This window comes from Aquariibacter albus (assembly GCF_014145335.1).
GTDB classification, from domain to species: domain Bacteria; phylum Pseudomonadota; class Gammaproteobacteria; order Burkholderiales; family Burkholderiaceae_C; genus Aquariibacter; species Aquariibacter albus.
In genome coordinates this window covers 31,050-87,458 of record NZ_JACIVI010000006.1, presented here as the reverse complement: position 1 = coordinate 87,458, position 56,409 = coordinate 31,050, and the positions used below count along the sequence as shown (strand labels likewise).

Below are 56,409 nucleotides of genomic sequence, written 5' to 3'. Positions count from 1 at the left end.
CGCCACGCCCAGGGTGGTGTCGACGAAGAAATTGGCCGCTGTGCGCGGATGGTCGATGGCGACCTTGATCGGCACCGCATAGCGGCCGTTGTCGCTGCTCATCACCCGCAGCCGGTCGGGCGCGCCGTCGGCCCCGGGGGTGATCAGCACCGGCGTCAGCAGCCAGTCCTGGGCCTCGGCGGCGTCGGCATGGCGGGCACGGATGGGGCAGCCCAGGCCCTCGGTCTGGCTGATCAGGCCGTAGCCCGCCGACTGGACGGCCCGCTGCAGCTCGTACAGCGCCAGCGCGCCATTGACCTGGGCATCGCTGCCGCGCGTGGTCCGCATCTGCTGGCCTTGCGCGGCGATCAGGCTCTGCGCGATGGCCAGGGTGGTGATCAGGCCGACCGCCAGGGCGACCAGCAGTTCGACCAGGGTGAAGCCGCGGGCATGCCGTGCGGGCGGCGGGCCGAGACCGGCGGGCGCGGGGCGGGACATCGTCATCGCGGGGCCCTCAGTTGCGGCGGATCGCGGCCTGCTGGGCCTCGGTGTGCCGGCCCTCGCCCGGCGGCTGCCAGTGGATGCGCAGCGACAGTCCGTCGGCCAGGGTGCCGGCATCGCGCAGCACCTGGACTTCGGCCTCGCCCTGCGGCAGGCGCTCGGCCACCTGGGCGAGCCAGGCGGCACAGGGCGGATGGGCGGCACAGGCGCCGCCCTCGGTGTTGTAGCGGGCGAGCTGCTCGGGCGATTCGGTCCAGAGCCGGCCGATGAGCTGGCCGCCCAGGTGCACCGCCTCGCCGCGCAGGCCGATGGCGCTCTGCGCCCGAAGCATCTGGCCCTGCAGGCCGACCAGGCCGAGCAGGCCCACCGAGAAGATCAGCAGCGCGACCAGGATCTCGACCAGGCTGGTGCCGCGCTGGGGCCTGGGGAAGCGGGCGAGCGGCATGCTGCACCTCAACGGCAGACGCGCGGATCGTCGGCATCGCGCACCGCCGGCTCGCACAGGCGCACCGCGCCGTGGCGCGAGATGTCGAGCCGCAGGCTGCGCGTGCCATCCAGCGTCAGGGCGATGCGGCGCAGCCCGTCTTCGTCCTCGACCCGGCCGAAGCCGTTGAAACGCAGGCTGCTGGCCGCTGCGCCGCTGGCGTCCTCGCCGGCGACGCGGACGCGGTCGTGGCCCGCGCCCGCGGCCTCGGCCAGGATCAGGCGCGGTCCGGCCTGCGTCGACGGCGCGGCCCCGCAGGCGCCGTCGGGTGCGTCGCGCGAGATCACCCAGCCGCCGCCGTCGGCCGCGGCCACGCAGCTGGCATCCAGCCGGCGTGGGTCGTCGCCGCGGACCAGCGTGAAGCGCACCGGCGCATTCAGGCGCAGGGCCTCGCTGCGGGCCCGCTCCAGCGCGCGCTGCAGGGTGTGGCCGGCGTGCCGGACCTGGGTGCTGCGCAGCCAGTCGGCCGCATTCGGCAGCACGGTCAGCATCGTCATGCCGAAGATGGCCAGGGTGATGGCCAGCTCGATCAGCGTCAGGCCACGCAGGCGGCGGCTGCGTCTCAGCATTCGCCGCCCTTCCACAGCCAGCAGGCCTTGTCGACCTCGGTGCCCCGGAAGCGCAGGGTGCTGCGCCGGTCGTCCTGGTCGACCCGGTACTGGTGGCCGGCGGCGGCCGTGCCGCTGCGGCCGCTGGCCTGCAGGCGATAGGCCTGGCCGCTCGCGAGCAGGGTGCAGCTGAAGTCGAACAGCGCGTCGCCGGGCGGTGCGAAGTCGGCCCAGGCGGGCGCGTCGTCGGCATCGACGCAGGCCTCGCTGCCGTAATTGCGGTGGTCCTGGTAGTACTGCTCCAGCTTCACGCGGAAATCGGCCAGCTGGGCGAAGGCGGTCTGCACCTGGCTGCGCCGCACATGGTCGGCATAGCTGGGGTAGGCGACCAGGCTGAGCACGCCGACGACGACCATCGCGATCATCAGCTCCAGCAGGGTGAAGCCAGCCTGGCGACGCAGCAGCAAGGGGGGGCGGAAGGGATGCACCTCGCCTTCTTCGGCGCAGGGCGCAGCGCCTAAAGGCGAAATTCGTATCCATTTGTCGCGCTGCTTCGCGGCTTGCCGCCGGCCGGCTGCAGGCAGGCTGCGAGGCATGCTGCTGCTGCCCATCCCCGCCTCCCTGCCCGCCTGGACCGAGGCCTTCTGCGACCTGCCGGTGCCGGTGCTGGCCGGCACCCAGCGCGCGCTGGACGCGCTGGCCCAGGCCGAGGCCGAGCGTGGCGATGTCGATGCCCACCGCATCGCCGAGGCGGTCGCCCAGGATCCGCTGATGACGCTGCGCATCTTCGCCAGCGCGGCCCGTCTGGCCACCCCGGCCGCGCGCGAGGATCGTCGCGGCATGCCCGAGACGGTCACCGCCGCGCTGCTGCTGCTGGGCATCGGCCCCTTCTTCCGCAGCCTGGGCGAACTGCCGCTGGCCGAAGCGGCCGTCGATCCGGCGCGCTGCGGCATTGCCGGCGCGCCCGAGGGCCTGGCCACCGTGCTGCGCCGGGCCCGCCGCAGCGCGAACTTCGCGCTCGGCTTCGCTGTGCACCGCATGGATGGCGATGCCGCCGCGCTGCAGACGGCCGCCCTGCTGCACGATTTCGCCGAGCTGCTGCTCTGGTGCCACCGGCCCGAGCTGGCCGACACCCTGGCCCGACGGCAGGCGGCCGACCCGACGCTGCGCTCGGCCTCCGCCCAGCAGGCCCTGCTCGGCATCGAGCTGACCGCGCTCGAACAGGCCTTGATGCGTGCCTGGGGCCTGCCCGAGCTGCTGCGCCGCATGACCGACGAGCGCCAGGCCCGGGATCCGCAGGTGCGCTGCGTCAGCCTGGCCGTGCGCATCGCCCGCCACAGCACCGCCGGCTGGGACAACGCCGCGCTGCCCGACGACTGGACGGCCCTCGGCGAGCTGCTCCAGCTCAGCCCCGAGGCCGCCGAGGCGCTGGTGCGGGACATCGACCGCTGAGTCGCCCGGCCGCCGCCGGGGCCCCACCCTGGGCGGCATGACGCCCGCCGGTGACAATCCACCGATGCACGAACCCGCCCTGCCGTCCCTGGCCAACGACCGCTTCCTGCGCGCCTGCCTGCGCCTGCCCACCGACCGCACCCCCGTCTGGCTGATGCGCCAGGCCGGTCGCTACCTGCCGGAGTACAACGCCACGCGCGCCAAGGCCGGCAGCTTCATGGGCCTGGCCACGAACCCGGCCTACGCCACCGAGGTCACGCTCCAGCCGCTCGACCGCTACCCGCTCGATGCGGCCATCCTGTTCAGCGACATCCTGACCGTGCCCGACGCCATGGGCCTGGGCCTGAGCTTCGCGCAGGGCGAAGGCCCGCGCTTCGCCCACCCGGTGCGCGACGAGGCCGCGGTCGCCAAGCTGGAGGTGCCGGACCTGGACAAGCTGCGCTACGTCTTCGACGCGGTGAGCAGCATCCGCCGCGCGCTCGCCGATGCCCAGGGCGTGGGCCGCGTGCCCCTGATCGGCTTCTCCGGCAGCCCCTGGACCCTGGCCTGCTACATGGTCGAGGGCGCCGGCAGCGACGACTACCGCCAGGTCAAGACGCTGATGTACAAGCGCCCGGACCTGATGCACCGCATCCTGGCCGTCAACGCCGATGCGGTGGCGGCCTACCTGAATGCCCAGATCGAGGCCGGCGCCCAGGCGGTGATGGTCTTCGACAGCTGGGGCGGCGTACTCTCCGATGCGGCCTTCCGCCGCTTCAGCCTGGCCTATACCCAGCGCGTGCTCGACGGGCTCAAGAAGGAGCATGCCGGCCACCGCATCCCGCACATCGTCTTCACCAAGGGCGGCGGCCTGTGGCTGGAGGCCATCGCCGACACCGGGGCCGACGTGGTCGGCCTGGACTGGACGGTGGCCCTGGCCGATGCGCGCCGCCGGATCGACGACCGCGTCGCCCTCCAGGGCAATCTGGATCCGATGGTGCTGTTCGGCGACGAGGCCGCCATCCGCGCCGAGGCCGAGGCCGTGGTCGCCAGCTTCGGCCGGCCCCAGCGGGCCGACGGCCGCCACGGCGGGCACATCTTCAACCTCGGCCACGGCATCAACCAGTTCACGCCGCCGGAGTCGGTGGCGGTGCTGCTCGACGCCGTGCGCCAGGCCTCGATCCAGGCCCGCGCCTGAGCCAGGGGCCGGCCTGTCCGGGGGGCGACGGGCCGAAGCGCGTCCGCGGGGCTTGACTTATCCCCAAAATTCTGCCGGCCCGCACCCCCTAGCACCCCTGATGCAATGCAGCAGGCGGCCGCACGGATCTACGTGCAAGTTGTTGATTCATAAAGAAATCACGGCGCTGCCTCTCTTTGCACCAGGGTAAGCCCGCCCCTTGTGCGTCAAGCACTTAGCGCGGGTCCACGCAGTTTTCCCACAAAGTTATCCACAGACTCCGTGGATAGTCTGGAAATCCACGGTGAATCAAGCACTTGGCCGGGCATGCTGAGAGGGTGTCGACCTTGTCGGATGCGCTGAACCCCTGCGAACCCGTCGCCGCCGGCGTGCTCGGCGTGCTCGTCGAGACCCCCCAGCACAGCGGCCTGAGCGGCCCGCTGGACTACGTCTGCGACCGGCCCGTCGCTCCCGGCACCCTCTTGCGGGTGCCGCTGGGCCGGCGCGAGGTGCTGGGCATCGCCTGGACGGCCCTGCGTCCGGCCGAGGCCCCGGCCGCCGAGGGCTGGGCCCTGCGCCCGCTCGCCGCCGTTTTCGACCGCCTGCCGCCCTTGCCGCCGGCCTGGCGTGCGCTGGTCGATTTCGCCGCTCGCTATTACCAGCGCGGCGCGGGCGAACTGGCCCTGGCCGTGCTGCCGGCCGAGCTGCGCAAGCTCGATGCGATCCAGCTCGACCGCCGCCTGCGCCGCCTGGACCGCGCCGCGGCCGCCGCGCCGCCAGCTGCCGGCCCCGCACCCGAGCGGCCGGCGCTGACGCCCGAGCAGGCGGCCGTGCTGGCCGCCCTGGGCCTGGAGCGCATCGGCCAGGCCGGTGCCGAGCCGCCGGTCACCCTGCTCGACGGCGTGACCGGCAGCGGCAAGACCGAGGTCTACCTGCGCGCCGCCGAAACCGTGCTGGCCGGCGGCCGCCAGGTGCTGATGCTGGTGCCCGAGATCAACCTGACGCCGCAGCTCGAAGCCCGCGTGGCGGCCCGCTTCCCGGCGCGCCGCATCCTCAGCCTGCACAGCGGCCTGAGCCCCGCCCTGCGGCTGCGCCACTGGCTGCAGGTGCTGCGCGGCGAAGTCGACCTGCTGCTCGGCACCCGCATGGCCATCTTTGCGCCGCTGGACCGCCTGGGCCTGCTGGTGATCGACGAGGAACACGACCCCTCCTACAAGCAGCAGGACGGCGCGCGCTACTCGGCCCGCGACCTCGCCGTGCTGCGCGGCCGGCTGGAGCGGGCGGCGGTGCTGCTGGCCTCGGCCACGCCCTCGCTGGAAAGCTGGCACAACGCCCGGCCGCAGGCCGAGGGCGGCGCGGGCCGCTACCAGCGCCTGGCCATGCCCAGCCGCATCGGCGGCGGCGTGCTGCCGCGCGTGCGCCTGCTCGACCTGGGCCAACTGCGGCGCGAGGACCACGCCGCCGGCCTGATCGCGCCGGCTCTGGTGGAGGCCCTGCAGCAACGCCTGGCGCGTGGCGAGCAGAGCCTGGTGCTGCTCAACCGTCGCGGCTACGCGCCGGTGCTGCACTGCGCCGCCTGCGGCTGGAAGAGCGGCTGTCCGCACTGCAGCGCCTGGCGCGTCTTCCACAAGAGCGACCGCAGCCTGCGCTGCCACCACTGCGGCGCCACCGAACGCGTGCCACGCCACTGCCCCGAATGCGGCAACGCCGACCTGGATGCCCTGGGCCGCGGCACCGAGCGCCTGGCCGACGAGCTGGCCGAGCGCCTGCCCGGCGCCCGCATCGGCCGCATCGATGCCGACAGCACGCGCGCGGCCGGTTCGCTCGAGGCCCAGCTTGCCCAGGTGCATGCCGGCGACATCGACGTGCTGGTCGGCACCCAGATGGTCGCCAAGGGCCACGACTTCCGCCGCATCACCCTGGTGGCCGCCGTGCAGCCCGATGCCGCCCTGTTCAGCAGCGATTTCCGCGCGCCCGAGCGCCTGTTTTCGCTGCTGATGCAGGCCGCCGGCCGGGCCGGCCGCGAGGCCAGCCAATCCGGCCAGAGCGAGATGTGGGTGCAGACCTGGCATCCCGCGCACCCGCTCTACCAGGCCCTGCTCCGTCATGACGCTGCGGCCTTCGCCGAGGCGCAGTGGCGCGAGCGTTTCGAGGCCGGCCTGCCGCCGGCCACCCACCTGGCCCTGCTGCGCGCCGAGGCCCGCACCCAGGAAGCGGCCCAGGCCTGGCTGGCTGCGGCCGCCACGCTGGGCGCCGCGGCGGCGGCCGAGGCGGGCGTGGTCTGCTTTCCGCCGGTGCCGACCCCGGTGCAGCGGGTCGCCCAGGTCGAGCGGGCCCAGATGCTGATCGAGGCCCCGCGCCGCGCGCCGCTGCAGCAGATGCTGGCCGCCTGGCTGCCGCAGCTCCACGGCCTGCGCGAGCCGCGCGTGCTGCGCTGGGCGATCGACGTCGATCCGCTGGCGATCTAGCGCGGGCCGGTGCCGGACCGGCCCCTGCCTCAGCGCCGGGCGATCAGCCGGTCGTGCAAGGCCATGCCGGCCAGCATCGCGCCGACGAAGAGCAGGGCCTCGCCGCTGCCGCTGCCGGCCGCGACCAGGGCCGGACCCGGGCAGTAGCCCCCCAGGCCCCAGCCGATGCCAAACAGCAGGCCGCCGCCGAGCAGGCGCGCGTCGATCACCGTGTTCGTCGGCAGCTCGATCGGATCGCCGCTCCAGGCGATGCGGCGACGCCGGGCCCGCGCAAAGCCGATCAGGCCCACACCGACCGCGCCGCCCATCACCAGCGCAAGGCTCGGGTCCCAGGCCCCGGCCAGGTCGAGGAAGGCGCTCACCTTGCTGGGGTTGGCCATGCCCGAGAGGATCAGGCCCAGGCCGAAGATCAGGCCCGACAGGGCCGAAATGAGGAGGGACATCGAAGGCTCCCCAAGGGCTCAGAGGACGTGCCGCAGCACGAACACGGTGACGAAGCCGGCGCCCATGAAGGCCGCCACATTGGCCAGCGAACGCAGCGAGAGGCGCGACAGGCCGCAGACCCCGTGGCCGCTGGTGCAGCCATTGCCCATGCGCACGCCCACGCCGACCAGCAGGCCGGCAAGGACCAGGCCCAGACCGCCGCTGACCTGCTCCGTCGCCGGCAGCGGCGCCGCCAGCCGCCAGAGCCAGGGCGAGGCGAGCAGGCCGGCAAGAAAGGCCAGGCGCAGGGCCTGGGCCTTCAGGGCCGGACCGAGGCCGGCGCCCGGCGAGAGCACCGCCTGCAGCGCGCCGCCGACCAGGCCCGCGATGCCGGCGATGCGGCCGGCGCCGAGCACCAGCAGCACGGCCGACAGGCCGATCAGGAGGCCGCCGGCCAGGGCGGTCCAGGGAGTGAAGGCTTGCCAGTCGAGGGTCATGGGCGGAAGGGCCGTGCGGGCCGGTGGGACGGGGGACAGAAGTGCGCGTGCAGCGCGTCCAGCACCGCGCGGGCGGCCTCGGACGCGATCGCGTAGTGGATGTGGCGACCGTCGCGGCGGGTCTCCACCAGGCCCTCGGCCCGCAGCACGCCAAGTTGCTGCGACAGCGAGGGCTGGGCCAGGCCGGTGCAGCCGGCCAGCTCGCCGACGCAGCGTTCGCCCTCGACCAGCGCGCAGAGCAGCTGGAGCCGGCCGGGGTGGGCCAGCGCGCGCAGCAGCGCAGCGGCGGCCTCGGCCTGCGCCGCGAAGGGCGCCTCGGTCCTCGGGCCTCCCGGGGCGGAGATCACGGTCGACATGCGCGCATCATAGTTCAAGACTTGGTATATTGTTTATGACTGATATTCAGATGCACTCCCGCGCCGCGCCGCTGCGGCCGGCCTGCCCGCGAACCGAGCCCGCCATGAACGCCACGATCCACGCCTTCTTCGATCCGGCGACGAACACCGTCACCCACATCGTCAGCGACCCGGCCACGCGGCGCGCCGCCATCGTCGACAGCGTGCTGGACTACGACCCCAAGTCCGGCCGCACCTCGACGGCCAGCGCCGAGCGCGTGCTGGCCCATGTGCAGTCCGAGGGCCTGACGGTGGACTGGCTGCTCGAAACCCACGCCCATGCCGACCATCTGTCGGCGGCCCCGTGGTTGAAGGCCCGGCTTGGCGGCCGCATCGCGATCGGCCGCCACATCCGCGAGGTGCAGCGGGTCTTCAAGGGCATCTTCCATGCCGAGGACATGAACACCGACGGCCTGGCCTTCGACAAGCTCTTCGACGACGGTGAGGTCTTCGCCCTCGGCGAGCTTCAAGCCCGCGCCCTGCACACCCCCGGCCACACGCCGGCCTGCATGAGCTACCTGGTGGGCGAGGACGCCTTCGTCGGCGACACCCTCTTCATGCCCGACTACGGCACGGCCCGCTGCGACTTTCCCGGCGGCGACGCGCGCACGCTCTACCGCTCGATCCAGAAGGTGCTGAGCCTGCCGCCCGCCACCCGCCTGCACCTCTGCCACGACTACCCGCCGCCCGGGGGGCGCGAGCCCTGCTGGATCAGCACCGTGGCCGAGCAGCGCGCGGCCAACATCCATGTCCGCGAGGGCATCGACGAGGACAGCTTCGTGGCCATGCGCAGTGCCCGCGACCGCACCCTGGCCATGCCGACCCTGATGCTGCCTTCGGTGCAGGTCAATGTGCGCGCCGGCCACCTGCCGCCGGCCGAGGCCAATGGGGTGGCCTACCTGAAAATCCCGCTCAACCTGCTCTGAAGTCCCCCGAGGCGGGGGCGGGAAGGGCCCCCGTACACTCGTTCGCATGACCGCCGTCCCGGGCCCTGCCGACCATGCCGAGCTTCAGCGGCAGTTGCCCGGTCTGGGCGAGGCGGGCGGCGCAGCGCAGGCGGCGGTGCCCGCGGCCCATGCCCTGCTGGTGCATCCGCGGGCCCGCCACGCCATCGTGCTCGGCGGCCTGAGCATCGGCTACGAGCTGGTCCGGGTGCGGCGTCGATCGATCGGCATGGTCGTCACGGCCGAGGGCCTGTCGGTGCGCGCACCGCGCTGGGTCGGCCTCGGGGACATCGAGGCCGCGCTCCAGGCCAAGGCCCGCTGGCTGCTGGGCAAGCTCGGCGAGCAGGGGGAGCGCCAGCGCCGCCTGGCCGCCGGCCGCATCGACTGGATCGATGGCGCCTGCCTGCCCTACCTCGGCGAGACCCTGGTGCTGCGGCTCGACCCGAAGCAGCGCGGCCTGGCCCTGCGCGAGGCCGCCGCGGGCGAGACCCCGCCCGGTCGCCGCCTGCTGCTGGGTCTGCCGCCGCAGGCCGATGCCGTGCAGGTGCGCGATGCCGTGCAGGCCTGGTTGATGAAGGAGGCCCGCCGCGTCTTCCTGGAGCGCCTGGCCCATTACGCGCCCACCCTGGGCGTGCAGGTGCGGCGCCTGGCCCTCAGTTCGGCCCAGACCCGCTGGGGCAGCGCCAGCGCCGATGGCTCCATCCGCCTGAACTGGCGGCTGATCCATTTCAGCCTGGCGACGCTGGACTATGTCGTCGTCCACGAGCTGGCCCACCTGCGCCACATGGACCACAGCCCGCGCTTCTGGGAGGTCGTGCGCGGCGTGCTGCCCGATTTCGACCAGGCCCGCGCCGCGCTGCGCGACCCGGTGCTGCCGGCGTTCGACTAGGCCGGCGCGGCGGGGCAGCGACCGCGCGGCGCCTCGCCGACAATCGCGGGTTTTCCGGCGGCGGCCCCTCCCGGGGCCGCGCCGCGCGAGCTGCCCGCCATGTCCGACCTCACCCCCCTGCCGCACGCCCCCGAGGTGCGCCGCCGCCGCACCTTCGCGATCATTTCGCACCCCGACGCCGGCAAGACCACGCTGACCGAGAAGCTGCTGCTGTTCTCCGGCGCGATCCACATCGCCGGCTCGGTCAAGGCGCGCAAGGCCAGCCGCCACGCGACCAGCGACTGGATGGAGATCGAGAAGCAGCGCGGCATCTCGGTGGCCAGCTCGGTCATGCAGATGCTCTACCGCGACTGCGTGATCAACCTGCTCGACACGCCCGGCCACAAGGACTTCTCGGAAGACACCTACCGCGTGCTGACCGCGGTGGACGCGGCGCTGATGGTGATCGACGCGGCCAACGGCGTGGAGCCGCAGACGCGGCGCCTGATCGAGGTCTGCCGCCAGCGCGACACGCCCATCCTGACCTTCGTCAACAAGATGGACCGCGAGGGCAAGGACCCGCTGGAGCTGCTCGACGAGATCGAGCAGGAGCTCGGCATGCCCTGCGTGCCCATGACCTGGCCGGTCGGGCAGGGCAAGGCCTTCGGCGGCATCGTCGACCTGCGCAAGCAGCAGATGCGCCTCTTCAAGGCCGGCGCCGACAAGCGCGACGAGGAGGGCGACGAGATCGTCCCCCTGGCCCAGGCCGACACCCTGCGCGCCCGCTTCGGCGGCGATTTCGAGACCGCCGAAGGCTCGATCGAGCTGCTCGCCGGCGCCGCGCCGGCCTATGCCCAAGAGGCCTTCGAGGCCGCGAAGCAGACCCCGGTCTTCTTCGGCTCCGGCGTCAACAACTTCGGCGTGCAGGAGGTGCTGGACGCCCTGGTCGACCTGGCCCCGCCGCCTGCCGCGCGCCACGTGACGAAGATCGACGGCTCCGACGTGGAAGTGCCGCCGGCCGCCGAGGGCTTCAGCGGCGTGGTCTTCAAGGTGCAGGCCAATATGGACCCCTCGCACCGCGACCGCATCGCCTTCGTGCGCGTCAATTCCGGCCGCTACGCCAGCGGCATGAAGCTGCGCGTGCAGCGCAGCGGCAAGGAGCTGCGGCCGACCAGCGTGGTGACCTTCCTCTCGCAGCGCCGCGAGGCGGTGGAGGAGGCCTATGCCGGCGACATCATCGGCTTCACCACCCACGGCGGCGTGCAGCTCGGCGACACCATCACCCACGGCGAGGCGCCGGCCAGCTTCGGCACCTACACCGGCCTGCCCTTCTTCGCGCCCGAGCTGTTCCAGACCGTCGAGCTGGCCAACCCCATGAAGAGCAAGCAGCTGATGCAGGGCCTGCTGCAGCTCGGCGAGGAAGGGGCTATCCAGGTCTTCCGCCCGACGGTGGGCGGCGCGATGCTGCTGGGCGCCGTCGGCCAGCTGCAGTTCGAGGTGGTGCAGCACCGCCTGAAGGCCGAGTACGGCGTCGAGGCCCGCCTCGGCGCCTGCCGCTTCCACGGCGCGCGCTGGGTCACCTGCGACGACGAGACGGCGATGCGCAAGTTCACCGACGAGGCGGCCAGCAAGCTCGCGCTCGACGCGGCCGACACCCTGGCCTACCTGATGACCTCGCCCTACGACCTGCGGCTCACCCAGGAACGCCATCCCAAGGTGGTCTTCCACCCGCTGCGCGAGCACGCCGGCCTGGCGTTGCAGACCGGTTGAGCGCGCCCTCGTCGCCGGTCGGACAGGCCGTCAAGGCTGGCAAGGCTGGCACCCGGTGCCGGCCTGGCGGGCCGGGCTGGGCTCAGCGGCCGTGTCGAACCCGCCGGTGGACCGCATGAGCCTGCGCCAACCGCTGCGTGCCGCCTTCGGCCTGGCGCTGGCCGCCGCCGTCTCGCTGGGCCTGGCCCGCTTTGCCTATGCGCTGCTGCTGCCGGCCATGCGGGCCGAGCTGGGCTGGAGCTACCTGGTGGCCGGTGCGATGAACACCGCCAACGCCGCCGGCTATCTGGCCGGTGCGCTGCTGCTGCCGCGCGTGCTGGCCCGCTGCGAGGCGCGCCGCGTGCTGCTGACCGGTGGCCTGGCGACCGTGCCGCTGCTGGGCCTCCATGCCCTGGCCCCCGGCGAGCTCGCGCTCTATGCCCTGCGTTTCCTGACGGGCGTGGCCAGCGCGCTGAGCTTCGTCGCCGGCGGCGTGCTGGCCGCGCGCCTGGCCAGCCTGCCGGAGCGCGGGGCCGGACCGACGCCGCGCGCCGGCCTCATCCTCGGCCTGTACTACGGCGGCACCGGCCTGGGCATCGTGGCCGCCTCGGCCCTGCTGCCGCCGCTGCTGGCCGATCCCCCGGTCCTGTCCGGCGGCTGGCGGGCCGGCTGGGCCCTGCTGGCCGGCGTCGCACTGCTGGCCACCGGCCTGACGGCCCGGCTCAGCCGGGGCCTGCAGCTGGCGCCCAGCCGCCCGGCCGTCGGCGAGCGCTTCCGCTGGGCGCCGCTGCGCTTCGGCCTGGCCGGCTACGCGATGTTCGGCCTGGGCTACCTCGGCACGATGACCTTCATCGTCAGCCTGCTGCGCGAGCAGGGCTGGGGTCCGGGGGCGGCGGCCGGCTTCTATGCCCTGCTCGGTGCGGGCTGCGTGGCCTCGTCCTGGTTGTGGGCCGGCCTGCTGCAACGCCATCGCGATGGTCGGCCGATGGCCCTGCTCAACGGCCTGCTGGCCCTGGCCACCGCCCTGCCGGTGCTGTGGCCGCAGGCGCTGGCGGTGCTGGCCTCGGGCCTGCTGTTCGGTAGTGTTTTCCTGAGCGTGGTGGCCTCGACGACGGCGCTGGTGCGGCACAACACGCCGCCGGCCGCCTGGTCGGGCGGCATCTCGGCCTTCACCATCGTCTTTGCCAGCGCGCAGATCGTCGGCCCCAGCCTGATCGGCGCGCTGGCCGATGGCGCAGGGAACCTGGGCCGGGGTTTCCTGGTCTCGGCGGCGCTGCTCGCGCTCGGCAGCCTGCTGGCCCTGGGGCAGCGCGCCCGCTGACCGTCCGCAGCCACGCCGCCCTCGGCGTGGCGTGCCGGGCGGCGCGCGTCCTGCATGACACACTCGATCATCGCCTCTGCCTGCCCCAGGGCGGGGCCAGCACCGGTTTCGACCCCAGGACCCCGACCGCCCCGATGCCCCACGCCACGTCGCTGATCACCACCCTGGCCACCGGTTTCGGCCTGGCCCTGCTGCTGGGCTTCCTGGCCGTGCGCCTGCGGCTGCCGGCGCTGGTCGGCTACCTGGTCGCGGGCATCCTGATCGGGCCGTCGACCCCGGGCTTCGTGGCCGACGTCCAGCTGGCCGGCCAGCTGGCTGAGGTGGGGGTGATGCTGCTGATGTTCGGCGTGGGCCTGCACTTCTCGCTGGCCGACCTGATGGCGGTGCGGCGCATCGCGCTGCCCGGGGCGATCGCGCAGATGACGGTGGCCACGCTGATGGGCCTGGGCCTGAGCGGCCTCTGGGGCTGGCCCCTGGGGGCGGGCCTGGTCTTCGGCCTCTCGCTGTCGGTGGCCAGCACGGTGGTGCTGCTGAAGGCGCTGGAGAGCCGTGGCCAGCTGGAGTCGGTCAATGGCCGCATCGCGGTCGGCTGGCTGATCGTCGAGGACCTGGCCATGGTGCTGGCCCTGGTCATGCTGCCGGCGCTGGCCGGTCCGCTGGGCGGGGTCGGCGGCGGCACCGGCGAGTCGCTGGGCCTGGCCCTGGGCCGCACCCTGCTGGCGGTGGTGGCCTTCGTCGTGCTGATGCTGGTCGTCGGCCGCCGGCTCTTCCCCTGGCTGCTCTGGCAGGTGGCCAAGACGGGCTCGCGCGAGCTGTTCACGCTCTGCGTGATCGCCGCGGCCATCACCATCGCCTTCGGCTCGGCGGCGCTGTTCGGCGTGTCCTTCGCGCTCGGCGCCTTCTTCGCCGGCATGGTGCTGCGGGAGTCGCAGTTCAGCCATCGCGCGGCCGACGAGTCGCTGCCGCTGCGCGATGCCTTCGCCGTGCTGTTCTTCGTGTCGGTCGGCATGCTCTTCGACCCGCGGGTCCTGCTGGAGCGGCCTTTCCAGGTGCTGGCGGTGGTCGGGATCATCCTGGTCGGCAAGTCCCTGGCCGCGGCTGCGGTGGTGCTGCTCTTCCGCTATCCGCTGAACACGGCGCTGACGGTCTCGGCCGGCCTGGCGCAGATCGGCGAGTTCTCCTTCATCCTGGCCGCGCTGGGCGTGTCGCTGGGCCTGCTGCCGCTGGAGGGGCAGAGCCTGATCCTGGCCGGCGCGTTGATCTCGATCGCGCTGAACCCGCTGGTCTTCACCCTGAGCGAGCCGCTGCGCCGCATGCTGGTGCAGCGTTCGGACTGGGCGCGCCGCTGCGAGACCCGCGACGATCCGCTGAGCGAACTGCCGCCCGAAACGGCCTCCAGCCACCTCGCGGGCCATGTGGTGCTGGTCGGCCATGGCCGGGTCGGCCAGCAGGTCGCCGCGGCCCTGACGGCCGCGGGCCAGGCCGTGGTGGTGGCCGAGCAGCAGCGCGAGCGCGTCGAGGCCCTGCGTGCGCAGGGCCAGCCTGCCGTGCTCGGGGATGCCGCCGATCCGGCGGTGCTGATCCAGGCCCACATCGCGCGGGCGCGGATGCTGGTGATTGCGCTGCCGGATCCGGTCGGGGTGCGGGTCATGATCGAGACCGCGCGCGCCCTGAACCCCGGCATCCCGGTGCTGCTGCGCTCGCACAACGCCGAGGAGGCGGCCCGGCTGAAGGCCGATTGCGGCGCCGAGGTCTTCGTGGCCGAGGATGCGCTGGCCGCCCTGATCACCCGCCGCGTGCTGCAGGGCAAGGCGGGCTGAAATGACCGCGGGGCGGGCCGGTCCGGGGACCGACCCGCCCCGGAGAGTGCTGGTCGTGCATCGCGGGGCGGCGGCCGCCGCCCCGGGGGGCGGATCAGACGCCGGCGGCAGCCTTCAGGGCGGCGGCCTTGTCGGTCTTCTCCCACGAGAACTCCGGCTCCTCGCGGCCGAAGTGGCCGTAGGCGGCGGTCTTGCCGTAGATCGGACGCAGCAGGTCGAGCATCTGGATGATGCCCTTCGGACGCAGGTCGAAGTGCTCGTTGACGAGCGCGGCGATCTTGTCGTCGGGCAGCTTGCCGGTGCCGAAGGTGTTGATCGTCACGTTCATCGGGCGGGCCACGCCGATGGCGTAGGCCACCTGCACCTGGGCCTGCTTGGCCAGGCCGGCGGCGACGATGTTCTTGGCCACGTAGCGGGCGGCGTAGGCGGCGGAGCGGTCGACCTTGGTCGGATCCTTGCCGCTGAACGCACCACCGCCGTGCGGGCAGGCACCGCCGTAGGTGTCGACGATGATCTTGCGGCCGGTCAGGCCGCAGTCGCCCTGCGGGCCGCCGACGACGAAGCGGCCGGTCGGGTTGATCAGGTACTTGGTGTCGGCGGTCAGCCACTCGGCCGGCAGCACCGGCTTGATGATTTCCTCGCGGACGGCCTCGTAGAACTCGGGCTTCATCTTGTCGCCCAGGCTCCACTCGGGGGCATGCTGGCTCGACAGCACGACGGTGTCGATCGACACCGGCTTGCCGTCCACGTAGCGCAGCGTGACCTGGCTCTTCGCGTCCGGACGGAGGAAGGGCAGGCGGCCGTCCTTGCGCAGCTGGGCCTGGCGCTCGACCAGGCGGTGCGCGTAGTGGATGGCCGCAGGCATCAGGGCCGGGGTCTCGTCGGTCGCGTAGCCGAACATCAGGCCCTGGTCGCCGGCGCCGATGTTCAGGTAGTCGTCGCTCGCGCGGTCCACGCCCTGGGCGATGTCGTTGGACTGCTTGTCGTAGGCCACCAGGACCGCGCAGCCCTTGTAGTCGATGCCGTACTCGGTGTTGTCGTAGCCGATGCGCTTGATCGTGTCGCGCGCGACCTGGATGTAGTCGACATTGGCCTGCGTGGTGATCTCACCGGCCAGCACCACCAGACCGGTGTTGCACAGCGTTTCGGCGGCCACGCGCGAGAGCGGATCCTGCGCAAAGATCGCGTCGAGGATCGCGTCGGAGATCTGGTCCGCGACCTTGTCGGGATGGCCTTCGGAGACAGACTCCGAGGTGAAAAGGAAATCGTTCGCCACTCTTACACTCCTGGGTTTCGGTTGCTTGACGCGTTGCCGGCCCGGTGGGAGGTGCGGCGAACGCTTTAGCGGAAGGTGGGCCATCCAGCCCGGGAGTCCGGTTCCTGCCGTCTTCCCTGTCGCCCCGCAAGTAGTTCAATAACTCGGCGACTTTTTCATCTTAGCAGTCCGTGCTCAGCCGTTTCCTTACCGCTTGCATGCGTGGCCTTGCGGCCTGGCCGCTCGGGCTTCTTCATTTCATCGGCAGTGGCCTCGGTTGGTCGGTCTACCTCCTGTCGCCGTCCTATCGGCGCCGCTTTGAAAGGCATGCGGCCCAGGCAGGACTCAGCAAGTCCCAGGCCCGCGCGGCCATCCCGTCAGCCGGCCGTATGCTGGCCGAGCTGCCTCCGCTGTGGGCCCGGCCGCTGGGTGCGCCGCTGCCGATGCCGGTGCAATGGCAGGGCGGCGAGCTGATCGAGCAGGCCCAGGCCGCCGGCCGCGGTCTGGTCATGCTGACCCCGCACCTCGGCTGCTTCGAGGCCATCGGCCAGTCCTATGCGGCACGCTACGGCGCCGGCCGGGGCCTGATGACCGTGCTGTACCGGCCCGCCCGCAAGCCCTGGCTGCGCGAGCTGGTCGAGTCCTCGCGCCGCCGGCCCGGCCTGGACGCGGCGCCGGCCACCCTGGCCGGTGTGCGGCAGATGATTCGTGCGCTGCGCCGTGGCGAGGTCGTCGGTCTGCTGCCCGATCAGGTGCCGCCTGAGGGCCTGGGCGTCTGGGCGCCCTTCTTCGGCCGGCCGGCCTACACGATGACCCTGGCCGCACGCCTCGTGCAGCAGACAGGCTGTGCCCTGCTCCTGGTCTGGGGCGAGCGCCTGCCGCGCGGGGCCGGTTACCGTGTGCGGGTGAGCCCGATGCCCGAAGCCCTGCCCGACGATCCGGTCGAGGCCGCCACCGCGATCAATCGCGCGATGGAAGGCCTGATCCGGCAATGCCCCGAGCAGTACCTCTGGGCCTACGCCCGCTACAAGGCGCCGCGCAGCGGCCCCGCCGCATGAGCGCCATCCTGGCCAAGCTGGGCAGCCGCGCGCTGCTCGGGCTGCTGTGGCTGCTGCACGGGCTGCCGCTGCCGCTGCTGGCCGCCCTGGGGCGGGGCCTGGGCGCGCTGCTGTGGCGCCTGGCGGGTTCGCGGCGGCGCATCGCGCTGCGCAATCTGCAGCTCTGCTTTCCCGAGCTGGACGCCGGCCGGCGCCGCGCCCTGGCTCGCGAGCACTTCGCCTGGCTCGGCCAGAGCCTGCTCGAGCGCGGGGTGCTGTGGCATGCCTCGCCGAGCCGGCTGCGGCGCCTGATCCGCATCGAGGGCGAGGTCGGCGCGGCCGATGCCCACCCCGATCGCGCCTGGATGCTGCTGGCCCCGCACTTCCTGGCGCTCGACGTGGCTGGCGCGGCCTCGCTGATGCACGTCAAGCGGCCCGGGGCGTCGATCTACCAGCGCCAGAGCGATCCCGTCTTCGATGCCGCGATGCGCCGCGGCCGCCTGCGCTTCGGCCCGCTCAAGCTCTTCGCGCGGCAGGAAACGGCCAAGCCCCTGCTGCGCGAGGTCAAGCGCGGCGCCGTCTTCTTCAACCTGCCCGACATGGACTTCGGCCGCAAGGATGCCGCCTTCGTGCCCTTCTTCGGCGTGCCGGCGGCGACGCTGCTGGCGCCCTCGCGGATGGCGCGGCTGATGGACATGGCTGTGCAGCCGGTGGTGGCCGAGATGCTGCCGCGCGGCCAGGGCTGGCGGGTGCGCTACCACCCGCCGCTCGAGGGCTTCGGCAGCGAGGATGCCGAGGCCGATGCCGCCCGCATGAACCGCTGGATCGAGGACCGCATCCGCGAGAACCCGGCGCAGTACCTGTGGGTGCACAAGCGCTTCAAGACCCGGCCACCGGGCGAGGCCAAGCTCTACGGGGCCGCGGCCGGATAATCCGGCCATGCGACTCCGCTTCACCAAGATGCAGGGGGCCGGCAACGACTTCGTCGTGCTCGATGCCACCGCCGCCCCGCTGGCGATCGACGCCCGCCAGATGCGTCAGCTCGGCGACCGCCGCTTCGGTGTCGGGGCCGACCAGCTGCTGATCGTCGAGCGCAGCGCGACGCCCGGCGTCGACTTCCGCTACCGCATCTTCAACGGGGCCTCCGGCGAGGAGGTCGAGCACTGCGGCAACGGGGCCCGCTGCTTCGCCCGCTACGTGCGCGACCGCGGCCTGATCGAGCGCGACACCATCGTCGTCGAGACCGTCAACAACCAGCTCGTGCTGAAGCTGCAGGCCGACGGCCGCGTGACCGTCGACATGAACCGGCCGGTGCTCGAGGCCGCCCGCGTGCCCTTTGATGCCAGCGGCCTGCGGCCGCTGGCCTTCGCGCAGCAGTGGCCGGTCGAGGTGCTCGGCCGCACGCTGCCGCTGGCGGTGCTGTCGATGGGCAATCCGCATGCGGTGCTGGACCTTGCCGCGATCGGCTGTGACGATGTCGACCGCGCCCCGGTCGAGACCCTCGGCCCGGCCATCGAGGCCCATGCGCGCTTCCCGCGCAAGGTCAATGCCGGCTTCCTGCAGATCGTCGACCGGGGTCATGTGCGGTTGCGTGTCTTCGAGCGCGATGCCGGCGAGACCCTGGCCTGCGGTACCGGGGCCTGTGCGGCCGTGGTCGCCGGCATCCTGGCCGGCCGGCTCGATCCCCAGGTCGACGTGGAAACCCGCGGCGGCCTGCTGACCATCGCCTGGCCCGGGGGCGAGGCCTCGGTGGCCATGACCGGCCCAGCCGAAACCGTCTTCGAAGGAGAGATCACGCTGTGAGCAGCATCCAGGGCATCACCGAAGACGACATCGCGAACTACCTGCTGCAGACGCCGGGCTTCTTCGAGCGTCATGCCGAGCTGCTCGGCCAGGTGCAGCTGCGCAGCCCGCACGGCACGCGCGCCGTCTCGCTGCAGGAGCGGCAGATGGAGATGCTGCGCGAGAAGATCCGCGGCCTGGAGCTGCGGCTGATCGAGATGATCCGCCACGGTCAGGAGAACGTCGCCATCGCCGATCGCCTGCACCGCTGGACCCGCGAGCTGATGCTGACCCGCGATCCCCAGGCTTTGCCGGAGGTGCTGGTGCAGGGCCTGCAGCGCGAGTTCCTGATCCCGCAGGCGGCCATCCGCGTCTGGAGCCCGGCCGAGCTGCCGGCCGCGGCCGACTGGGCCCAGCCGGTGGCCGAGGAGCTGCGCAGCTTCACCACCAGCCTCAGCCTGCCCTACTGCGGGCCGAATGCGGGCTTCGACGCCGCAGCCTGGCTGGCCGATGCCCCGGCCTCGCTGGCCCTAGTGCCGCTGCGCCACGGCAGCGCCTCGGCTGCTTTCGGCCTGCTGGTGCTGGGCTCGCCCGACCCGACGCGCTTCCGCGCCGACATGGGCATCGAGTTCCTGATGCGCATCGGCGAGCTGGCCAGCGCCGGCCTGGTCCGCCTGCTGCCGCAGTGAGTCCGGCGGGCATGGCGGGCCCCGACGACGTCCCGGCCCGGCCCGAGGCCGGCAGCCTCGCCGCCCACCTGGAGCATCTGCGCGTCGAGCGTCGCCTCGCGCCGGCCAGCCTGCGCGCCTACACCGCCGCGCTGCAGCGCCTGGCCGATTGCGCGGCCGCCGAGGGGCTGGCCCTGCCCGAGGTGCAGACCGGCGCCCTGCGTCGCTGGGCCGCGCGCCTGCATGGCGAGGGCCTGGCCCCGCGCAGCCTCGCGCAGATGCTGTCAGCCTGGCGCGGCTACTACGGCTGGCTGGGCCAGCGCCACGGCCTGCGCGCCAACCCGGCCGAGGGCCTGCGGGCGCCCAAGGCCCCGCGTCTGCTGCCCAAGGCCCTGTCGGTCGAGGAGGCCGTGGCCCTCGCCGAGCACCGCGTGGCCGAGCCGGCCGATCCGCGACTGGAAGCGCGCGACCGCTGCATCGTCGAGCTGCTCTATGGCTGCGGCCTGCGCGTGGCCGAGCTTTGCAGCCTGGACCTGCAGGCCGGCCCGCAGGCCCTGGGCTGGATCGACCGCGGCGCCGCCGAGGCCCATGTGCTTGGCAAGGGCCGCAAGCGCCGCAGCCTGCCGGTGGGCCGGGCCGCGCTGGCCGCGCTGGCCGACTGGCTCGCGCAGCGCCCGGCCCTGGCCGCGCCCGACGAGCCGGCCCTGCTGCTCAATCGCAGCGGCCGGCGGATCAGCCCGTCGCAGGTCCGCAGCCGGCTGCGCGAGCGCGCGGCCCGTGCCGGCCTGCCGCAGCCGGTGCATCCGCACATGCTGCGCCACAGCTATGCCTCGCACCTGCTGCAGTCCAGCGGCGAGCTGCGAGGCGTGCAGGAGCTGCTCGGCCACGCCAGCATCGCGACCACCCAGGTCTACACCCGGCTCGACTGGCAGCACCTGGCCAAGGCCTACGACGCCGCCCATCCGCGCGCCCGGCGCAAGCCCGGGGAAGCGGACTGAGCGGCCCGGACTGTCGGCCCCGAACCGCAGCCCGGGGACAATCGCCGGATGAAGACAGTCCGACTCCGTGAAGGCAAGGAGCGCTCGCTGCAGCGCCGCCACCCCTGGGTGTTCCAAGGCTCCATCACCAAGGGCGGGGGCGACACCGGCGAGACCGTACGCGTGGAGGCCGCCGACGGCAGCTTCCTCGGCTGGGGCGCCTTCAGCCCGCGCTCGCAGATCCGCGTGCGGATCTGGAGCTTCGACGAGCACGAGCGCGTCGACGAGGCCCTGTTCCAGCGCCGCATCGCCGCCGCGCTGCGCTACCGCCAGCGTCTGGCGATCGGCAGCAACGGCCAGCGCCTGATCCACGGCGAGGCCGACGGCCTGCCCGGCCTCATCGTCGACCGCTACGACGACACCCTCAGCGTGCAGTGCCTGGCCGCCGGCATCGAACGCTGGAAGCCCGCCATCGTCGCCGCCTTGGTGGCCGAGACCGGCTGCACGCGCGTCTACGAGCGCTCCGATTCCAGCGTGCGCCAGCTCGAAGGCCTGGCGCTCAAGACCGGCTGGCTGCATGGCGCCGAGGGCGAGGCCCCGGCCGAGCGTGCGATCGACGAGCATGGCTGGCAGCTGCAGGTCGACATCGCCCACGGCCACAAGACCGGCTACTACCTGGACCAGCGCGACAACCGCGGCCGCTTCGCCGCCTGGGTCCGCCAGTTCGGCGCCAAACGCGTGCTGAACTGCTACAGCTACACCGGCGGCTTCAGCGTCGCGGCCCTGGCCGGCGGCGCAACCGACGTCACCAGCGTCGACTCCTCCGGCCCGGCCCTGGCCCGCGCCCAGGCCCATGTCGAGCGCAATGCCGCCGCCTTCGGCTACGACCCGGCGGCCCATCGCGTGCTGGATGCCGACGTGAACGGCACGCTGCGCCAACTGCTGAAAGACGGCCGCCGCTTCGACGCCATCGTGCTCGACCCGCCCAAGTTCGCCCCCAGCGCCGCCCATGCCGAGCGCGCTGCACGCGCCTACAAGGACATCAACCGCCTGGCCTTCAAGCTGCTCGCCCCCGGCGGCCTGCTGCTGAGCTTCAGCTGCTCGGGCGGCGTGGGCGCCGACCTCTTCCACAAGATCGTCGCCGGCGCCGGCATCGATGCCCAGGTCGACGGCCATTTGCTGGCCCGCCTGGAGGCTGCGCCCGACCACCCCACCACCGTCGCCTTCCCGGAAGGCGAATACCTCAAGGGCCTGGCCATCGTCGTGAAGGGCTGAGGCGGCAGCCGGGACCGGGGGAGCGAGCCATCGCCATCCTCGGGCCCGGCTCGGCCCGGCCCTGCGGTGCCTCCGTTCCGCAGGCCCCATGCAAAACGCCCCAGCACCTTGCGATGCTGGGGCGTCGGATCTTGGTGGCTCGGGGCGGAATCGAACCACCGACACGCGGATTTTCAATCCGCTGCTCTACCAACTGAGCTACCGAGCCAAGAAAGACAAAAAGTATAGCAGGCTGCGAAGTGATGTCTGTCGCGCTCAGCCGACGAGGCCCTTGCGGCTGCGGTTCAGGTCGACCCCGAGCTGCTTGAGCTTGCGGTAGAGGTGGGTGCGCTCCAGACCCGTCTTCTCGGCCACGCGGGTCATGCTGCCGTTCTCGCGGGCGAGGTGGAACTCGAAGTAGGCCTTCTCGAAAGCGTCGCGGGCCTCGCGCAGCGGGCGGTCGAGCTCGAAATGCTGAATCGCCGGCCGTTGGCCCGTGGCGCTGGTGGTGGGGGCCTCGGAGAGGGTCGGGACGCTCAGGGTCGGCAGCGGGCTGGCCGGCTCGGGCGCGCTGCGGGGCAGCTCGGAGCCGGCAGCGGGCTCGGCCCCGCGGGCCTGCGGCCGGGCCAGGCCCTGCTCGACGGCGCGCAGCAGCTTCTGCAGGGTGATGGGCTTCTCGAGGAAGGCCATGGCGCCGAGCTTGACGGCTTCGACCGCGGTGTCGATGGTGCCGTGGCCGCTCATCATGATCACGGGCATGGTGAGCTGGCCGTTCGCGCTCCACTCCTTGAGCAGCGTGATGCCGTCGACTTCCGGCATCCAGATGTCGAGCAGCACCAGGTCCGGGCGAAGCCGTTCACGCCGGGCGCGGGCTTGGTGGGCGTTCTCGGCGAGCTCGACCGTGTGGCCCTCGTCGGTGAGGATCTCCGAGAGCAGGGCGCGGATGCCCAGTTCGTCGTCAACTACAAGAATGGTGGCCATGGAATCGGTCAGCGCACGACCGCGCAAGGGGCACGGTCGCCGGGCGGCCTGCTCAGGCCACCCACTTGGAAAATGATATCGAAACCCGCGCACCCGGCCGGGGGCTCGCCCCGTCCGGATCGCGCGGGCCGAGCCGGATGCGGGCCCCGTGCTCGTCGCAGATCTTCTTGACGACCGCCAGCCCGAGGCCCGTGCCCTTGGCCTTGGTCGTCACATACGGTTCGAAGGCGCGCTGGAGCACGCCCTCGGCGAAACCGGGTCCATTGTCCTCGACCGCCAGCCGCAGGCCCTGCCAGCGGCCCGCGGCATCGCGTCGGCCTTCGCTGCGGATCTCGACGAGGCCGTCGGCCTGCTCGCTGACCGCGTCCAGTGCGTTCTGTACGAGGTTGTGCACGACCTGGCGCAGCTGGCTCGGATCGCCCTCGATCGGCGGCAGATCCGCCTGCAGGCGGGCGCGCAGCCGACCCTGCTCCTGGGCTTCGGCATAGAGCTGCAGCACGTCCTGCACGAGGGCATTGAGGTCCAGCGGGGCCAGCCGCGCGGCCGGCAGGCGGGCGTAGTCGCGGAATTCGTTGACCAGCTGCTTCATGGCCTGCACCTGGGTGACGATGGTCGCGACGCTGCGCGCAAGCATGGACGCATCGGCCTCGGCCAGCTTGGGGCCGAGCTTGTGCTCCAGCCGTTCGGCCGAGAGCTGGATCGGCGTGAGCGGGTTCTTGATCTCGTGGGCCAGGCGGCGCGCCACCTCCGTCCAGGCCTGCGCGCGCTGGGCCGAGACCAGCTCGGTGATGTCGTCGAAGACGATCAGCCGCGCACCGTCCGGCAGGGTGGTGCCGCGCACCAGCACGGTCGGCAGCGTGCTGTCCTCGGACGGGCCGGCCGCACCGGGCCGGGGATGCAGCTCGAAGGCGTCCTGCCACTGCACGCGCTCGCCGGGTTCGCCGGTCTGCTGTGCGCCGCGGAAGCGGTCCTCGACGGCGGCGGCCAGCGCGGCCAGGGTCGGCAACTCGTCGAGCCTGCGGTGCTGGTAATCGCCCAGCGGGGCCCGCAGGATGCGCGTGGCGCCGGGGTTGACGGTGTCGATGCGGCCCTCGGCGTCGAACACGACCACGCCCGCGCTCATCGTGTCGAGGATGGTCTGCAGCTTGCCGCGCTCGCCGTCCAGCGCGGCGGTGCTGGCCTCGGCCTGGCCGCGGGCATCGGCGAGCTGGCGCGTCATCTCGGCGAAGGATCGGGTCAGGCCGCCCAGCTCATCGCGTGAGCTGAACACCGGCTTGGGTCGCAGGTCGCCCCGGGCCACCTGCTGAACCCCCTCGGCCAGCAGCAGCAGGGGCTTGGCCAGCTGGTTGCCGAAGGCCATGGCCAGCAGCACCGCGGCAAACACCGCGAGGACCAGGGTCAGGGTGAGCGTGCCGATGTACATGCTGCGCAGGCCCTCGCGCGCCAGCGCACGCTCCTGGTACTCGCGGTAGGCCGACTGGACGGCCAGCGCATTCGTGGCCAGCTGGCTCGGCAGCCACTGGGTGACCAGCAGCCAGCGCTCCTCCCCCGCCAGCGCAAAGCCGCCGGCCGGCAGCTGGGCCAGCGCGCGGATGCGCGGCGGACTGCGCGGGCTGCCGTCCTCGCGCGCGGGGCCGGATTCGCCCAGGCCCTCATCGTCCAGGCCATCGAGCTGGGCCGCGATCCGCAGCTCGCGGGCCTTCTTGAACAGCGCCGTGCCGGGCCGTTCCGGGCCCAGGGCGTAGGCGCTGCCGCCCGCGCTGGCGAGCACCTGGCCGCCGGGGCCGAGCAGGGCGATCTCCTGCGCGGCCAGCTGCTCGCGCAGTCGCTCCAGCGCCAGCGGCTGCTGGCGCTCGGGGGTGTCGGCAAGCCGGTCGGCGGCGAGGCGGCTGCGCTCCGACAGGTCCCGGATCGCGGCATCCAGCGAGGTCCGGCCGAGGTCCAGGCCGGCTTCCAGCGCCCGCTCGACCGAGACGTCGAACCAGCTCTCGATGCTGCGCGCCACGAACTGGTAGCTGACCGCGTAGACCAGGGCGCCCGGCACCACCCCGACCAGCGCGAAGATCGCCGCCAGGCGCAGCAGCAGCCGGCTGCCGAAGCGCCCGTGCCAGAAGCGCGAGACCAGGCGCAGGCCCGCCAGCACCACGACCGCCGCCAGCACGCCGGCGATCGCCAGGTTCACGCCCAGCAGCCAGGGGAAGTGACGCTCGTGCACCGCGCGGTTGTCGGTGGCCACCACCAGCAGCGAGGCCAGCACCAGACCCGCGCCGGCCAGGGCCAGCAGGGCGATGATCCGCAGGCCCCGTGCGTCGCGCTTGTTCATGCCGGCCTCATCGGCTCTCGCGCGGCAGCAGGCGGGCGCGGTGGTGCAGTTCCAGCTCCCATGCGTCCTCGCGGTCGACGCTGAACTGCAGCGGCCGGGGCAGGCGGGAGGTGTCCAGCCGGAAGTCGAACTCCACCCGGTAGGCCGAGCCCTCGTCCAGCGTGCCCGCTTCGGCGACCTGCCAGCGCGAGGCCGCCAGCACCGCGGCCAGGGCCTCGTCCAGCCGGTCGTGCTGCTGGCTGAAGCCGCCCAGGCTCAGGCGGTAGCGCCGCACGAGCGGCTGCCAGGCCAGGCGCCAGGCGCGGCTTTGGCGGGCAACCCGTTCATCACGCCAGTACCAGCGTTCGCGGTAGACCTCGACCTCGGTCAGGAAGTGCAGCGGCACGCCCTTGAGCAGCGCATCCTCCACCGCCGCGGGCAGCTGCAGCCGCAGGCTGTAGCTCAGCAGCAGCCCCTCGTCGGGCGGGCGTCGCAGCTCGAAGCTGCCGAGTTCCGGTGCGGCACGCGACGGGCTCAGCGCCAGCAGCAGGCTCAGCAGCAGGACCAGGCGGCGCAGCAGCAGGACGGGAGCGCAGGGCACGGGCGGGCGGCAGCTCAGGCGGCGGGAGGGCGCGGCGTCAGGCCGGGCCGTCGGCCCCCTCCGCGCGCGTGAGCAGCGCGTAGAAGAAGCCATCGCCGGGGGCGCCGCCTTCGGCAACCGGCAATCCGGCCGCCTCCGCACCATTGTGGGCGAGGGGCAGCAGATGCCCGGGCGATGGCCGCAGCCGCGCGCCGGGCGTGCGTTGCAAAAACGCGTCGATCTGGGTCTGACCCTCGGCCCGGAAGATCGAGCAGGTGGCGAACAGCAGCCGGCCCCCGGGCGCCAGCAGCGGCCACAGGGCGTCCAGCAGCCGGGCCTGCGCCTGGGCGAGGGCCGGCAGGTCACCCGGGCGGCGCAGCCAGCGCACATCGGGGTGGCGGCGGACGATGCCCGCGGCCGAGCAGGGCGCATCGAGCAGGATGGCGTCGAAGGGTCGGCCGTCCCACCAGTCGGCGGGCCGGCCGGCATCGCCGGCCACCGTCCGTGCGCGCAGGCCCAGGCGCGCCAGGCCCTGGTCGACCTTGCGCAGCCGGTGGGCATCGCTGTCCAGGGCCAGCAGGTCCAGCTCGGCCCGCTCCAGCAGGTGGGCGGTCTTGCCGCCGGGGGCGGCACAGGCGTCGAGCACGCGGGCGCCGGGCGGCAGACCGGCGCCGTCGAGCAGCAGGTGGGCGGCGCGCTGGGCCGAGGCGTCCTGCACGGAGACCGCGCCTTCCGCCCAGCCCGGCAGGCGCTCGACCGGCTGCGGCGTGTCGAGCTGCAGGGCCTGCGGCGTCTCGGGGCCCAGCGTCCGGGCCGAGAGGCCGGCCTCGGCCAGGCGCTGCGCATAGTCGGCCACGCTGCCCCGGCGGAGGTTCACGCGCAGCGTCATCGGCGGCGCGGCCTGGGCGGCATCGAGCAGGGCCGGCCAATCCGCCGGCCAGTCCTGGCGCAGCTGGGCGATCCACCAGGCCGGATGGTTCCAGCGCACCGTGTCCTGCCCGGCCAGGCTGGCGTCCAGGGCCTCGGCCTCGCGCAGGGCGCGGCGCAGCACGGCATTGACCAGGCCGGCCTGGGCCGGCGCGCGCCGCTTGGCGGCGTCGACGGCCTGATTGACCAGGGTGTGCGGCGCGTAGCCGGCGCGGCTGTCGCGCGCGCCCAGTGCCAGGGCGCAGAGCAGCAGGGCCTCGACCCAGGGTGGCGGCTGGCGCGCGACCAGCAGGGTGGCCAGGGCCTGGGCCCGGCCGAGGCCGCGCATGACCTCGAAGGCCAGGGCCTGGCTCCCGGCCCGGGCGGCCGCCGGGCAGCGTTCCAGCGCCTCGGTCAGCGAGCGGCCGGAACGCACGGCGGCCACGGCTTCGGCGCAGTGTTCCAGCAGGCGGGCCAGGGGCTGGGCGACCGGCGTCGCGCGGGAGGGGTCAGCGGGCATCGTTCGGGACCGGATCGGGCCGATCCGACAGGCTGAGCGGCAGCTCCGCCGTCTCCGCCACGAGGGAGGGCAGGCGGGCGGCGGGGCGGAAGTTGAAGAGGTCGGCGACCAGCCGGGTCGGCCATTCCTCGCGGGCCAGGTTGTAGGCCGAGACCGCCGCATCGTGCGGACCCCGGCTGAACGCGATCTGCTGGCCGGCCTGCTGCAGGGTCTGGACCAGGGCCTGCAGCAGCAGGCGCCCGGCGGGGTCGACGGAGGGCTGGGGGCCGGGGGCCGGGTCGGCGGCCGCTGTGGCGGCCTGGGCCTCCGCCCGCTGCCGCAGGCTGCCGAGCGTGCGCTCCAGCACCTGCTCGGCCAGGCCCAGGCTCTGCATCGGGCCGGCCTCCAGCGGTCGCTGGGCAACCGCCTGGACGGCGGTGTCGGCCTGACGCGCGGCAGCGGCCAGGGTGTTGAGCAGCGCCGTTTCCTCGGCCGGCCAGGCCGTGCCGGGCAGGCTGGAACCGGCCAGGCCCAGGCCGTCTCGGGCCAAGGTGTGGCGGCGCCGCAGGGCGGCATCGACCGCGGTCCACTGGGCGGCCACCGCGCCGCGCAGCCGCACCAGGCGGTTGTAGGCGCCGATCACCCAGAAGACCAGCAGCGCCAGGCTGGCGATCAGGATCAGCCGGTCATCCATGGCCGGCTCCGCAGCGCGCGCGGCTCATGCGGCCGGGTCGGCCGCCCGGGCGGCGTGCGCGGTATAGGCCGCCCAGCCGCGCGCGCGCAGCTCGCAGGCCGGGCAGTGGCCGCAGCCGTGGCCCCAGGGGTGGCGCTGGCTGCGCTCGCCCAGGTAGCAGCTGTGGCTGTGCTCGGTGATGAGGTCGACCAGGGCCGGGCCGCCGAGCTGCTCGCTCAGGGTCCAGGTCTGCGCCTTGTCGAGGAACATCAGCGGCGTCTCGACCGTCATCGGCCCGGCCAGGCCCAGGCTGATCGCAACCTGCAGGGCCTTGAGCGTGTTGTCGCGGCAGTCGGGGTAGCCGGAGTAGTCGGTCTCGCACATGCCGCCGACCAGCACCGTCAGCCCGCGCCGGTAGGCCAGGGCCGCGGCGTAGGTGAAGAACAGCAGGTTGCGGCCCGGCACGAAGGTGTTCGGCAGGCCGTTGGCCTGCCACTCGATGGCGCGCTCCTCGGTCATGGCCGTCGCGCCGATCTGGGCCAGCTGGCGCAGGTCGAGCAGGTGGTCCACGCCCAGGCGCGGCGCCCAGCGCGGGAACTGCCGGCGCAGCTCGCGCAGCAGCACCGGGCGGCAGTCCAGCTCGACCCGGTGGCGCTGGCCGTAGTCGAAGCCAACCGTCTCGACCTGCGCGAAGCGCGCCAGCGCCCAGGCCAGGCAGGTGGCGGAATCCTGGCCGCCGGAGAACAGCACCAGCGCGCCGCGGGGGTCGAGGGGGGCCGCCATGGTCGTCGCCGGGCTCAGCTGCGGCCTTCGCCCTGGCCGAGGACGATCCACTTCATCGAGGTCAGGCCCTCCAGGCCCACCGGCCCGCGGGCGTGGAACTTGTCGGTGGAGATGCCGATTTCCGCGCCCAGGCCGTACTCGAAGCCGTCGGCAAAGCGGGTGCTGGCATTGACCATGACGCTGGCCGAATCCACCTCGCGCAGGAAGCGCATCGCGTTCGGGTGGTTCGTCGTCAGGATGGCGTCGGTGTGGTGGGAGCCGTAGCGGTTGATGTGGGCGATGGCCTCGTCCAGGCTGTCGACCAGCTTGATGCTGATGACGGGCGCGAGGTATTCCTCGGCCCAGTCGGCCTCGGTGGCGTCCACCAGCTTCGCGCCGGGCAGGGCCGCCGCGCCCAGGATCGCCTTGGCGCGCGGGCCGCAGCGCATCTCCACGCCCTTGGCCGCGAAGACCGCGCCGATGGCCGGCAGGAAGGCCGGCGCCACCGCGGTGTGCACCAGCAGGGACTCGGTCGCATTGCAGGGGCTGTACTTCTGCGTCTTGGCGTTATCGGTCACCGCCACGGCCAGGGCCAGGTCGACCTCGGCGTCCACATAGGTGTGGCAGTTGCCGTCCAGGTGCTTGATGACGGGCACCGTGGCCTCGCGGCTGATGCGCTCGATCAGGCCCTTGCCGCCGCGCGGGATGATCACGTCCACATAGGCCGGCATGGCGATCAGGCGGCCCACCGCGGCGCGGTCGGTGGTCGGAACCTGCTGCACGGCCTCGGCCGGCAGGCCGGCCTGGGCCAGGGCCTGGCCGACCAGGGCGGCCAGGGCAGCGTTGGAATGCGCCGCCTCCGAGCCGCCGCGCAGGATGGCGGCGTTGCCGCTCTTGATGGCCAGCGAGGCGGCGTCGATGGTCACGTTCGGCCGGCTCTCGTAGATCATGCCGAAGACGCCCAGCGGCACCCGCATCTGGCCGACGGTGATGCCGGTCGGGCGGCGGCGCAGGTTCGTCATCTCGCCGATCGGGTCGGGCAGGGCGGCGACCTGCTCGCAGCCCTCGGCCATCTGCTCGATCACCTTGGGGGTCAGGCGCAGGCGGTCCACCATGGGCGCGGCCAGGCCGGCGGCCTCGGCGGCGGCGATGTCCCGGGCATTGGCCTCCTGCAGCGGGCCGGCCTGCGCGCGGATCGCGGCGGCCAGGGCCAGCAGGGCGGCGTTCTTGGTCGCGGTCGAGGCGGCGGCCATCGTGGTGGCGGCGCGCCGCGCGGCCTGGCCCAGGCGCTCCATCAGCGCGTTCACGTCCTCGGGGGCGAGGGCGGCGGAGGGGGTCGAAGCATTCATGGCGCGATTGTCGCCGCGGGCCCGGCCGGCTGCCGGCGGGCTTGCATCGTCCCGTCGTTCAGGGCGTCAGCGGCCCGCCGAGCGCGCCCAGCAGCAGCAGCCACAGCGGCGCCGTCAGCACGAAGGCGGCGGTCGAGACGACGATCGTCGCCGTGGCCTCGGCCTCCTGGCTGCGGTAGCGCTGGGCGAACATCAGCGCATTGCTGCCGGTCGGGTTGGCCGCGGCCAGCACGATCACCGTCAGCGGCAGGCCCAGCAGGCCGCCGCCCAGCCCGCGGTCCACCGCCCAGCCGGCGACCAGCACCAGGGCCGGCTGCACGAGCAGCTTGAAGGCGCTGAGCTGGCCCGCCACCCGCGCCGCGCCGCGCACGCCGTAATGGCCCAGCGAGAGGCCGATGGCCACCAGGCAAAGCGGCACCACCGCCGTGCCCAGCATCAGCAGCACCTCGTCCAGCGGACCGGGCAGCGGCAGGCCGCCCAGGTTCCAGGCCATGCCGGCCAGCACCGGCAGCACGATGGGGTGGATCACCGTGTTGCGCACCACCCGCGCCAGGGTGCCGGCCAGGCTGGCCGGGGCTTCGCCGCGCTGCACCGCCGCCTGGGCGAGGTCGCGCTCGACCAGCACCGTCAGCAGGCTCAGCAGCACCAGGGCATGCAGGCTGACCACCGCCAGGTGGATCTGCAGCCCCGCCTCGCCGAACAGCGCCGCAGCCAGCGGAATGCCCAGCTGCGCGTTGTTGCCGAAGGCCGCGGTGATGGCCCGCACCGCCGGGGCTGCCGCCTCGGGGGCCGTGCCCTGGGCCCCCGAGGCCCGGCGCAGCGCGCGCTTCTGCAGCAGGTAGACGCCGACCATGCCCAGCACCACCGGCCCGAAGAAGACCGCCAGCGCGCGCCAGGGCAGGGCGGCCAGGTCGATGCGCGCGGTGGCGCGGAAGAGCAGGGCCGGCGCGAAGAGGTAGAAGGCCGCGTTGGACAGGATGCGCGCCGCCTCGCCGCCGCGGAAGGCCGGGAAGCGACCGGCCAGGAAGCCCAGCGCGATGGTCGTGAAGATCGCGCCGAGCTTGAGGAAGAGCACGCTGCCCATGGGCCGAGCCTGCCCTTCCGCTCAGCGTCCGGGCCCGCGGTGGGCCGCCGCGGCGTGGCGCCGCGCGCCCGGGGGCTTCGGGTGCATGCCGCCTCAGCCTTCGTCGGCGGCCGATTTGCGCGCGGCCTTCTTGGCCGGCGCCTTCTTCGCGGCGGCGCGCGGCTCGAAGGCAAAGCTGACCTTGCCTTCCTTGGCGTCCCAGACCAGGCGGGCCTTGAAGGCGCGGCGGGTCTTGTTGGAGACGAAGCCCTCCAGCAGCTCGGTCTGCCCGGTGGCCAGCAGCTTTTGCGCCTGCTCGCGGGCGACGGGCTGCTGCAGGATGATCTTGCCGGTTTTGAAGTCGCAGGTCACGCGCGCCCCCACGGCATGCTCGCAGACGTAGTTCGTGCCGTGCTCGTAGACATGGCCCTTGCACTTCGGGCAGGCCCCCAGGCTGTCCTGGCCGCTGAAGTCCACCGGCTCGCCGTCGGCCTCGGCCTGCTTGGCGTCCTCGCCGAAGTCGAACTCCAGCTTCCAGTTCTTGATCTCCTCGTCGAAGACCAGCTTCAGCTCGGCGGTGAAGGGCCAGCCGGCCTTGGAGCGGAAGCCCTCCAGCGGGCCGATCCGGCGCTCGCGCAGGAAGGCATCGGCCTCGGCCGTCTCGAAGGCGCGGCCGCCGGGGATCTTGCCGATCGAGAAGCCGCAGCCCTCGCCCTCGGCGCCGGCGTCACGGCCCACGCAGGCGAAGCGGCGGTAGTTCTCCTTGACCACGCCGCCGCAGTTCGGGCAGGGCGTGGCCAGGGTGGCGTAGTCGCCGGGCACGGTGTCGCGGTCGTACTCCTTGGCCTTCTTGACGATGCGCTCGGTCATCGCCGCGATCTCGCCCATGAAGGCCTCGCGCGAGAGCCGGCCCTTCTCCATCTCGGCCAGGCGGTGCTCCCAGTTGCCGGTCAGCTCGGGCTTGGTCAGGTCCTCCACGCCCAGGCCGCGCAGCAGGGTCATGAGCTGGAAGGCCTTGGCCGTGGGGATCAGCTCGCGCCCCTCGCGCAGCATGTACTTCTCCAGGATCAGGCCTTCGAGGATGGCCGCGCGGGTGGCCGGCGTGCCCAGGCCCTTCTCCTGCATCGCGGCCTTCAGCTCCTCGTCGTCGATCAGCTTGCCGGCGCCTTCCATGGCGCTCAGCAGCGTGGCTTCGCTGTAGCGGGCCGGCGGCTTGGTCTTGAGCGGGTTCAGGTCGATGGCCTCGGTGCTCACGACCTCGCCGGGCTGCACGGCCACCAGGGTGGCGTCGTCCTCCTGCGCCTCCTTGCCGTAGACCGCCAGCCAGCCCGGCTTGACCAGCACCTTGCCGTTCGTCTGGAAGTGGTGCTGGGCCGCGCCGACCTCGACCACCGTGGTGCGCGTCGTCACCATGAACTCGGCGCTCGGGTAGAAGACGGCCAGGAAGCGCTTGACGACCATGTCGTAAAGCTTGGCCTCGACCTCGGTCAGGGCCTTGGGCGCCTGCAGGGTCGGGATGATGGCGAAGTGGTCCGAGACCTTGGCGTTGTCAAAGACCCGCTTGCTGGGCTTGATGTAGCCCTGGTTCAGCGCCACGCGCGCATGGCCGGCCAGGGCCTTGAGCGGGCCGGGCTGGTCCTCGTGGGCCAGCATCTCGACGGTGTTTTTCACCGTGGCCAGGTAGTCCTCCGGCAGGGCGCGGGAATCCGTCCGCGGGTAGGTCAGCACCTTGTGCTTCTCGTACAGGGCCTGGGCGATGGACAGCGTGGTCTTGGCCGAGAAGCCGAAGCGCGAGTTGGCCTCGCGCTGCAGCGTGGTCAGGTCGTAGAGCAGGGGGCTGGCCTGGGTGCTGGGCTTGGCCTCCTCGGTGACGGTGCCGGCCTGGCCGCGACAGGCTTCCACCACGGCGCGGGCCGTGGCCTCGTCCCAGATCCGGTCGGCGCGGCGCTCGGCGTCCTCGTTCTTCTTGAAGGCCGGGTCGAACCACTTGCCCTCGTAGCTGCCGGCGGCGGCGCCGAACTCGGCCTTCACCTCCCAGTAGGGCCGCGAGACGTGCTTGCGGATCTTCTCCTCGCGCTCGACCACGATGGACAGCGTCGGCGTCTGCACCCGGCCCACCGTGGTCAGGAAGAAGCCGCCGTCGCGGCTGTTGAAGGCCGTCATGGCCCGCGTGCCGTTGATGCCGACCAGCCAGTCGGCCTCGCTGCGGCTGCGCGCCGCGTCGGCCAGGCCCTGCATCTGCGCCTCGCCGCGCAACTGCTCGAAGCCGTCGCGGATGGCCTGCGGCGTCATGCTCTGCAGCCACAGGCGCTGGATGGGCTTGCCCAGGCCCTTGGCCCGGGTGGCGGCGGTGCTGTCGGCGGCGTACTGCTCGATCAGGCGGAAGATCAGCTCGCCCTCGCGGCCCGCGTCGCAGGCGTTGATCAGCGTCGTCACGTCCTTGCGCTTGATCAGCTTGACCAGGGCGTTGAGCCGGCTCTTGGCCTTGTCGATCGGCGCCAGCTCGAAGTGCGGCGGGATGACCGGCAGGTTGGCGAAGCTCCACTTGCCGCGCTTGACGTCGTATTCCTCCGGCGCCTTGATCTCCACCAGGTGGCCGACGGCCGAGGAGACGACGTAGTGCGCGTTCTCGAAATGGTCCTCGTGCTTCTCGAACTTGCCGGAAGACGGCGTCAGCGCGCGGACGATGTCCTGCGCGACGCTCGGCTTCTCGGCGATGACCAGTGCTTTGCTCATGGGCTTCTTGATGTGTTGCGGCCGCACCGCCGGGGTGGGTGCGGCCTCCCTACAATCCGCGCGCTTCTCGCGCACGCACGCACGCGCCTCTGCGCGCACGCCCTCGATTCACTGTAGCCAAAAGCCCCGCCATGCCGCGCACCTCCCCGCCGAAGCCCGACGCCCCCGACGCGGGACGGCGCATCCAGGTGCGGCGCTCCGGCGTGCACGGCAAGGGCGTCTTCGCGCGGCGGCCGATCGCCGCGGGCGACTGCATCCTCGAGTACAAGGGCGAGGTCATCGACTGGCCCGAGGCGCTGCGCCGCCATCCGCACGATCCGGCCCAGCCCCACCACACCTTCTACTTCCACATCGACGACCAGCGGGTCATCGACGGCAAGGTCGGCGGCAACGCGTCCCGCTGGATCAACCATGCCTGCGAGCCGAACTGCGAAGCCCAGGAAGGCGAGGGCCGCATCTACCTCCATGCCCTGCGCGACATCGCCCCGGGCGAGGAGCTGTTCTTCGACTACGGCCTCATGCTCGAAGGCCGCCACACCCCGGCCGTGAAGGCCGAGTACGCCTGCCACTGCGGCGCGCCGAGCTGCCGCGGCACCATGCTGGCGCCCAAGCGGCGCCGCGCCGGGGGCGGGCGCTGAGCGAGGTCCCCAGCAGCTTCGCCGGGGCGGCCGAGTCGCTCTGGCTGGCCCTGGCGGCCGACTGGCCGGGCCTGAGCCTCGACATCCTGCCCGAGGCCGATTCCAGCAACACCCGCCTGCTCGAAGCCGCCCGCGCGCTGCGGGCCACGGGTGCCGCGCCGGCCGAGACCCTGGCCGGGCCGCACCTGCTGGTCGTCGAGCGCCAGACCGCCGGCCGCGGCCGGCAGGGCCGGCCCTGGCAGGCGGCCGCCGGCCTGGACGGCGAGGCGGCGCATCGGCAGGCCCTGAGCTTCTCGCTCGGCCTGCGCCTGCCGGAGGCGCGCCTCGGTGCGCTGGCCCCGGTCGTCGGCCTGGCGGTGGCCGAGGCCCTGCATCCGGCCCTCCGGCTGAAATGGCCGAACGATCTCTGGCTCGACGGCGCCAAGCTCGGCGGGGTCTTGATCGAGACCCTGCCTGCCGACGCCGGCTGGCGCTATGCGGTGATCGGCATCGGCCTGAACCTGCGCGCGCCCGCCGCCCTGCCCGAAGGGGCCTGGCCGGCCATCGGCCTGGACGCCCTGCCCGAGGGCCGCTGGGCCGGCGGTGCGGCCCGCGCGCCCGCCGTCTGGGCGGCCCTGGTGCCCGGGCTGTTGGCGGCGCTGCGCCGCTTCATCGCCGAGGGCTGGCCAGCCTTCGCCCCGGCCTGGGCCGCGCGCGATGCGCTGCGCGGCCAGACGGTCCGGGTGCTCGACGGCCTGGGCCGCGAGCAGCTGCGCGGGGTGGCGGCCGGCCTTGACGGGCAGGGCGTCTTCCTTGTGCATACTGCGGCCGGTCTGCAAGCCTTTCCCTCGGCCGAAATCGTGAGCGTGCGTCCATGCTGAAGCCCCTGCTGATCGCCCTGCTGGCCGGCAATGCCGGCCTGGCCCTGTGGGGCTATGTCGCGAGTGCCCGCGGACCGCAGCTGCGGCTGGGGGACGGCACGCAGGCCCAGTCCGGGACCGGGTCGCAGTGGCCCGAGCGCATCGTGCTGGTGCCCGTGCCGGCGTCGGCGGTCACGCCTGCGCCGGCTTCGCTGCGCGCAGCGGCTCCCGCAGCTCCGGCGGCTCCAGTGGCCCCCGCAGCGGCCGAAGGCGGCGGGTCCGCGTCCGGACTGGTCTGTCTGGAGGCCGGGCCCTATGGCGAGGGCGCCCGCGCCACGGTCGACGGCCGGATCGCCGCCCTGGGCCTGCCGGGCCTGGACAGCCTGCGCTGGGTGCCCCGCGAGACGGCCGGCTGGTGGGTCGCCATGGGCCCCTTCGCCGAGCCGGCCCAGCGTGCCAAGCAGGCCGAGCTGCGCAAGCTGGGTCTGGCCGCGGAGGCCCAGACCCAGGGAGGCGACCGTTGGCTGGTGCTGGCGCGCGCCAGCGAGGCCGCGGCCGCCGAGCGCGCGCTGCAGGCCCTCAAGCCGCGGGGCGTGCGCACCGCCCGCGTCATCGAGGCCCGCGGTGCGGCGGGCTGGATGCTCCGTCTGCCCCAGGCCACGGCAGCCCAGCGGCAGGCGCTGGGTGCGGCGCGCCTGCCGGGGCCCGGCTTCGGCGCCTGTGCCGGCTGAGGCCGGCCCCTGATTCAGGCCCGGCGGCGCGTGGCCCGTGCCGCAGCGACCACGAGCAGCGCCAGCACCAGCAGGCCGAGCCGCCCGGGGGCACCGCCGCCGCCCCCGCCGCCTTCACCGGCCGGTACCGTGGTGCTGGCCCGCTGCAGGGCGGCGGCCATGTCCAGCATGCCCGCACCGCAGGTGCTCGTCGTGCAGCGGCACGCCAGCTGGTCGACCGCCCCTGGGGCCCGACAGGCCGTGCCGCCTTCCGGGAAGCTGCGGGCACTGCGCTGCAGCACCTGCCGTACTTCGTCCGGTGACAGGCCGGCTTGCACCGTCAGCACCAGGCCGGCGGTGGCCGCCACCAGCGGGGTCGCGAAGCTGGTGCCGAGGCTGGCATCCGCGCCGTCGCCGGTGTAGGTGGGGCCGACGGGCTCGGCGAGGCCCCGATCGCTGGTGGTGCTGATCGGGTACAGGCAGGGGCCGCTGTCGTTCGCGCAGTTGCCGGCCGGGGCCGACAGGCTGATCTCGGGCCCGACGTCCGAGTAGCCGACCTTCTGGCCATCATGCCGCAGGCCGCCGACTGCGATCACCCCCCGGCAGTTCGCCGGTGCGGTGACGGCCCGGCCGTTCGAGTTGCCCACCGAGGCCACGACCACCACGCCCTGCGCGCGGACCGCGTCGATCGCGCCCTGGTAGACGCTGTCGCAGGCGCCGCCGCCGCCCAGGCTGAGGTTGAGCACCCGGGCCGGGTTGGGGTTGGTCGGCAGGCCGCTCACGGGCAGCCCGGCGGCCCAGCGCATGGCCGCGACGATGTCGGACTGGTAGCCGATGCAGCGGCCCAGGACACGCACCGGGAGCACCCGCAGGTTCCAGCCGGCGCCGGCCATGCCGACGGCGTTGTCGGTCGCCGCACCGACCAGGCCGGCCACCTGGGTGCCGTGCCATGAACTCGGCGCCGCGCTGCAGCCGAAGGGGTCGCCGTCGGCGGTGTGGTCGCCCGGATCGCTCGGGTCCCCGTCCCGGCCGTCGCCGTCGATGGCGATGGCCGGGTCGCTGATGAAGTCGTAGCCCGGCAACAGCTTGTCGGCGAGGTCGGGATGATCGGGGCGCACGCCGGTGTCGAGCACGGCCACGATCACGCTGCTCGACAGGCTGCCGCCCCGGCTGAGGTCCCAGCCCCGGACGGCATCGATGGCGCTGGGCCGGCTGGCGTCGGGTGTCTGCAGGTACCACTGGCCGACGGCCGGTCCCAGGCTGTCGCCGCGGGCCAGGCGCGGGTCGTTCGGCAGGGCATGGCGACGCACCGGGCGGTCCAGCTGCACGGCGGCCACCGCCGGGTCGGCGGCCAGGGCCTGACGCAGGGCCACGGCGTCCTGGCCCGGTCGGCCGCGCAGCACGAGCTGGCCGGCGCCTGCTTCGCCGAGGGCCTGCAGGCCCAGGCGCTGCGGCAGGCTGGCCCGCGCGGCCGTGGCTGCCGCAGCCTGGGCGACGGCCTCGCTGCGCAGGGTCACGATGAAACGCGGCGGCGGCTCGGCCGCCAGGCTGGTACCGAGGGGGCTGGCCAGCAAGAGGGCGGCCATGGCGGCGCCCCGGGTCTTCTTGTGCATCTCGTCCTCCTGAAGCGCGGCAGTGTAGGCAGGCGATGTTGCCGCCCGCTTGCAGCCGCAAGGGCCGGGGCCGCGCTTCGGAGCGGGCAAGAAAAAGCCCGCCGAAGCGGGCTGGTGGCCGGGCGGCAAGCGGCCGCCGGGGCAGGAATCAGCCGGCGATGACGCGGGCCATTTCCAGGACCTTGTTCGAGTAGCCCCACTCGTTGTCGTACCAGGCGACGACCTTGACGAAGGTCTTGTCCAGCGCGATGCCGGCTTCGGCGTCGAAGACCGAGGTGCAGACTTCGCCGCGGAAATCGGTGGCCACGACCTTCTCGTCGGTGAAACCGAGCACGCCCTTCAGCGCGCCTTCGCTCTGGGCCTTCATCTCGGCCACGATCTCGGCGTAGCTGGCTTCGGCGTTGAGCTCGACCGTGAGGTCGACGACCGACACGTCGCTGGTCGGCACGCGGAAGGCCATGCCGGTCAGCTTGCCCTTCAGTTCGGGCAGCACCACGCCGACGGCCTTGGCCGCGCCGGTGCTCGACGGGATGATGTTCTCCAGGATGCCGCGGCCGCCGCGCCAGTCCTTGTTGCTCGGGCCGTCGACGGTCTTCTGCGTCGCGGTGGCGGCGTGCACGGTGGTCATCAGGCCGCGCTTGATGCCCCACTTGTCGTTCAGCACCTTGGCCACCGGGGCCAGGCAGTTGGTGGTGCAGGACGCGTTCGAGATGATGGTCTGGCCGGCGTAGGTCTGGTGGTTCACGCCATAGACGAACATCGGGGTGTCGTCCTTCGAGGGGGCCGACTGGATGACCTTCTTCGCGCCGGCCTTGAGGTGGGCTTCGCAGCTTTCCTTGGTCAGGAACAGGCCGGTCGATTCGACGACGATGTCGGCGCCGACTTCGCCCCAGGCCAGTTCGGCCGGGTTCTTGATCGCCGTCAGGCGGATCTTCTTGCCGTTGACGACCAGGGTGTTGCCGTCCACCGAGACCTCCCCGTCGAAGCGGCCGTGCACGCTGTCGTACTTCAGCATGTAGGCCAGGTAGTCGGGCTCCAGCAGGTCATTGATCGCGACGATCTCGATGTCCTTGTGGTTGGCGATGGCGGCACGGAACACCATGCGGCCGATGCGGCCGAAGCCGTTGATGCCGATCTTGAGGGTCATAGGAAGTCTCCAGAGAGGTTGAGGATCATGGGAAACCGGGATCGGCATCGCGGCGCCCGCGGGCGCCGCCTGCCTGGGAACGCAGCCCCTGGGCTTACTTGCCGAGCACCTTGCGCACGGTGGCGACCAGGTTCTCGGAGGTGAAGCCGAAGTGCTTGAACAGCGCACCGGCCGGGGCCGATTCGCCGAAGGTGTCGAGGCCGATGACGGCGGCGCAGCCGTACTTCCACCAGAAGTCGCTCACGCCGGCCTCGATCGCGATGCGCGGCAGCTTGGGCGGCAGCACCTCGCTCTTGTAGGCCGCGTCCTGGCGGTCGAAGACGGTGGTGCTCGGCAGGCTGACGACGCGCACCGGGATCTTGGCCCGGGCCAGTTCGGCCTGGGCGTGCAGGGCGAGCTGCACCTCGGACCCGGTGGCCAGGATCACCGCCTTGGCCGGCTTGTCCAGGCCGACCTCGGCCGGCTCGGCCAGCACATAGGCACCGCGGGTGATGACGTCGGCATCGGTGCGCGGGGCATAGGGCAGGTTCTGGCGCGAGAGCAGCAGCGCGCTGGGCCGGTGCTTGTTGGCCAGGGCCAGGGTCCAGGCCACCGCCGTTTCGCAGGTGTCGGCCGGACGCCACACGTCCAGGCCCGGGATCAGGCGCAGGCTGGCCGCATGCTCGACCGACTGGTGGGTCGGACCGTCTTCGCCCAGGCCGATGGAATCGTGGGTGAAGACGTGGATGACCCGGGTCTTCATCAGCGCAGCCATGCGGATCGCATTGCGGCTGTAGTCGCTGAAGGTGAGGAAGGTGCCGCCGTAGGGGATGTAGCCGCCGTGCAGGGCCACGCCGTTCATGATGGCGGCCATGCCGAACTCGCGCACGCCGTAGTTGATGTGGCGGCCGATCGCGCCGTCCTCGGTCCGGACGACCTCACCCGCCGCATCGACCCGGAAGGCCGGCGTGCTTTTGGTGTTCGTCAGGTTGGAGCCGGTCAGGTCGGCGCTGCCGCCCAGCAGCTCGGGCAGCCGGGCGGTGAAGTGCTCCAGCGCGATCTGGCTGGCCTTGCGGGTGGCGACGGTCTCGGCCTTGTCGTGCGCGGCGCCAACGGCTTCGACGGCGATCTCGGCGAAGTCGGCCGGCAGATCGCCGGCCATGCGGCGCAGGAAGGCGGCGGCCAGCTCGGGATGGGCGGCGGCATAGGCCTCGAAGCCCTGCTGCCAGCCGGCCTGCAGGGCGGTGCCGCGGGCCTTGGCATCCCAGGCGGCATAGACCTCGGCCGGCACCTCGAAGGGCGCATGCGGCCAGCCGATGGCCTCGCGGGTCTTGGCGATCTCCTCGGCCCCGAGCGGCTCGCCGTGGGCCTTGGCGGTGTTCGCGCGGTTGGGCGAGCCCTTGCCGATGTGGGTCTTGGCGACGATCAGCACCGGCTTGTCGGTGCTGGTCTTGGCCTGGGCGATCGCGGCGTCCACGGCCTCGACGTCATGGCCGTCGACCGGACCGATGACCTGCCAGCCGTAGGCCTTGAAGCGGGCCGGCGTGTCGTCGCCGAACCAGGGCGTGACCTGGCCATCGATCGAGATGCCGTTGTCGTCGTAGATCGCGACCAGCTTGTTCAGCTTCCAGGCCCCCGCCAGGGCGCAGGCCTCGTGGCTGATGCCTTCCATCAGGCAGCCGTCGCCCAGGAAGGCGTAGGTGCGGTGGTCGACGATGGCATGGCCGGGGCGGTTGAACTCGGCGGCCAGCAGCTTTTCGGCCAGCGCCATGCCCACCGCATTGGTGATGCCCTGGCCGAGCGGGCCGGTGGTGGTCTCGACGCCCGGGGTGATGCCGACCTCGGGGTGGCCCGGGGTCTTGCTGTGCAGCTGGCGGAAGACGCGCAGCTCGTCCATCGGCAGCGCATAGCCGCTGAGGTGCAGCAGCGCGTAGATCAGCATCGAGCCGTGGCCGTTGCTGAGCACGAAGCGGTCCCGGTCGACCCAGGCCGGATCGGCCGGGTTGTGGCGCAGGTGGCGATTCCAGAGGGCCACGGCGATGTCGGCCATGCCCATCGGGGCGCCGGGGTGGCCGGAATTCGCAGCCTGGACCGCGTCCATGGCCAGGGCCCGGATCGCTGCGGCCATGAGGGAGGGGCTGGCCGCCGGGGTGGCCTGGGGTCGGGTCGAAGCCATGGAGGGGAGACGCTCCGTTTGAATCAAGGGCAAACCCACATTTTAGGTGCCGGCCGCCGCGATGCCTGCCGGGCCGGCCGGCGTGGCGGCGCATGCTGCCCCGGCCGGCTTACAGTGGCCTGTGATGTCTGCCTCGAATCCCCTGCCTGCCTTCATCCTGGCCGCCGGTCGCGGCGAGCGCCTGCGCCCCTGGACCGACACCGTGCCCAAGCCGCTGCTGGCGGTGCAGGGCCGGCCGTTGATCGAGTGGCATCTGGCGGCGCTGGCCCGCGATGGCGTGCGCCGCGTGGTGATCAACACCGCTTGGCTGGCCGGGCAGTTCCCGGCCAGGCTCGGCGACGGCCGCCGCTGGGGCCTGGACTTGCGCTACAGCGACGAGCAGGCCGCCTATGGCGGCGCGCTGGAGACGGCGGGCGGCCTGGCCACGGCCTGGCCCTTGATCGATGCGCCGGCCTGCTGGCTGCTGGCCGGCGACGCCTGGGTGCCAGGCTTCCGCTTCGATCCGGCGCGGGCCGAGGCCTTTCTCGCCAGCGGGGATCTGGCCTGGCTGTGGATGGTGCCCAACCCCGGGCACCGGCCACGTGGCGATTTCCTGCTCGACGCCGCCGGTCGCCTCCGGCATCTGCCGGCCGAAGGCGGCCTGCCGCCGGGCGCCGAGGCACGCACCTATTCCACGCTGGCCCTGCTTCGTCCGGCCCTGGTCGAAGGCCTGGCGCCCGGGCAGCGCGCGCCGCTCAAGCCCTGGCTGGACCGTGCGATCGACGCCGGCCGTCTGGGCGGGCTGCGGCTCGACGGGCCGTGGGTGGATGTCGGCACGGCCGAGCGCTGGCAGGCGCTGGGCTGAGGCGGCCTGCCCCCCGGTCCGCGGGGCGTGGCGTGGCCGCCGCAGCCCCTGCGCCCGCGGCTGGCCCCGGTTCGGCCGGGCGTGCGAACATGGCCCGCGATGCGAAGCCCCGTCCTTGTCCCTTCCCTGCCCGGCGATTCCGCCGGCCCGCGCCGCCGGGGCCTGGCCCTGCTGCTGGCGGGCCTGGCCGCGCTGGGAGGCTGCTCCCCGGCCCTGGACTGGCGCAGCGTGCGGCCGGCCGATGGCGCCGTTGCCGTCTGGATGCCTTGCAAGCCGGACCGCCACGAGCGTCCGGTCCAGCTGGCTGCCGGGCTGAAGGTCACGCTGCAGATGCAGGTCTGCGATGCGGGGGGCACCAGCTGGGCCGTCAGCAGCTTCGAGGTGGCCGAGCCCGCGGCGGTCGACGCGGCCCTGGAGGCGCTGCGGGCGGCGCGCCCGGCCCAGCTGGGCGGCAGCGAGCGCGAGGCCCGCGCCTACACGCCGGCCGGGGCGGCGCCGCGGGCCCAGGCCCAGCGCATCCTCGTCGAGGGCCGGCGGCCTGACGGTCGCCCGGTGCGCGAGCTGTCGGCGGCCTTTGCGGTCGATCGTCAGGTCTACCAACTGCTTGCGCTCGACGGCCAGCCCGGCCCCGAGGCCCTGGACATGTTCTTCGAGCGCCTGGAGCTGGCCCGGCCATGACGCGCATCGGCCTGGCTCCCGCGCAAGCCCTGGATGGATGCTCATGGCCAAGCTGATGATCCTTGCCCACGCGCCGCTGGCCAGCGCCCTGAAGGCCGTGGGGGCCCATGCTTTCCCTGAGCAGGCCGAAGCCCTGATGGCCCTGGACGTCGCGCCCGAGGCCGAGCCCGAGCAGACCGAACAGCGCGCCCGCCTGCTGATCCAGGCGCTGCCGCCGGACGCCGGCGGCCTGGAGCTGCTGATCCTGACCGATGCCTTCGGCGCCACCCCGGCCAACATTGCCCAGCGCCTGACCGATCTGGGGCAGGTCAAGGTCGTCACCGGCGTGAATCTGCCGATGTTGTGGCGGGCCATGAATTACGCCGACGAGCCGCTGGATCGTCTGGTCACCCGTGCCCTGGCCGGCGCAACCCAGGGGGTCATGCAGGTGGCCACTGTCCGGCCGCAGAATCAGGCCCAATCTGTCGGACCCCGTTCACGCGATGATCTCCAGGCGCATCACCATCAGCAATAAGCTCGGGCTGCATGCCCGGGCCTCGGCCAAGCTGACCAAGCTGGCCGCAAGCTTCCCCTGCGAAGTCTTCCTCAGTCGCAACGGCCGGCGCATCAACGCCAAGAGCATCATGGGCGTGATGATGCTGGCCGCCGGGCTGGGCAGCGAGGTGGAGCTGGAGACCGACGGACCGCGCGAGGCCGAAGCCGCCGACGCGATCGTTGCGCTGTTCGACGCCAAGTTCGGCGAGGGCGAGTGAGCGGCCGCCGGGCCGCCCTGGGCGCCCCGGCCCTCAGAGCGAGGCGATCGGTTCGTGGCCGAGGAAGTGCCTGCGGTACTTGGCCGGCAGGTCCTCGATGCGCATCAGCAGGGGCAGATCGGCCGTGTTGAAGTCGGGGTCCCAGGCCGGTGCGCCCAGCACGCGAGCACCGCAGCGCAGGTAGCCCTTGATCAGCGGCGGCGCATCGACCGCCAGGTCGCTGCGCAGCTCGGCCACCGGCAGGGGCAGCCGCGGACGAACCCGCCATTCGATCGGTGCGAGGTGGGTGTGGCGCAACTGCTCCCACAGGCTGGCGGCCAGGTGGCCTCCGTCGCGCATGCTGATGCTGGCGCAGCCGACCATGGTGTCGAGCTGGTTGCGGTGCATGAACTCGGCCAGGGCGCCCCAGAGCGCCAGGATCGCGCCGCCGTGGCGGTGGTCCGGGTGCACGCAGGAGCGGCCGAGCTCGACCATGGTCGGGCGCAGGCTGCGCAGGCGAACCAGGTCGAATTCGGTTTCGCTGTAGAGGCCGCCGACGCGGCGGGCCGCGTCCGGCGTCAACACCCGGTAGGTGCCGATCACGGGGGCGGAGTCGTCGTCCTGCACCGCCCGGACCAGCAGGTGTTCGCAATAGGCATCGAAGAGGTCCACGTCCAGGCCGGCCGGCGTGCCCTGCGGCGGGCTCAGGCGGGCGCCCATTTCGTCGACGAAGACCTGATGCCTCAGACGCTGGGCCTCGCGGACTTCCGCTTCATCGCGCGCCCAAGCCACAACCAGACGCGTGCGCCCGGCCGATGACGCGGCTTCCCGGCCTGGAAGCGACCTCCGTGAGGCGCGCGCATCGCGGCCCGTCAGGTCGTGCAGCGGCTGGGTCGGCAGTGGCAGATCCCGCATCGTCGGTCCCTTGTCCATGAAGTCGTCGTATGGACGCGGAGCTTCGGTCGCGCCGGTGACGCGCCCGTGTCGACACGGTGATCCCTTCGTGACAAGGGCAGGCGATCCGCCGGCCGCGCGACCTCGATGCAACAAGGGGTGAGGCCGGATCGAAAGCCCGCACGCCCCGGGCTAGCATCGACCGCATGAGTTTTCAGCTCTTCGGCCTGCCTGTGGCGCGGGGCGTGGCGATCGGCCGGGCCCTGCTGGTCTCGTCCAGCCGCGTCGACGTGGCCCATTACTACATCGAGCCCGCACAGATCGAGGCCGAGATCCAGCGCCTGCGCATGGCCCGTGACGCCGTCGTCGAGGAACTGGAGACCTTGCAGCGCGAACTGCCGGGCGATGCGCCGGCCGAGCTCTCCGCCCTGCTGGATGTGCACGTGATGCTGCTGCAGGACGAGCTGCTGGGGGCCGCCACCAAGCAGTGGATCGCCGAGCGCCACTACAACGCCGAGTGGGCGCTGTCGGCGCAGCTCGAGGTTCTGGCCCGTCAGTTCGACGAGATGGAGGACGAGTACCTCCGCGAGCGCAAGGCCGACCTGGAGCAGGTGGTCGAGCGCCTGCTGCTGGTGCTGTCCGAAGGGGGGGGCGGGCGGGGGCGCGCCGGCGGGCTGCCGCAGCTGAGCGCGGCGACGGGCGACAACCCGCTGATCCTCGTCGCCAACGACATCTCGCCCGCGGACATGCTGGGCTTCCGCCGCAGCGTGTTCACCGGGTTCGTCACCGATGTGGGGGGGCCGACGTCACACACGGCCATCGTCGCGCGCAGCCTGAACATTCCCGCTGTCGTCGGCGCCCGCGAGGCAAGCCGCCTGATCCGTCAGGATGACTGGATCGTCATCGATGGCGATGCAGGGCTGGTCATCGTCGACCCCTCGCCCATCGTGCTCGAGGAGTACCGCTTTCGGCAGCGCAGTGGCGAGCTCGAGCGCGAACGCCTTGGGCGCCTGCGGCACACGCCGGCCGTCACGCTGGATGGCGAGCCGGTCGAGCTGCTCGCGAACATCGAACTGCAATCCGATGCCGAAGCTGCGATCGCCGCCGGCGCCCAGGGCGTAGGCCTGTTCCGAACCGAGTTCCTGTTCATGAACCGCAACGGCGAACTGCCGGGCGAAGAGGAGCAGTTCGAGGCCTACCGCGGCGCGGTGATGGCGATGCAGGGCCTGCCCGTCACCATTCGCACGGTCGACGTCGGTGCCGACAAGCCGCTCGACCGGCTCTCCATCCACGAGCTGCGGCAGGAGCAGGGGTTGAACCCGGCGCTCGGCCTGCGTGCCATCCGCTGGAGCCTGTCCGAGCCGAGCATGTTCCGCCAGCAGCTTCGCGCCATCCTCCGCGCCAGTGCGCATGGGCCTGTGCGGCTGTTGATCCCGATGCTGGCGCACGAGTCCGAGATCCGCCTGACGCTGGAGATGATCGACCGCGCGAAGCAGCAGTTGCGAGAAGCCGGTCTCGCCTATGGCGAAGTGCAAGTGGGCGCGATGATCGAAGTGCCTGCCGCCGCATTGATGGTCGAGGCTTTTCTCGACCGCTTCGACTTCCTGGCCATCGGCACCAACGACCTCGTGCAGTACACCCTCGCGATCGACCGGGCGGACGAAGCCGTTGCACACCTCTATGACCCCTGGCATCCCGCGGTGCTGCATCTGCTGCATCACATCATCCGGGCTGCGCGGAAGCGCGGCAAGTCGGTCTGTGTGTGCGGAGAGATCGCCGGTGACATCGACTTCACGGAGGTGCTGCTCGCGATGGGATTGCGCAGCTTCTCCATGCACCCAAGCCAGATCCCCGCCTTGAAGCAGAAGGTCCTGCGCACAGACACCCGGCGTTGCAGTGTCCTCAGGCCGGCCCGAGGCGTCCCGGACTGAGGTCGGGCGGGGCAGCGTGGCGGCCCCGTTAAGAAAAGTGCGATGCCTCCTTGCTCGCCACGAAAAATGTCTGCTAAAGTAGCGGGCTTCGCTGATCACGGCGCCGCACAGCGGTGACAAGAGAAGCGCGGTGAAGAAAGAAAGCAGCAAAAACCAAGCGCTTGACAAGGTTTTTAAAGCAGACAATAATTCACCTCTTCTGCAAAACGCAGATGCCGCAAGGCAACCGTTCTTTAACAAACAACAGCCGATAAGCGTGGGCGTTTGAAGGTGTAATGCCGAAAGAGTCGCAAGGCTCACAAACGCTCCACGGAAGAGAAGTTCACTTCAATTCCGAGTGAGTGATTCAAGATCGAACTGAAGAGTTTGATCCTGGCTCAGATTGAACGCTGGCGGCATGCCTTACACATGCAAGTCGAACGGTAACGCGGGGCAACCTGGCGACGAGTGGCGAACGGGTGAGTAATGCATCGGAACGTGCCCATCAGTGGGGGATAGCCCGGCGAAAGCCGGATTAATACCGCATACGACCTGAGGGTGAAAGCGGGGGACCGTAAGGCCTCGCGCTGATGGAGCGGCCGATGTCGGATTAGCTAGTTGGTGGGGTAAAGGCTTACCAAGGCAACGATCCGTAGCTGGTCTGAGAGGACGACCAGCCACACTGGGACTGAGACACGGCCCAGACTCCTACGGGAGGCAGCAGTGGGGAATTTTGGACAATGGGCGCAAGCCTGATCCAGCCATGCCGCGTGCGGGAAGAAGGCCTTCGGGTTGTAAACCGCTTTTGTCAGGGAAGAAACGGTCTGAACTAATACTTTGGGCTAATGACGGTACCTGAAGAATAAGCACCGGCTAACTACGTGCCAGCAGCCGCGGTAATACGTAGGGTGCAAGCGTTAATCGGAATTACTGGGCGTAAAGCGTGCGCAGGCGGTTGTGCAAGACAGATGTGAAATCCCCGGGCTCAACCTGGGAACTGCATTTGTGACTGCACAGCTAGAGTACGGCAGAGGGGGATGGAATTCCGCGTGTAGCAGTGAAATGCGTAGATATGCGGAGGAACACCGATGGCGAAGGCAATCCCCTGGGCCTGTACTGACGCTCATGCACGAAAGCGTGGGGAGCAAACAGGATTAGATACCCTGGTAGTCCACGCCCTAAACGATGTCAACTGGTTGTTGGACGGCTTGCTGTTCAGTAACGAAGCTAACGCGTGAAGTTGACCGCCTGGGGAGTACGGCCGCAAGGTTGAAACTCAAAGGAATTGACGGGGACCCGCACAAGCGGTGGATGATGTGGTTTAATTCGATGCAACGCGAAAAACCTTACCTACCCTTGACATGCCAGGAACTTACCAGAGATGGTTTGGTGCTCGAAAGAGAGCCTGGACACAGGTGCTGCATGGCCGTCGTCAGCTCGTGTCGTGAGATGTTGGGTTAAGTCCCGCAACGAGCGCAACCCTTGTCATTAGTTGCTACGAAAGGGCACTCTAATGAGACTGCCGGTGACAAACCGGAGGAAGGTGGGGATGACGTCAGGTCATCATGGCCCTTATGGGTAGGGCTACACACGTCATACAATGGTCGGTACAGAGGGTTGCCAACCCGCGAGGGGGAGCTAATCCCAGAAAACCGGTCGTAGTCCGGATCGCAGTCTGCAACTCGACTGCGTGAAGTCGGAATCGCTAGTAATCGCGGATCAGCTTGCCGCGGTGAATACGTTCCCGGGTCTTGTACACACCGCCCGTCACACCATGGGAGCGGGTTCTGCCAGAAGTAGTTAGCCTAACCGCAAGGAGGGCGATTACCACGGCAGGGTTCGTGACTGGGGTGAAGTCGTAACAAGGTAGCCGTATCGGAAGGTGCGGCTGGATCACCTCCTTTCTAGATGATGGCATTCCCATCAAACGTCCACACTTATCGGTTGTTGTTGGCCAACAGCATGCCTCGCTGAGCAATCGGCGCATGGAAAAGGATGCGGGTCTGTAGCTCAGTCGGTTAGAGCACCGTCTTGATAAGGCGGGGGTCGTTGGTTCGAATCCAACCAGACCCACCACTCGAATTCGAGGGGGTGTAGCTCAGCTGGGAGAGCACCTGCTTTGCAAGCAGGGGGTCATCGGTTCGATCCCGTTCACCTCCACCATGATGATGGCACTGGTCAAAGTCCAATGGGCTTTGACCAGTGCAGTTCTTGCATGTTGTTCTTTAAAAATTCGTAGAGTCGAATCAGCGTTGTCGACGGAAAGCGTTTTCATGGCGCTCCGTGCCGTCGGCAACCATAGATTGCGTCACCAGCCTGCAGAAAATGCAGGCACGGCAGACAAACTACTCAAAACAGTCCTTGGCTCGACGCGATGCGTCAAAAATATAGGGTCAAGTGACTAAGTGCATGTGGTGGATGCCTTGGCGATTACAGGCGATGAAGGACGTGATAGCCTGCGATAAGCTTCGGGGAGCTGGCAAATAAGCTTTGATCCGGAGATTTCCGAATGGGGAAACCCACCCGCAAGGGTATCGCATTCTGAATACATAGGAATGCGAGGCGAACCGAGTGAACTGAAACATCTCAGTAGCTCGAGGAATAGACATCAACCGAGATTCCGAAAGTAGTGGCGAGCGAAATCGGAACAGCCTGTGTGATTTAGCAGTGAGCTTATTGGAACGATCTGGAAAGGTCGGCCGCAGTGGGTGATAGCCCCGTACAAGAAAAGCACGCTGTAGAACTGAGCACACGACAAGTAGGGCGGGACACGTGTAATCCTGTCTGAAGATGGGGGGACCATCCTCCAAGGCTAAATACTCGTAATCGACCGATAGTGAACAAGTACCGTGAGGGAAAGGCGAAAAGAACCCCGGGAGGGGAGTGAAATAGATCCTGAAACCGCATGCATACAAAAAGTCGGAGCCCTTCGGGGTGACGGCGTACCTTTTGTATAATGGGTCAGCGACTTACATTCAGTGGCAAGCTTAACCGAGTAGGGTAGGCGTAGAGAAATCGAGTCCGAATAGGGCGTTCAGTCGCTGGGTGTAGACCCGAAACCAAGTGATCTATCCATGGCCAGGATGAAGGTGCGGTAACACGCACTGGAGGTCCGAACCGACTAGTGTTGCAAAACTAGCGGATGAGCTGTGGATAGGGGTGAAAGGCTAAACAAACTTGGAAATAGCTGGTTCTCTCCGAAAACTATTTAGGTAGTGCCTCAAGTATTACCATCGGGGGTAGAGCACTGTTATGGCTAGGGGGTCATGGCGACTTACCAAACCATTGCAAACTCCGAATACCGATGAGTACAGCTTGGGAGACAGTGCACCGGGTGCTAACGTCCGGACACAAGAGGGAAACAACCCAGACCGCCAGCTAAGGTCCCTAATATTGGCTAAGTGGGAAACGAAGTGGGAAGGCTAAAACAGTCAGGATGTTGGCTTAGAAGCAGCCATCATTTAAAGAAAGCGTAATAGCTCACTGATCGAGTCGTCCTGCGCGGAAGATGTAACGGGGCTAAGCCAGTAACCGAAGCTGCGGATGCACAGCAATGTGCGTGGTAGGAGAGCGTTCTGTAAGCCTGTGAAGGCAGCTTGTGAAGGCTGCTGGAGGTATCAGAAGTGCGAATGCTGACATGAGTAGCGTTAAAGGGGGTGAAAAGCCCCCTCGCCGTAAGCGCAAGGTTTTCTACGCAACGTTCATCGGCGTAGAGTGAGTCGGCCCCTAAGGCGAGGCAGAGATGCGTAGCTGATGGGAAACAGGTCAATATTCCTGTACCGATGTGCAGTGCGATGTGGGGACGGAGAAGGTTAGCTCAGCCGGGTGTTGGATGTCCCGGTTCAAGCCTGTAGTCGTGCCTGGTAGGCAAATCCGCCAGGCTTAGATGAGGGGTGATAACGAGGAAGCTTGCTTCCGAAGTGAGTGATACCCTGCTTCCAGGAAAAGCCACTAAGCTTCAGCTGCACACGACCGTACCGCAAACCGACACTGGTGCGCGTGATGAGTATTCTCAGGCGCTTGAGAGAACTCTGGAGAAGGAACTCGGCAAATTGACACCGTAACTTCGGAAGAAGGTGTGCCTTAAGTAGGTGAACCTGTACAAGGGGAGCCCAACAAGGCCGCAGAGAATCGGTGGCTGCGACTGTTTATTAAAAACACAGCACTCTGCAAAGACGAAAGTCGACGTATAGGGTGTGACGCCTGCCCGGTGCTGGAAGATTAAATGATGGGGTGCAAGCTCTTGATTGAAGTCCCAGTAAACGGCGGCCGTAACTATAACGGTCCTAAGGTAGCGAAATTCCTTGTCGGGTAAGTTCCGACCTGCACGAATGGCGTAACGATGGCCACACTGTCTCCTCCAGAGACTCAGCGAAGTTGAAATGTTTGTGATGATGCAATCTCCCCGCGGAAAGACGGAAAGACCCCATGAACCTTTACTGTAGCTTTGTATTGGACTTTGAACAGATCTGTGTAGGATAGGTGGGAGGCTTTGAAGCGGTGCCGCTAGGTGTCGTGGAGCCAACCTTGAAATACCACCCTGGTGTGTTTGAGGTTCTAACCTTGGCCCGTTATCCGGGTTGGGGACAGTGCATGGTGGGCAGTTTGACTGGGGCGGTCTCCTCCCAAAGCGTAACGGAGGAGTTCGAAGGTACGCTAGGCACGGTCGGAAATCGTGCTGATAGTGCATAGGCATAAGCGTGCTTGACTGCGAGACTGACAAGTCGAGCAGGTACGAAAGTAGGACTAAGTGATCCGGTGGTTCTGTATGGAAGGGCCATCGCTCAACGGATAAAAGGTACTCTGGGGATAACAGGCTGATACCGCCCAAGAGTTCATATCGACGGCGGTGTTTGGCACCTCGATGTCGGCTCATCTCATCCTGGGGCTGTAGCCGGTCCCAAGGGTATGGCTGTTCGCCATTTAAAGAGGTACGTGAGCTGGGTTTAAAACGTCGTGAGACAGTTTGGTCCCTATCTTCCGTGGGCGCTGCAGATTTGAGGAAGCCTGCTCCTAGTACGAGAGGACCGGAGTGGACGCACCTCTGGTGTATCGGTTGTCACGCCAGTGGCATTGCCGAGTAGCTAAGTGCGGAAGAGATAACCGCTGAAAGCATCTAAGCGGGAAACTCGTTCCAAGATGAGATCTGCCGGGGCCTTGAGCCCCCTGAAGAGTCGTTCTAGACCAGGACGTTGATAGGCTGGGTGTGGAAGCGTAGTAATGCGTTAAGCTAACCAGTACTAATTGCTCGTGCGGCTTGACCCTATATTTTTGACGTAACAGGGCTGTTTATGTAGCTCTGCCGGTGGTGACGCCACCTAACATTCGACTCTACGAATTTGCTGCAAGCGCCCCACAGCGCCTGCAGTGCCGGTTAAGCCTGATGACCATAGCGAGGTGGTCCCACCCCTTCCCATCCCGAACAGGACCGTGAAACACCTCAGCGCCGATGATAGTGCGGATGCCCGTGTGAAAGTAGGACATCGTCAGGCTAATATATTAGGGAAACGCCCGGGTCATGCCGGGCGTTTCTATCTCTGCTGAGCAAAGTCTCGCAGATGCCGCAAGGCAACCGTTCTTTAACAAACAACAGCCGATAAGCGTGGGCGTTTGAAGGTGTAATGCCGAAAGAGTCGCAAGGCTCACAAACGCTCCACGGAAGAGAAGTTCACTTCAATTCCGAGTGAGTGATTCAAGATCGAACTGAAGAGTTTGATCCTGGCTCAGATTGAACGCTGGCGGCATGCCTTACACATGCAAGTCGAACGGTAACGCGGGGCAACCTGGCGACGAGTGGCGAACGGGTGAGTAATGCATCGGAACGTGCCCATCAGTGGGGGATAGCCCGGCGAAAGCCGGATTAATACCGCATACGACCTGAGGGTGAAAGCGGGGGACCGTAAGGCCTCGCGCTGATGGAGCGGCCGATGTCGGATTAGCTAGTTGGTGGGGTAAAGGCTTACCAAGGCAACGATCCGTAGCTGGTCTGAGAGGACGACCAGCCACACTGGGACTGAGACACGGCCCAGACTCCTACGGGAGGCAGCAGTGGGGAATTTTGGACAATGGGCGCAAGCCTGATCCAGCCATGCCGCGTGCGGGAAGAAGGCCTTCGGGTTGTAAACCGCTTTTGTCAGGGAAGAAACGGTCTGAACTAATACTTTGGGCTAATGACGGTACCTGAAGAATAAGCACCGGCTAACTACGTGCCAGCAGCCGCGGTAATACGTAGGGTGCAAGCGTTAATCGGAATTACTGGGCGTAAAGCGTGCGCAGGCGGTTGTGCAAGACAGATGTGAAATCCCCGGGCTCAACCTGGGAACTGCATTTGTGACTGCACAGCTAGAGTACGGCAGAGGGGGATGGAATTCCGCGTGTAGCAGTGAAATGCGTAGATATGCGGAGGAACACCGATGGCGAAGGCAATCCCCTGGGCCTGTACTGACGCTCATGCACGAAAGCGTGGGGAGCAAACAGGATTAGATACCCTGGTAGTCCACGCCCTAAACGATGTCAACTGGTTGTTGGACGGCTTGCTGTTCAGTAACGAAGCTAACGCGTGAAGTTGACCGCCTGGGGAGTACGGCCGCAAGGTTGAAACTCAAAGGAATTGACGGGGACCCGCACAAGCGGTGGATGATGTGGTTTAATTCGATGCAACGCGAAAAACCTTACCTACCCTTGACATGCCAGGAACTTACCAGAGATGGTTTGGTGCTCGAAAGAGAGCCTGGACACAGGTGCTGCATGGCCGTCGTCAGCTCGTGTCGTGAGATGTTGGGTTAAGTCCCGCAACGAGCGCAACCCTTGTCATTAGTTGCTACGAAAGGGCACTCTAATGAGACTGCCGGTGACAAACCGGAGGAAGGTGGGGATGACGTCAGGTCATCATGGCCCTTATGGGTAGGGCTACACACGTCATACAATGGTCGGTACAGAGGGTTGCCAACCCGCGAGGGGGAGCTAATCCCAGAAAACCGGTCGTAGTCCGGATCGCAGTCTGCAACTCGACTGCGTGAAGTCGGAATCGCTAGTAATCGCGGATCAGCTTGCCGCGGTGAATACGTTCCCGGGTCTTGTACACACCGCCCGTCACACCATGGGAGCGGGTTCTGCCAGAAGTAGTTAGCCTAACCGCAAGGAGGGCGATTACCACGGCAGGGTTCGTGACTGGGGTGAAGTCGTAACAAGGTAGCCGTATCGGAAGGTGCGGCTGGATCACCTCCTTTCTAGATGATGGCATTCCCATCAAACGTCCACACTTATCGGTTGTTGTTGGCCAACAGCATGCCTCGCTGAGCAATCGGCGCATGGAAAAGGATGCGGGTCTGTAGCTCAGTCGGTTAGAGCACCGTCTTGATAAGGCGGGGGTCGTTGGTTCGAATCCAACCAGACCCACCACTCGAATTCGAGGGGGTGTAGCTCAGCTGGGAGAGCACCTGCTTTGCAAGCAGGGGGTCATCGGTTCGATCCCGTTCACCTCCACCATGATGATGGCACTGGTCAAAGTCCAATGGGCTTTGACCAGTGCAGTTCTTGCATGTTGTTCTTTAAAAATTCGTAGAGTCGAATCAGCGTTGTCGACGGAAAGCGTTTTCATGGCGCTCCGTGCCGTCGGCAACCATAGATTGCGTCACCAGCCTGCAGAAAATGCAGGCACGGCAGACAAACTACTCAAAACAGTCCTTGGCTCGACGCGATGCGTCAAAAATATAGGGTCAAGTGACTAAGTGCATGTGGTGGATGCCTTGGCGATTACAGGCGATGAAGGACGTGATAGCCTGCGATAAGCTTCGGGGAGCTGGCAAATAAGCTTTGATCCGGAGATTTCCGAATGGGGAAACCCACCCGCAAGGGTATCGCATTCTGAATACATAGGAATGCGAGGCGAACCGAGTGAACTGAAACATCTCAGTAGCTCGAGGAATAGACATCAACCGAGATTCCGAAAGTAGTGGCGAGCGAAATCGGAACAGCCTGTGTGATTTAGCAGTGAGCTTATTGGAACGATCTGGAAAGGTCGGCCGCAGTGGGTGATAGCCCCGTACAAGAAAAGCACGCTGTAGAACTGAGCACACGACAAGTAGGGCGGGACACGTGTAATCCTGTCTGAAGATGGGGGGACCATCCTCCAAGGCTAAATACTCGTAATCGACCGATAGTGAACAAGTACCGTGAGGGAAAGGCGAAAAGAACCCCGGGAGGGGAGTGAAATAGATCCTGAAACCGCATGCATACAAAAAGTCGGAGCCCTTCGGGGTGACGGCGTACCTTTTGTATAATGGGTCAGCGACTTACATTCAGTGGCAAGCTTAACCGAGTAGGGTAGGCGTAGAGAAATCGAGTCCGAATAGGGCGTTCAGTCGCTGGGTGTAGACCCGAAACCAAGTGATCTATCCATGGCCAGGATGAAGGTGCGGTAACACGCACTGGAGGTCCGAACCGACTAGTGTTGCAAAACTAGCGGATGAGCTGTGGATAGGGGTGAAAGGCTAAACAAACTTGGAAATAGCTGGTTCTCTCCGAAAACTATTTAGGTAGTGCCTCAAGTATTACCATCGGGGGTAGAGCACTGTTATGGCTAGGGGGTCATGGCGACTTACCAAACCATTGCAAACTCCGAATACCGATGAGTACAGCTTGGGAGACAGTGCACCGGGTGCTAACGTCCGGACACAAGAGGGAAACAACCCAGACCGCCAGCTAAGGTCCCTAATATTGGCTAAGTGGGAAACGAAGTGGGAAGGCTAAAACAGTCAGGATGTTGGCTTAGAAGCAGCCATCATTTAAAGAAAGCGTAATAGCTCACTGATCGAGTCGTCCTGCGCGGAAGATGTAACGGGGCTAAGCCAGTAACCGAAGCTGCGGATGCACAGCAATGTGCGTGGTAGGAGAGCGTTCTGTAAGCCTGTGAAGGCAGCTTGTGAAGGCTGCTGGAGGTATCAGAAGTGCGAATGCTGACATGAGTAGCGTTAAAGGGGGTGAAAAGCCCCCTCGCCGTAAGCGCAAGGTTTTCTACGCAACGTTCATCGGCGTAGAGTGAGTCGGCCCCTAAGGCGAGGCAGAGATGCGTAGCTGATGGGAAACAGGTCAATATTCCTGTACCGATGTGCAGTGCGATGTGGGGACGGAGAAGGTTAGCTCAGCCGGGTGTTGGATGTCCCGGTTCAAGCCTGTAGTCGTGCCTGGTAGGCAAATCCGCCAGGCTTAGATGAGGGGTGATAACGAGGAAGCTTGCTTCCGAAGTGAGTGATACCCTGCTTCCAGGAAAAGCCACTAAGCTTCAGCTGCACACGACCGTACCGCAAACCGACACTGGTGCGCGTGATGAGTATTCTCAGGCGCTTGAGAGAACTCTGGAGAAGGAACTCGGCAAATTGACACCGTAACTTCGGAAGAAGGTGTGCCTTAAGTAGGTGAACCTGTACAAGGGGAGCCCAACAAGGCCGCAGAGAATCGGTGGCTGCGACTGTTTATTAAAAACACAGCACTCTGCAAAGACGAAAGTCGACGTATAGGGTGTGACGCCTGCCCGGTGCTGGAAGATTAAATGATGGGGTGCAAGCTCTTGATTGAAGTCCCAGTAAACGGCGGCCGTAACTATAACGGTCCTAAGGTAGCGAAATTCCTTGTCGGGTAAGTTCCGACCTGCACGAATGGCGTAACGATGGCCACACTGTCTCCTCCAGAGACTCAGCGAAGTTGAAATGTTTGTGATGATGCAATCTCCCCGCGGAAAGACGGAAAGACCCCATGAACCTTTACTGTAGCTTTGTATTGGACTTTGAACAGATCTGTGTAGGATAGGTGGGAGGCTTTGAAGCGGTGCCGCTAGGTGTCGTGGAGCCAACCTTGAAATACCACCCTGGTGTGTTTGAGGTTCTAACCTTGGCCCGTTATCCGGGTTGGGGACAGTGCATGGTGGGCAGTTTGACTGGGGCGGTCTCCTCCCAAAGCGTAACGGAGGAGTTCGAAGGTACGCTAGGCACGGTCGGAAATCGTGCTGATAGTGCATAGGCATAAGCGTGCTTGACTGCGAGACTGACAAGTCGAGCAGGTACGAAAGTAGGACTAAGTGATCCGGTGGTTCTGTATGGAAGGGCCATCGCTCAACGGATAAAAGGTACTCTGGGGATAACAGGCTGATACCGCCCAAGAGTTCATATCGACGGCGGTGTTTGGCACCTCGATGTCGGCTCATCTCATCCTGGGGCTGTAGCCGGTCCCAAGGGTATGGCTGTTCGCCATTTAAAGAGGTACGTGAGCTGGGTTTAAAACGTCGTGAGACAGTTTGGTCCCTATCTTCCGTGGGCGCTGCAGATTTGAGGAAGCCTGCTCCTAGTACGAGAGGACCGGAGTGGACGCACCTCTGGTGTATCGGTTGTCACGCCAGTGGCATTGCCGAGTAGCTAAGTGCGGAAGAGATAACCGCTGAAAGCATCTAAGCGGGAAACTCGTTCCAAGATGAGATCTGCCGGGGCCTTGAGCCCCCTGAAGAGTCGTTCTAGACCAGGACGTTGATAGGCTGGGTGTGGAAGCGTAGTAATGCGTTAAGCTAACCAGTACTAATTGCTCGTGCGGCTTGACCCTATATTTTTGACGTAACAGGGCTGTTTATGTAGCTCTGCCGGTGGTGACGCCACCTAACATTCGACTCTACGAATTTGCTGCAAGCGCCCCACAGCGCCTGCAGTGCCGGTTAAGCCTGATGACCATAGCGAGGTGGTCCCACCCCTTCCCATCCCGAACAGGACCGTGAAACACCTCAGCGCCGATGATAGTGCGGATGCCCGTGTGAAAGTAGGACATCGTCAGGCTAGT

General features: G+C 69.1%; 44 protein-coding genes, 5 tRNA genes and 6 rRNA genes (1 of these 55 cut by a window edge). 33 read left to right on the top strand and 22 right to left on the bottom strand.

What is annotated here, in order from left to right; translation table 11 throughout:
- The 4 genes in view from H4F90_RS13910 to H4F90_RS13895 are tightly spaced (at most 10 nt apart) and all read right to left on the bottom strand, a layout consistent with a single transcriptional unit that may run on beyond the window.
- A protein-coding gene (locus tag H4F90_RS13910) for a PilW family protein (RefSeq protein WP_182665627.1) crosses the window boundary here: on the bottom strand, nt 1-483 show its 5' portion. It extends 678 nt beyond the left edge of the window; only the first 483 of its 1,161 coding nucleotides appear in the window; it begins with the start codon at nt 481-483; its stop codon lies off the left edge, out of view.
- Between the two features lie 10 nt (nt 484-493).
- Entirely contained in the window at nt 494-925 is a 432-nt protein-coding gene (locus H4F90_RS13905; RefSeq protein WP_182665625.1) for a type IV pilus modification PilV family protein, read from the bottom strand.
- An 8-nt stretch (nt 926-933) separates the two neighbouring features.
- Nucleotides 934-1,533: a pilus assembly FimT family protein gene (locus tag H4F90_RS13900; RefSeq protein ID WP_182665623.1), complete on the bottom strand. Its 600-nt coding sequence runs from the start codon at nt 1,531-1,533 to the stop codon at nt 934-936.
- Nucleotides 1,527-2,000 (bottom strand): type IV pilin protein, encoded by a 474-nt coding sequence (locus H4F90_RS13895; RefSeq protein ID WP_182665621.1) that lies wholly within the window; start codon nt 1,998-2,000, stop codon nt 1,527-1,529. Before H4F90_RS13895 ends, H4F90_RS13900 begins: the two co-directional genes overlap by 7 nt.
- A gap of 106 nt (nt 2,001-2,106) precedes the next feature.
- Between H4F90_RS13895 and H4F90_RS13890 the strand changes: the two genes are divergently transcribed.
- The 3 genes from H4F90_RS13890 to priA all read left to right on the top strand — a co-directional run bounded on the left by H4F90_RS13890 (nt 2,107) and on the right by priA (nt 6,588).
- A complete protein-coding gene (locus H4F90_RS13890; protein WP_182665620.1) occupies nt 2,107-2,964 on the top strand; it encodes an HDOD domain-containing protein in 858 nt (285 codons plus the stop codon).
- A gap of 64 nt (nt 2,965-3,028) precedes the next feature.
- Nucleotides 3,029-4,141 carry a uroporphyrinogen decarboxylase gene (gene hemE, locus H4F90_RS13885; RefSeq protein WP_182665618.1) on the top strand — a complete coding sequence of 371 codons (1,113 nt, stop codon included), beginning with the start codon at nt 3,029-3,031 and terminating at the stop codon, nt 4,139-4,141.
- Between the two features lie 317 nt (nt 4,142-4,458).
- Nucleotides 4,459-6,588, top strand: coding sequence for a replication restart helicase PriA (gene priA, locus H4F90_RS13880; protein ID WP_328700942.1), 2,130 nt, complete (start codon nt 4,459-4,461; stop codon nt 6,586-6,588).
- Nucleotides 6,589-6,617: 29 nt separating this feature from the next.
- On the opposite strand, the gene H4F90_RS13875 is transcribed toward priA, so the two are convergent.
- From H4F90_RS13875 to H4F90_RS13865, 3 genes are read right to left on the bottom strand one after another with little or no spacing between them, the layout of a single operon-like run.
- A complete protein-coding gene (locus tag H4F90_RS13875; RefSeq protein WP_182665615.1) occupies nt 6,618-7,031 on the bottom strand; it encodes a DUF6691 family protein in 414 nt (137 codons plus the stop codon).
- An 18-nt stretch (nt 7,032-7,049) separates the two neighbouring features.
- The gene (locus H4F90_RS13870; protein WP_182665613.1) at nt 7,050-7,508 is read right to left on the bottom strand and encodes a YeeE/YedE family protein; all 459 of its coding nucleotides are present in this window, start codon (nt 7,506-7,508) and stop codon (nt 7,050-7,052) included.
- Complete coding sequence (locus H4F90_RS13865; RefSeq protein ID WP_182665611.1) at nt 7,505-7,864, bottom strand: ArsR/SmtB family transcription factor; 360 nt, start codon at nt 7,862-7,864, stop codon at nt 7,505-7,507. The genes H4F90_RS13870 and H4F90_RS13865 overlap by 4 nt, the downstream gene beginning before the upstream one ends.
- 104 nt (nt 7,865-7,968) lie before the next feature.
- Between H4F90_RS13865 and H4F90_RS13860 the strand changes: the two genes are divergently transcribed.
- From H4F90_RS13860 to ybaL, 5 genes are all read left to right on the top strand, one after another.
- Nucleotides 7,969-8,829: an MBL fold metallo-hydrolase gene (locus tag H4F90_RS13860; protein WP_182665609.1), complete on the top strand. Its 861-nt coding sequence runs from the start codon at nt 7,969-7,971 to the stop codon at nt 8,827-8,829.
- A gap of 46 nt (nt 8,830-8,875) precedes the next feature.
- Nucleotides 8,876-9,736: a M48 family metallopeptidase gene (locus H4F90_RS13855; protein ID WP_182665607.1), complete on the top strand. Its 861-nt coding sequence runs from the start codon at nt 8,876-8,878 to the stop codon at nt 9,734-9,736.
- A 99-nt stretch (nt 9,737-9,835) separates the two neighbouring features.
- Nucleotides 9,836-11,485: a peptide chain release factor 3 gene (locus H4F90_RS13850; protein WP_182665605.1), complete on the top strand. Its 1,650-nt coding sequence runs from the start codon at nt 9,836-9,838 to the stop codon at nt 11,483-11,485.
- 115 nt (nt 11,486-11,600) lie between these two features.
- Nucleotides 11,601-12,785 carry a YbfB/YjiJ family MFS transporter gene (locus tag H4F90_RS13845; protein WP_182665602.1) on the top strand — a complete coding sequence of 395 codons (1,185 nt, stop codon included), beginning with the start codon at nt 11,601-11,603 and terminating at the stop codon, nt 12,783-12,785.
- A gap of 134 nt (nt 12,786-12,919) precedes the next feature.
- Nucleotides 12,920-14,605: a YbaL family putative K(+) efflux transporter gene (ybaL, locus tag H4F90_RS13840; protein WP_182665600.1), complete on the top strand. Its 1,686-nt coding sequence runs from the start codon at nt 12,920-12,922 to the stop codon at nt 14,603-14,605.
- A 94-nt stretch (nt 14,606-14,699) separates the two neighbouring features.
- Here ybaL and metK read toward each other — a convergent pair whose 3' ends face one another.
- Nucleotides 14,700-15,881 carry a methionine adenosyltransferase gene (gene metK / locus H4F90_RS13835; RefSeq protein ID WP_182665598.1) on the bottom strand — a complete coding sequence of 394 codons (1,182 nt, stop codon included), beginning with the start codon at nt 15,879-15,881 and terminating at the stop codon, nt 14,700-14,702.
- A 197-nt stretch (nt 15,882-16,078) separates the two neighbouring features.
- Between metK and H4F90_RS13830 the strand changes: the two genes are divergently transcribed.
- The 6 genes from H4F90_RS13830 to H4F90_RS13805 are packed head-to-tail and all read left to right on the top strand — an operon-like array spanning nt 16,079 to nt 21,599.
- Entirely contained in the window at nt 16,079-16,918 is an 840-nt protein-coding gene (locus H4F90_RS13830) for a lysophospholipid acyltransferase family protein (RefSeq protein WP_182665596.1), read from the top strand.
- Nucleotides 16,915-17,829, top strand: coding sequence for a lysophospholipid acyltransferase family protein (locus H4F90_RS13825; RefSeq protein ID WP_182665595.1), 915 nt, complete (start codon nt 16,915-16,917; stop codon nt 17,827-17,829). The genes H4F90_RS13830 and H4F90_RS13825 overlap by 4 nt, the downstream gene beginning before the upstream one ends.
- Nucleotides 17,830-17,836: 7 nt before the next feature.
- On the top strand, nt 17,837-18,700 hold the full coding sequence (gene dapF / locus H4F90_RS13820; protein WP_182665593.1) for a diaminopimelate epimerase: 864 nt from the start codon (nt 17,837-17,839) through the stop codon (nt 18,698-18,700).
- Complete coding sequence (locus H4F90_RS13815; RefSeq protein WP_182665591.1) at nt 18,697-19,368, top strand: DUF484 family protein; 672 nt, start codon at nt 18,697-18,699, stop codon at nt 19,366-19,368. The genes dapF and H4F90_RS13815 overlap by 4 nt, the downstream gene beginning before the upstream one ends.
- Before the next feature lie 11 nt (nt 19,369-19,379).
- Nucleotides 19,380-20,345 (top strand): tyrosine-type recombinase/integrase, encoded by a 966-nt coding sequence (locus tag H4F90_RS13810; protein WP_182665589.1) that lies wholly within the window; start codon nt 19,380-19,382, stop codon nt 20,343-20,345.
- 48 nt (nt 20,346-20,393) lie between these two features.
- Nucleotides 20,394-21,599 (top strand): class I SAM-dependent rRNA methyltransferase, encoded by a 1,206-nt coding sequence (locus H4F90_RS13805; protein ID WP_182665587.1) that lies wholly within the window; start codon nt 20,394-20,396, stop codon nt 21,597-21,599.
- A gap of 132 nt (nt 21,600-21,731) precedes the next feature.
- Here the strand turns inward: H4F90_RS13805 and H4F90_RS13800 are convergent.
- From H4F90_RS13800 to H4F90_RS13755, 10 genes are all read right to left on the bottom strand, one after another.
- Nucleotides 21,732-21,807, bottom strand: a tRNA-Phe gene (locus H4F90_RS13800).
- 47 nt (nt 21,808-21,854) lie between these two features.
- Nucleotides 21,855-22,559: a response regulator gene (locus H4F90_RS13795; RefSeq protein ID WP_182665585.1), complete on the bottom strand. Its 705-nt coding sequence runs from the start codon at nt 22,557-22,559 to the stop codon at nt 21,855-21,857.
- Nucleotides 22,560-22,611: 52 nt separating this feature from the next.
- Nucleotides 22,612-24,882 (bottom strand): sensor histidine kinase, encoded by a 2,271-nt coding sequence (locus H4F90_RS13790; RefSeq protein ID WP_182665583.1) that lies wholly within the window; start codon nt 24,880-24,882, stop codon nt 22,612-22,614.
- Nucleotides 24,883-24,889: 7 nt separating this feature from the next.
- On the bottom strand, nt 24,890-25,462 hold the full coding sequence (locus H4F90_RS13785) for a DUF4390 domain-containing protein (RefSeq protein WP_328700941.1): 573 nt from the start codon (nt 25,460-25,462) through the stop codon (nt 24,890-24,892).
- A gap of 37 nt (nt 25,463-25,499) precedes the next feature.
- Nucleotides 25,500-26,867 (bottom strand): 16S rRNA (cytosine(967)-C(5))-methyltransferase RsmB, encoded by a 1,368-nt coding sequence (gene rsmB, locus H4F90_RS13780; RefSeq protein ID WP_182665579.1) that lies wholly within the window; start codon nt 26,865-26,867, stop codon nt 25,500-25,502.
- Nucleotides 26,857-27,540 carry a LemA family protein gene (locus tag H4F90_RS13775; protein WP_182665577.1) on the bottom strand — a complete coding sequence of 228 codons (684 nt, stop codon included), beginning with the start codon at nt 27,538-27,540 and terminating at the stop codon, nt 26,857-26,859. Before H4F90_RS13775 ends, rsmB begins: the two co-directional genes overlap by 11 nt.
- A gap of 24 nt (nt 27,541-27,564) precedes the next feature.
- Nucleotides 27,565-28,302 (bottom strand): 7-cyano-7-deazaguanine synthase QueC, encoded by a 738-nt coding sequence (gene queC, locus H4F90_RS13770; RefSeq protein WP_182665575.1) that lies wholly within the window; start codon nt 28,300-28,302, stop codon nt 27,565-27,567.
- A gap of 14 nt (nt 28,303-28,316) precedes the next feature.
- Entirely contained in the window at nt 28,317-29,630 is a 1,314-nt protein-coding gene (locus tag H4F90_RS13765; protein ID WP_182665573.1) for a glutamate-5-semialdehyde dehydrogenase, read from the bottom strand.
- Between the two features lie 58 nt (nt 29,631-29,688).
- Nucleotides 29,689-30,714: an AEC family transporter gene (locus H4F90_RS13760; RefSeq protein WP_182665571.1), complete on the bottom strand. Its 1,026-nt coding sequence runs from the start codon at nt 30,712-30,714 to the stop codon at nt 29,689-29,691.
- A gap of 93 nt (nt 30,715-30,807) precedes the next feature.
- Nucleotides 30,808-33,429 carry a DNA topoisomerase III gene (locus tag H4F90_RS13755; protein ID WP_182665569.1) on the bottom strand — a complete coding sequence of 874 codons (2,622 nt, stop codon included), beginning with the start codon at nt 33,427-33,429 and terminating at the stop codon, nt 30,808-30,810.
- Nucleotides 33,430-33,560: 131 nt separating this feature from the next.
- Between H4F90_RS13755 and H4F90_RS15705 the strand changes: the two genes are divergently transcribed.
- From H4F90_RS15705 to H4F90_RS13745, 3 genes are read left to right on the top strand one after another with little or no spacing between them, the layout of a single operon-like run.
- Nucleotides 33,561-34,067, top strand: a complete 507-nt coding sequence (locus tag H4F90_RS15705) for an SET domain-containing protein (protein WP_235972214.1) — start codon at nt 33,561-33,563, stop codon at nt 34,065-34,067.
- A complete protein-coding gene (locus H4F90_RS15700) occupies nt 33,992-34,927 on the top strand; it encodes a biotin--[acetyl-CoA-carboxylase] ligase (RefSeq protein ID WP_235972220.1) in 936 nt (311 codons plus the stop codon). The genes H4F90_RS15705 and H4F90_RS15700 overlap by 76 nt, the downstream gene beginning before the upstream one ends.
- Complete coding sequence (locus H4F90_RS13745) at nt 34,921-35,637, top strand: hypothetical protein (RefSeq protein ID WP_182665567.1); 717 nt, start codon at nt 34,921-34,923, stop codon at nt 35,635-35,637. The genes H4F90_RS15700 and H4F90_RS13745 overlap by 7 nt, the downstream gene beginning before the upstream one ends.
- Before the next feature lie 14 nt (nt 35,638-35,651).
- On the opposite strand, the gene H4F90_RS13740 is transcribed toward H4F90_RS13745, so the two are convergent.
- The 3 genes from H4F90_RS13740 to tkt form a co-directional block, all read right to left on the bottom strand.
- A complete protein-coding gene (locus H4F90_RS13740; protein WP_182665565.1) occupies nt 35,652-37,229 on the bottom strand; it encodes a S8 family peptidase in 1,578 nt (525 codons plus the stop codon).
- Between the two features lie 148 nt (nt 37,230-37,377).
- Complete coding sequence (gene gap, locus H4F90_RS13735) at nt 37,378-38,376, bottom strand: type I glyceraldehyde-3-phosphate dehydrogenase (RefSeq protein WP_182665564.1); 999 nt, start codon at nt 38,374-38,376, stop codon at nt 37,378-37,380.
- Between the two features lie 94 nt (nt 38,377-38,470).
- Nucleotides 38,471-40,531: a transketolase gene (gene tkt / locus H4F90_RS13730; protein WP_235972213.1), complete on the bottom strand. Its 2,061-nt coding sequence runs from the start codon at nt 40,529-40,531 to the stop codon at nt 38,471-38,473.
- 124 nt (nt 40,532-40,655) lie between these two features.
- Between tkt and H4F90_RS13725 the strand changes: the two genes are divergently transcribed.
- From H4F90_RS13725 to H4F90_RS13710, 4 genes are all read left to right on the top strand, one after another.
- On the top strand, nt 40,656-41,375 hold the full coding sequence (locus H4F90_RS13725; protein ID WP_182665562.1) for a nucleotidyltransferase family protein: 720 nt from the start codon (nt 40,656-40,658) through the stop codon (nt 41,373-41,375).
- 99 nt (nt 41,376-41,474) lie between these two features.
- A complete protein-coding gene (locus tag H4F90_RS13720) occupies nt 41,475-42,053 on the top strand; it encodes a hypothetical protein (protein WP_182665560.1) in 579 nt (192 codons plus the stop codon).
- A 43-nt stretch (nt 42,054-42,096) separates the two neighbouring features.
- Entirely contained in the window at nt 42,097-42,567 is a 471-nt protein-coding gene (locus tag H4F90_RS13715) for a PTS sugar transporter subunit IIA (protein ID WP_182665558.1), read from the top strand.
- A complete protein-coding gene (locus H4F90_RS13710; protein ID WP_182665556.1) occupies nt 42,536-42,805 on the top strand; it encodes an HPr family phosphocarrier protein in 270 nt (89 codons plus the stop codon). Before H4F90_RS13715 ends, H4F90_RS13710 begins: the two co-directional genes overlap by 32 nt.
- 33 nt (nt 42,806-42,838) lie before the next feature.
- On the opposite strand, the gene H4F90_RS13705 is transcribed toward H4F90_RS13710, so the two are convergent.
- Nucleotides 42,839-43,699, bottom strand: coding sequence for a GNAT family N-acetyltransferase (locus H4F90_RS13705; protein ID WP_182665554.1), 861 nt, complete (start codon nt 43,697-43,699; stop codon nt 42,839-42,841).
- Between the two features lie 185 nt (nt 43,700-43,884).
- Here H4F90_RS13705 and ptsP point away from each other — a divergent pair, with 185 nt between their 5' ends.
- The 12 genes from ptsP (at nt 43,885) to rrf (H4F90_RS13645) (ending at nt 56,405) form a co-directional block, all read left to right on the top strand.
- Nucleotides 43,885-45,609, top strand: coding sequence for a phosphoenolpyruvate--protein phosphotransferase (ptsP, locus tag H4F90_RS13700; RefSeq protein WP_182665552.1), 1,725 nt, complete (start codon nt 43,885-43,887; stop codon nt 45,607-45,609).
- A 130-nt stretch (nt 45,610-45,739) separates the two neighbouring features.
- Entirely contained in the window at nt 45,740-45,877 is a 138-nt protein-coding gene (locus H4F90_RS13695) for a hypothetical protein (protein ID WP_182665550.1), read from the top strand.
- An 86-nt stretch (nt 45,878-45,963) separates the two neighbouring features.
- Nucleotides 45,964-47,492 (top strand): 16S ribosomal RNA (locus H4F90_RS13690).
- A 95-nt stretch (nt 47,493-47,587) separates the two neighbouring features.
- Nucleotides 47,588-47,664 (top strand) — tRNA-Ile (locus H4F90_RS13685).
- An 11-nt stretch (nt 47,665-47,675) separates the two neighbouring features.
- Nucleotides 47,676-47,751 (top strand) — tRNA-Ala (locus H4F90_RS13680).
- A 228-nt stretch (nt 47,752-47,979) separates the two neighbouring features.
- Nucleotides 47,980-50,853, top strand: a 23S ribosomal RNA gene (locus tag H4F90_RS13675).
- Nucleotides 50,854-50,967: 114 nt separating this feature from the next.
- Nucleotides 50,968-51,080, top strand: a 5S ribosomal RNA gene (gene rrf, locus H4F90_RS13670).
- 208 nt (nt 51,081-51,288) lie between these two features.
- Nucleotides 51,289-52,817: ribosomal RNA gene (locus H4F90_RS13665) — 16S ribosomal RNA — on the top strand.
- Nucleotides 52,818-52,912: 95 nt separating this feature from the next.
- Nucleotides 52,913-52,989, top strand: a tRNA-Ile gene (locus H4F90_RS13660).
- An 11-nt stretch (nt 52,990-53,000) separates the two neighbouring features.
- A tRNA-Ala gene (locus H4F90_RS13655) sits at nt 53,001-53,076 on the top strand.
- 228 nt (nt 53,077-53,304) lie between these two features.
- Nucleotides 53,305-56,178, top strand: a 23S ribosomal RNA gene (locus tag H4F90_RS13650).
- Nucleotides 56,179-56,292: 114 nt separating this feature from the next.
- A 5S ribosomal RNA gene (gene rrf, locus H4F90_RS13645) occupies nt 56,293-56,405 on the top strand.
- The 16S, 23S and 5S rRNA genes sit together here with 4 tRNA genes alongside, the layout of an rRNA operon.
- The last annotated feature ends 4 nt before the right edge of the window (nt 56,406-56,409 follow it).

Excerpts from the sequence above, each read along its gene's own strand:
- H4F90_RS13765 (WP_182665573.1), bottom strand. The coding sequence starts at position 29,630 with ATGAATGCTTCGACCCCCTCCGCCGCCCTCGCCCCCGAGGACGTGAAC.
- H4F90_RS13850 (WP_182665605.1), top strand. The coding sequence starts at position 9,836 with ATGTCCGACCTCACCCCCCTGCCGCACGCCCCCGAGGTGCGCCGCCGC.
- H4F90_RS13715 (WP_182665558.1), top strand. The coding sequence starts at position 42,097 with ATGGCCAAGCTGATGATCCTTGCCCACGCGCCGCTGGCCAGCGCCCTG.
- H4F90_RS13825 (WP_182665595.1), top strand. The coding sequence starts at position 16,915 with ATGAGCGCCATCCTGGCCAAGCTGGGCAGCCGCGCGCTGCTCGGGCTG.
- H4F90_RS15705 (WP_235972214.1), top strand. The coding sequence starts at position 33,561 with ATGCCGCGCACCTCCCCGCCGAAGCCCGACGCCCCCGACGCGGGACGG.
- H4F90_RS13720 (WP_182665560.1), top strand. The coding sequence starts at position 41,475 with ATGCGAAGCCCCGTCCTTGTCCCTTCCCTGCCCGGCGATTCCGCCGGC.
- H4F90_RS13845 (WP_182665602.1), top strand. The coding sequence starts at position 11,601 with ATGAGCCTGCGCCAACCGCTGCGTGCCGCCTTCGGCCTGGCGCTGGCC.
- gap (WP_182665564.1), bottom strand. The coding sequence starts at position 38,376 with ATGACCCTCAAGATCGGCATCAACGGCTTCGGCCGCATCGGCCGCATG.
- H4F90_RS13805 (WP_182665587.1), top strand. The coding sequence starts at position 20,394 with ATGAAGACAGTCCGACTCCGTGAAGGCAAGGAGCGCTCGCTGCAGCGC.
- H4F90_RS13875 (WP_182665615.1), bottom strand. The coding sequence starts at position 7,031 with ATGTCCCTCCTCATTTCGGCCCTGTCGGGCCTGATCTTCGGCCTGGGC.
- ptsP (WP_182665552.1), top strand. The coding sequence starts at position 43,885 with ATGAGTTTTCAGCTCTTCGGCCTGCCTGTGGCGCGGGGCGTGGCGATC.
- H4F90_RS13790 (WP_182665583.1), bottom strand. The coding sequence starts at position 24,882 with ATGAACAAGCGCGACGCACGGGGCCTGCGGATCATCGCCCTGCTGGCC.
- hemE (WP_182665618.1), top strand. The coding sequence starts at position 3,029 with ATGCACGAACCCGCCCTGCCGTCCCTGGCCAACGACCGCTTCCTGCGC.
- H4F90_RS13775 (WP_182665577.1), bottom strand. The coding sequence starts at position 27,540 with ATGGATGACCGGCTGATCCTGATCGCCAGCCTGGCGCTGCTGGTCTTC.
- H4F90_RS13855 (WP_182665607.1), top strand. The coding sequence starts at position 8,876 with ATGACCGCCGTCCCGGGCCCTGCCGACCATGCCGAGCTTCAGCGGCAG.
- H4F90_RS13755 (WP_182665569.1), bottom strand. The coding sequence starts at position 33,429 with ATGAGCAAAGCACTGGTCATCGCCGAGAAGCCGAGCGTCGCGCAGGAC.
- H4F90_RS13905 (WP_182665625.1), bottom strand. The coding sequence starts at position 925 with ATGCCGCTCGCCCGCTTCCCCAGGCCCCAGCGCGGCACCAGCCTGGTC.
- H4F90_RS13830 (WP_182665596.1), top strand. The coding sequence starts at position 16,079 with ATGCGTGGCCTTGCGGCCTGGCCGCTCGGGCTTCTTCATTTCATCGGC.
- H4F90_RS13900 (WP_182665623.1), bottom strand. The coding sequence starts at position 1,533 with ATGCTGAGACGCAGCCGCCGCCTGCGTGGCCTGACGCTGATCGAGCTG.
- H4F90_RS13745 (WP_182665567.1), top strand. The coding sequence starts at position 34,921 with ATGCTGAAGCCCCTGCTGATCGCCCTGCTGGCCGGCAATGCCGGCCTG.
- rsmB (WP_182665579.1), bottom strand. The coding sequence starts at position 26,867 with ATGCCCGCTGACCCCTCCCGCGCGACGCCGGTCGCCCAGCCCCTGGCC.
- H4F90_RS13870 (WP_182665613.1), bottom strand. The coding sequence starts at position 7,508 with ATGACCCTCGACTGGCAAGCCTTCACTCCCTGGACCGCCCTGGCCGGC.
- H4F90_RS13865 (WP_182665611.1), bottom strand. The coding sequence starts at position 7,864 with ATGTCGACCGTGATCTCCGCCCCGGGAGGCCCGAGGACCGAGGCGCCC.
- H4F90_RS13710 (WP_182665556.1), top strand. The coding sequence starts at position 42,536 with ATGATCTCCAGGCGCATCACCATCAGCAATAAGCTCGGGCTGCATGCC.
- ybaL (WP_182665600.1), top strand. The coding sequence starts at position 12,920 with ATGCCCCACGCCACGTCGCTGATCACCACCCTGGCCACCGGTTTCGGC.
- H4F90_RS13810 (WP_182665589.1), top strand. The coding sequence starts at position 19,380 with ATGGCGGGCCCCGACGACGTCCCGGCCCGGCCCGAGGCCGGCAGCCTC.
- H4F90_RS13860 (WP_182665609.1), top strand. The coding sequence starts at position 7,969 with ATGAACGCCACGATCCACGCCTTCTTCGATCCGGCGACGAACACCGTC.
- H4F90_RS13890 (WP_182665620.1), top strand. The coding sequence starts at position 2,107 with ATGCTGCTGCTGCCCATCCCCGCCTCCCTGCCCGCCTGGACCGAGGCC.
- queC (WP_182665575.1), bottom strand. The coding sequence starts at position 28,302 with ATGGCGGCCCCCCTCGACCCCCGCGGCGCGCTGGTGCTGTTCTCCGGC.
- dapF (WP_182665593.1), top strand. The coding sequence starts at position 17,837 with ATGCGACTCCGCTTCACCAAGATGCAGGGGGCCGGCAACGACTTCGTC.
- H4F90_RS13705 (WP_182665554.1), bottom strand. The coding sequence starts at position 43,699 with ATGCGGGATCTGCCACTGCCGACCCAGCCGCTGCACGACCTGACGGGC.
- H4F90_RS13740 (WP_182665565.1), bottom strand. The coding sequence starts at position 37,229 with ATGCACAAGAAGACCCGGGGCGCCGCCATGGCCGCCCTCTTGCTGGCC.
- tkt (WP_235972213.1), bottom strand. The coding sequence starts at position 40,531 with ATGGCTTCGACCCGACCCCAGGCCACCCCGGCGGCCAGCCCCTCCCTC.
- H4F90_RS13725 (WP_182665562.1), top strand. The coding sequence starts at position 40,656 with ATGTCTGCCTCGAATCCCCTGCCTGCCTTCATCCTGGCCGCCGGTCGC.
- H4F90_RS13760 (WP_182665571.1), bottom strand. The coding sequence starts at position 30,714 with ATGGGCAGCGTGCTCTTCCTCAAGCTCGGCGCGATCTTCACGACCATC.
- H4F90_RS13795 (WP_182665585.1), bottom strand. The coding sequence starts at position 22,559 with ATGGCCACCATTCTTGTAGTTGACGACGAACTGGGCATCCGCGCCCTG.